At 73.7% G+C, this 56,206-nt stretch carries 53 protein-coding genes (2 of these 53 cut by a window edge); 23 read left to right on the forward strand and 30 right to left on the reverse strand.

Annotated features, from left to right (window positions below; translation table 11 throughout):
* A protein-coding gene (locus ACZLKG_RS01960; RefSeq protein WP_463647747.1) for a response regulator transcription factor crosses the window boundary here: on the forward strand, positions 1-486 show its 3' portion. 441 nt of this gene lie to the left of the window's left edge; the window shows 486 of its 927 coding nt (coding positions 442-927); its start codon lies off the left edge, out of view; the stop codon is at positions 484-486.
* Positions 487-524: 38 nt separating this feature from the next.
* Here ACZLKG_RS01960 and ACZLKG_RS01965 read toward each other — a convergent pair whose 3' ends face one another.
* From ACZLKG_RS01965 to ACZLKG_RS02010, 10 genes are all read right to left on the reverse strand, one after another.
* Positions 525-890: a hypothetical protein gene (locus ACZLKG_RS01965; RefSeq protein ID WP_463647748.1), complete on the reverse strand. Its 366-nt coding sequence runs from the start codon at positions 888-890 to the stop codon at positions 525-527.
* Positions 887-1,564 carry a signal peptidase I gene (locus ACZLKG_RS01970; RefSeq protein WP_463647749.1) on the reverse strand — a complete coding sequence of 226 codons (678 nt, stop codon included), beginning with the start codon at positions 1,562-1,564 and terminating at the stop codon, positions 887-889. The genes ACZLKG_RS01965 and ACZLKG_RS01970 overlap by 4 nt, the downstream gene beginning before the upstream one ends.
* 73 nt (positions 1,565-1,637) lie before the next feature.
* Positions 1,638-2,600, reverse strand: coding sequence for a SipW-dependent-type signal peptide-containing protein (locus ACZLKG_RS01975; protein ID WP_463647750.1), 963 nt, complete (start codon positions 2,598-2,600; stop codon positions 1,638-1,640).
* A gap of 38 nt (positions 2,601-2,638) precedes the next feature.
* On the reverse strand, positions 2,639-3,217 hold the full coding sequence (locus ACZLKG_RS01980) for an alternate-type signal peptide domain-containing protein (RefSeq protein WP_463647751.1): 579 nt from the start codon (positions 3,215-3,217) through the stop codon (positions 2,639-2,641).
* Positions 3,218-3,233: 16 nt separating this feature from the next.
* A complete protein-coding gene (locus tag ACZLKG_RS01985) occupies positions 3,234-3,869 on the reverse strand; it encodes an alternate-type signal peptide domain-containing protein (protein WP_463647752.1) in 636 nt (211 codons plus the stop codon).
* A 115-nt stretch (positions 3,870-3,984) separates the two neighbouring features.
* A complete protein-coding gene (locus tag ACZLKG_RS01990; protein WP_463647753.1) occupies positions 3,985-5,217 on the reverse strand; it encodes a GGDEF domain-containing protein in 1,233 nt (410 codons plus the stop codon).
* The gene (locus ACZLKG_RS01995; protein WP_463647754.1) at positions 5,214-5,450 is read right to left on the reverse strand and encodes a sensor histidine kinase; all 237 of its coding nucleotides are present in this window, start codon (positions 5,448-5,450) and stop codon (positions 5,214-5,216) included. The genes ACZLKG_RS01990 and ACZLKG_RS01995 overlap by 4 nt, the downstream gene beginning before the upstream one ends.
* Positions 5,451-5,465: 15 nt before the next feature.
* Positions 5,466-6,986: a sensor histidine kinase gene (locus tag ACZLKG_RS02000; protein WP_463647755.1), complete on the reverse strand. Its 1,521-nt coding sequence runs from the start codon at positions 6,984-6,986 to the stop codon at positions 5,466-5,468.
* Positions 6,987-7,151: 165 nt separating this feature from the next.
* Positions 7,152-8,537: a mechanosensitive ion channel gene (locus ACZLKG_RS02005; protein ID WP_463647756.1), complete on the reverse strand. Its 1,386-nt coding sequence runs from the start codon at positions 8,535-8,537 to the stop codon at positions 7,152-7,154.
* A 142-nt stretch (positions 8,538-8,679) separates the two neighbouring features.
* Positions 8,680-9,579 (reverse strand): type I 3-dehydroquinate dehydratase, encoded by a 900-nt coding sequence (locus tag ACZLKG_RS02010; RefSeq protein ID WP_463647757.1) that lies wholly within the window; start codon positions 9,577-9,579, stop codon positions 8,680-8,682.
* 236 nt (positions 9,580-9,815) lie between these two features.
* Between ACZLKG_RS02010 and ACZLKG_RS02015 the strand changes: the two genes are divergently transcribed.
* Both ACZLKG_RS02015 and ACZLKG_RS02020 read left to right on the forward strand, forming a co-directional pair.
* Positions 9,816-10,385 carry a type 1 glutamine amidotransferase domain-containing protein gene (locus tag ACZLKG_RS02015; RefSeq protein WP_425707628.1) on the forward strand — a complete coding sequence of 190 codons (570 nt, stop codon included), beginning with the start codon at positions 9,816-9,818 and terminating at the stop codon, positions 10,383-10,385.
* A gap of 327 nt (positions 10,386-10,712) precedes the next feature.
* Positions 10,713-11,207 carry a hypothetical protein gene (locus ACZLKG_RS02020; protein WP_463647758.1) on the forward strand — a complete coding sequence of 165 codons (495 nt, stop codon included), beginning with the start codon at positions 10,713-10,715 and terminating at the stop codon, positions 11,205-11,207.
* A gap of 7 nt (positions 11,208-11,214) precedes the next feature.
* Here ACZLKG_RS02020 and ACZLKG_RS02025 read toward each other — a convergent pair whose 3' ends face one another.
* The 3 genes from ACZLKG_RS02025 to ACZLKG_RS02035 all read right to left on the reverse strand — a co-directional run bounded on the left by ACZLKG_RS02025 (position 11,215) and on the right by ACZLKG_RS02035 (position 14,546).
* A complete protein-coding gene (locus ACZLKG_RS02025; RefSeq protein WP_463647759.1) occupies positions 11,215-12,534 on the reverse strand; it encodes a CoA transferase in 1,320 nt (439 codons plus the stop codon).
* A 106-nt stretch (positions 12,535-12,640) separates the two neighbouring features.
* On the reverse strand, positions 12,641-13,291 hold the full coding sequence (locus ACZLKG_RS02030; RefSeq protein ID WP_463647760.1) for a 4a-hydroxytetrahydrobiopterin dehydratase: 651 nt from the start codon (positions 13,289-13,291) through the stop codon (positions 12,641-12,643).
* A gap of 136 nt (positions 13,292-13,427) precedes the next feature.
* Complete coding sequence (locus tag ACZLKG_RS02035; RefSeq protein WP_425707542.1) at positions 13,428-14,546, reverse strand: NDMA-dependent alcohol dehydrogenase; 1,119 nt, start codon at positions 14,544-14,546, stop codon at positions 13,428-13,430.
* Between the two features lie 191 nt (positions 14,547-14,737).
* Between ACZLKG_RS02035 and ACZLKG_RS02040 the strand changes: the two genes are divergently transcribed.
* Positions 14,738-15,151 carry an MmcQ/YjbR family DNA-binding protein gene (locus ACZLKG_RS02040; protein ID WP_463647761.1) on the forward strand — a complete coding sequence of 138 codons (414 nt, stop codon included), beginning with the start codon at positions 14,738-14,740 and terminating at the stop codon, positions 15,149-15,151.
* Between the two features lie 92 nt (positions 15,152-15,243).
* On the opposite strand, the gene ACZLKG_RS02045 is transcribed toward ACZLKG_RS02040, so the two are convergent.
* From ACZLKG_RS02045 to ACZLKG_RS02060, 4 genes are all read right to left on the reverse strand, one after another.
* Positions 15,244-15,885 carry an SDR family oxidoreductase gene (locus ACZLKG_RS02045; RefSeq protein ID WP_463647762.1) on the reverse strand — a complete coding sequence of 214 codons (642 nt, stop codon included), beginning with the start codon at positions 15,883-15,885 and terminating at the stop codon, positions 15,244-15,246.
* A gap of 179 nt (positions 15,886-16,064) precedes the next feature.
* Complete coding sequence (locus ACZLKG_RS02050; protein WP_463647763.1) at positions 16,065-17,453, reverse strand: FAD-dependent oxidoreductase; 1,389 nt, start codon at positions 17,451-17,453, stop codon at positions 16,065-16,067.
* Positions 17,454-17,637: 184 nt separating this feature from the next.
* Complete coding sequence (locus ACZLKG_RS02055; protein ID WP_463647764.1) at positions 17,638-18,591, reverse strand: aldo/keto reductase; 954 nt, start codon at positions 18,589-18,591, stop codon at positions 17,638-17,640.
* 155 nt (positions 18,592-18,746) lie between these two features.
* A complete protein-coding gene (locus ACZLKG_RS02060; RefSeq protein WP_463647765.1) occupies positions 18,747-20,270 on the reverse strand; it encodes a catalase in 1,524 nt (507 codons plus the stop codon).
* A gap of 533 nt (positions 20,271-20,803) precedes the next feature.
* Here ACZLKG_RS02060 and ACZLKG_RS02065 point away from each other — a divergent pair.
* Both ACZLKG_RS02065 and ACZLKG_RS02070 read left to right on the forward strand, forming a co-directional pair.
* Entirely contained in the window at positions 20,804-21,232 is a 429-nt protein-coding gene (locus ACZLKG_RS02065; protein WP_425707548.1) for a PH domain-containing protein, read from the forward strand.
* A 13-nt stretch (positions 21,233-21,245) separates the two neighbouring features.
* Complete coding sequence (locus tag ACZLKG_RS02070) at positions 21,246-21,584, forward strand: DUF488 domain-containing protein (RefSeq protein WP_425707549.1); 339 nt, start codon at positions 21,246-21,248, stop codon at positions 21,582-21,584.
* Between the two features lie 43 nt (positions 21,585-21,627).
* Here ACZLKG_RS02070 and ACZLKG_RS02075 read toward each other — a convergent pair whose 3' ends face one another.
* On the reverse strand, positions 21,628-22,707 hold the full coding sequence (locus tag ACZLKG_RS02075) for a DUF418 domain-containing protein (protein WP_463647766.1): 1,080 nt from the start codon (positions 22,705-22,707) through the stop codon (positions 21,628-21,630).
* Positions 22,708-22,944: 237 nt separating this feature from the next.
* Between ACZLKG_RS02075 and ACZLKG_RS02080 the strand changes: the two genes are divergently transcribed.
* The gene (locus ACZLKG_RS02080; protein WP_463647767.1) at positions 22,945-24,720 is read left to right on the forward strand and encodes a gamma-glutamyltransferase family protein; all 1,776 of its coding nucleotides are present in this window, start codon (positions 22,945-22,947) and stop codon (positions 24,718-24,720) included.
* A gap of 61 nt (positions 24,721-24,781) precedes the next feature.
* Here the strand turns inward: ACZLKG_RS02080 and ACZLKG_RS02085 are convergent, their stop codons facing one another.
* Complete coding sequence (locus ACZLKG_RS02085; protein WP_425707552.1) at positions 24,782-25,330, reverse strand: YqeB family protein; 549 nt, start codon at positions 25,328-25,330, stop codon at positions 24,782-24,784.
* Positions 25,331-25,525: 195 nt separating this feature from the next.
* Between ACZLKG_RS02085 and ACZLKG_RS02090 the strand changes: the two genes are divergently transcribed.
* The 6 genes from ACZLKG_RS02090 to ACZLKG_RS02115 all read left to right on the forward strand — a co-directional run bounded on the left by ACZLKG_RS02090 (position 25,526) and on the right by ACZLKG_RS02115 (position 31,977).
* Positions 25,526-25,801 carry a hypothetical protein gene (locus ACZLKG_RS02090; protein WP_425707553.1) on the forward strand — a complete coding sequence of 92 codons (276 nt, stop codon included), beginning with the start codon at positions 25,526-25,528 and terminating at the stop codon, positions 25,799-25,801.
* A 2-nt stretch (positions 25,802-25,803) separates the two neighbouring features.
* Positions 25,804-27,687 carry an ATP-binding cassette domain-containing protein gene (locus ACZLKG_RS02095; protein ID WP_463647768.1) on the forward strand — a complete coding sequence of 628 codons (1,884 nt, stop codon included), beginning with the start codon at positions 25,804-25,806 and terminating at the stop codon, positions 27,685-27,687.
* Complete coding sequence (locus tag ACZLKG_RS02100) at positions 27,684-29,207, forward strand: phytoene desaturase family protein (RefSeq protein WP_463647769.1); 1,524 nt, start codon at positions 27,684-27,686, stop codon at positions 29,205-29,207. The genes ACZLKG_RS02095 and ACZLKG_RS02100 overlap by 4 nt, the downstream gene beginning before the upstream one ends.
* A complete protein-coding gene (locus ACZLKG_RS02105; RefSeq protein ID WP_425707556.1) occupies positions 29,204-29,722 on the forward strand; it encodes a hypothetical protein in 519 nt (172 codons plus the stop codon). Before ACZLKG_RS02100 ends, ACZLKG_RS02105 begins: the two co-directional genes overlap by 4 nt.
* Before the next feature lie 126 nt (positions 29,723-29,848).
* On the forward strand, positions 29,849-30,802 hold the full coding sequence (locus ACZLKG_RS02110) for a hypothetical protein (RefSeq protein ID WP_463647770.1): 954 nt from the start codon (positions 29,849-29,851) through the stop codon (positions 30,800-30,802).
* Between the two features lie 53 nt (positions 30,803-30,855).
* Positions 30,856-31,977: a trans-sulfuration enzyme family protein gene (locus tag ACZLKG_RS02115; protein ID WP_463647771.1), complete on the forward strand. Its 1,122-nt coding sequence runs from the start codon at positions 30,856-30,858 to the stop codon at positions 31,975-31,977.
* Here ACZLKG_RS02115 and ACZLKG_RS02120 read toward each other — a convergent pair.
* The 5 genes from ACZLKG_RS02120 to ACZLKG_RS02140 form a co-directional block, all read right to left on the reverse strand.
* Positions 31,964-33,634 (reverse strand): ABC transporter permease, encoded by a 1,671-nt coding sequence (locus tag ACZLKG_RS02120; RefSeq protein ID WP_463647772.1) that lies wholly within the window; start codon positions 33,632-33,634, stop codon positions 31,964-31,966. The two genes, ACZLKG_RS02115 and ACZLKG_RS02120, sit on opposite strands and share 14 nt — an antisense overlap.
* Positions 33,634-34,539: an ABC transporter ATP-binding protein gene (locus tag ACZLKG_RS02125; RefSeq protein ID WP_463647773.1), complete on the reverse strand. Its 906-nt coding sequence runs from the start codon at positions 34,537-34,539 to the stop codon at positions 33,634-33,636. The genes ACZLKG_RS02120 and ACZLKG_RS02125 overlap by 1 nt, the downstream gene beginning before the upstream one ends.
* Complete coding sequence (locus ACZLKG_RS02130) at positions 34,536-35,336, reverse strand: TetR family transcriptional regulator (protein WP_463647775.1); 801 nt, start codon at positions 35,334-35,336, stop codon at positions 34,536-34,538. Before ACZLKG_RS02130 ends, ACZLKG_RS02125 begins: the two co-directional genes overlap by 4 nt.
* Positions 35,337-35,524: 188 nt before the next feature.
* Positions 35,525-36,088, reverse strand: coding sequence for an NAD(P)-dependent oxidoreductase (locus tag ACZLKG_RS02135; RefSeq protein ID WP_463647776.1), 564 nt, complete (start codon positions 36,086-36,088; stop codon positions 35,525-35,527).
* The gene (locus tag ACZLKG_RS02140) at positions 36,085-37,146 is read right to left on the reverse strand and encodes an EamA family transporter (protein ID WP_463647777.1); all 1,062 of its coding nucleotides are present in this window, start codon (positions 37,144-37,146) and stop codon (positions 36,085-36,087) included. Before ACZLKG_RS02140 ends, ACZLKG_RS02135 begins: the two co-directional genes overlap by 4 nt.
* 79 nt (positions 37,147-37,225) lie before the next feature.
* Here ACZLKG_RS02140 and ACZLKG_RS02145 point away from each other — a divergent pair, with 79 nt between their 5' ends.
* A complete protein-coding gene (locus ACZLKG_RS02145; RefSeq protein ID WP_463647778.1) occupies positions 37,226-38,092 on the forward strand; it encodes a LysR family transcriptional regulator in 867 nt (288 codons plus the stop codon).
* A gap of 53 nt (positions 38,093-38,145) precedes the next feature.
* Here ACZLKG_RS02145 and ACZLKG_RS02150 read toward each other — a convergent pair whose 3' ends face one another.
* Both ACZLKG_RS02150 and ACZLKG_RS02155 read right to left on the reverse strand, forming a co-directional pair.
* Positions 38,146-39,099, reverse strand: a complete 954-nt coding sequence (locus ACZLKG_RS02150) for an AEC family transporter (RefSeq protein ID WP_425707565.1) — start codon at positions 39,097-39,099, stop codon at positions 38,146-38,148.
* A 178-nt stretch (positions 39,100-39,277) separates the two neighbouring features.
* Positions 39,278-39,940: a nucleotidyltransferase domain-containing protein gene (locus tag ACZLKG_RS02155; protein WP_425707566.1), complete on the reverse strand. Its 663-nt coding sequence runs from the start codon at positions 39,938-39,940 to the stop codon at positions 39,278-39,280.
* Positions 39,941-40,150: 210 nt separating this feature from the next.
* Here ACZLKG_RS02155 and dnaK point away from each other — a divergent pair, with 210 nt between their 5' ends.
* The 6 genes from dnaK to ACZLKG_RS02185 all read left to right on the forward strand — a co-directional run bounded on the left by dnaK (position 40,151) and on the right by ACZLKG_RS02185 (position 45,818).
* Positions 40,151-42,034, forward strand: coding sequence for a molecular chaperone DnaK (gene dnaK, locus ACZLKG_RS02160; RefSeq protein WP_463647779.1), 1,884 nt, complete (start codon positions 40,151-40,153; stop codon positions 42,032-42,034).
* The gene (locus ACZLKG_RS02165) at positions 42,031-42,792 is read left to right on the forward strand and encodes a nucleotide exchange factor GrpE (protein WP_425707568.1); all 762 of its coding nucleotides are present in this window, start codon (positions 42,031-42,033) and stop codon (positions 42,790-42,792) included. Before dnaK ends, ACZLKG_RS02165 begins: the two co-directional genes overlap by 4 nt.
* Before the next feature lie 130 nt (positions 42,793-42,922).
* On the forward strand, positions 42,923-43,909 hold the full coding sequence (locus ACZLKG_RS02170) for a DnaJ C-terminal domain-containing protein (protein ID WP_425707569.1): 987 nt from the start codon (positions 42,923-42,925) through the stop codon (positions 43,907-43,909).
* A complete protein-coding gene (locus ACZLKG_RS02175) occupies positions 43,906-44,382 on the forward strand; it encodes a heat shock protein transcriptional repressor HspR (protein ID WP_463647780.1) in 477 nt (158 codons plus the stop codon). Before ACZLKG_RS02170 ends, ACZLKG_RS02175 begins: the two co-directional genes overlap by 4 nt.
* Before the next feature lie 158 nt (positions 44,383-44,540).
* The gene (locus ACZLKG_RS02180) at positions 44,541-45,056 is read left to right on the forward strand and encodes a DinB family protein (protein WP_425707571.1); all 516 of its coding nucleotides are present in this window, start codon (positions 44,541-44,543) and stop codon (positions 45,054-45,056) included.
* A gap of 141 nt (positions 45,057-45,197) precedes the next feature.
* Positions 45,198-45,818: a hypothetical protein gene (locus ACZLKG_RS02185; protein WP_425707572.1), complete on the forward strand. Its 621-nt coding sequence runs from the start codon at positions 45,198-45,200 to the stop codon at positions 45,816-45,818.
* A gap of 57 nt (positions 45,819-45,875) precedes the next feature.
* Here ACZLKG_RS02185 and ACZLKG_RS02190 read toward each other — a convergent pair whose 3' ends face one another.
* The gene (locus ACZLKG_RS02190; protein WP_425707573.1) at positions 45,876-48,002 is read right to left on the reverse strand and encodes a prolyl oligopeptidase family serine peptidase; all 2,127 of its coding nucleotides are present in this window, start codon (positions 48,000-48,002) and stop codon (positions 45,876-45,878) included.
* Between the two features lie 163 nt (positions 48,003-48,165).
* Positions 48,166-48,363, reverse strand: coding sequence for an antitoxin (locus ACZLKG_RS02195; protein ID WP_425707574.1), 198 nt, complete (start codon positions 48,361-48,363; stop codon positions 48,166-48,168).
* Between the two features lie 203 nt (positions 48,364-48,566).
* On the opposite strand from ACZLKG_RS02195, the gene ACZLKG_RS02200 reads away from it, so the two are divergent.
* Positions 48,567-50,039 (forward strand): amidase, encoded by a 1,473-nt coding sequence (locus ACZLKG_RS02200; protein WP_463647781.1) that lies wholly within the window; start codon positions 48,567-48,569, stop codon positions 50,037-50,039.
* Between the two features lie 166 nt (positions 50,040-50,205).
* Positions 50,206-53,046 carry an ATP-binding cassette domain-containing protein gene (locus ACZLKG_RS02205; RefSeq protein ID WP_463647782.1) on the forward strand — a complete coding sequence of 947 codons (2,841 nt, stop codon included), beginning with the start codon at positions 50,206-50,208 and terminating at the stop codon, positions 53,044-53,046.
* A gap of 178 nt (positions 53,047-53,224) precedes the next feature.
* On the opposite strand, the gene ACZLKG_RS02210 is transcribed toward ACZLKG_RS02205, so the two are convergent.
* Together ACZLKG_RS02210 and ACZLKG_RS02215 are read right to left on the reverse strand one after the other, a co-directional pair.
* Positions 53,225-54,304, reverse strand: a complete 1,080-nt coding sequence (locus tag ACZLKG_RS02210; RefSeq protein WP_425707577.1) for a hypothetical protein — start codon at positions 54,302-54,304, stop codon at positions 53,225-53,227.
* 178 nt (positions 54,305-54,482) lie between these two features.
* A complete protein-coding gene (locus ACZLKG_RS02215) occupies positions 54,483-55,523 on the reverse strand; it encodes a hypothetical protein (protein WP_463647783.1) in 1,041 nt (346 codons plus the stop codon).
* A 332-nt stretch (positions 55,524-55,855) separates the two neighbouring features.
* Between ACZLKG_RS02215 and clpB the strand changes: the two genes are divergently transcribed.
* Positions 55,856-56,206, forward strand: partial view of an ATP-dependent chaperone ClpB gene (gene clpB / locus ACZLKG_RS02220; protein WP_463647784.1) — the start only. 2,256 nt of this gene lie beyond the right edge of the window; only the first 351 of its 2,607 coding nucleotides appear in the window; its start codon is at positions 55,856-55,858; the stop codon falls past the right edge of the window.

Below are 56,206 nucleotides of genomic sequence, written 5' to 3' on the forward strand. Positions count from 1 at the left end.
CCACTCCCGCCCCCGACGACGACGAACGGCTCGGCGGAGGGTGCTCCGCGCGAGTCGTCGGCCCCCGCGGCGGGGTCCTCGGCGGAAGGTCCTGCCTCACCGGCGCCCACGTCGCCCACGTCGCCCCCGGGGGACGGGCTCCCGGACGCCGAGGACGACTCGGTGCTGCGGCACGGCGGGCTGCTCGTGGACGTCGGTGCCCGGCTGACGTCCGTCGACGACGTCGCCGTGCACCTCACGCGCAGCGAGTTCGACATCCTCGTCGCGCTCGTGGGGGCCGGCCGACGGGTCGTCGAGAAGGACAGCCTGGTGCGCGCCGCGTGGGGCGACGCCGACGATCACGCGCGGTACGTCACCGACCCCGACCGCCGCGCCGTCGAGGTGCACATCGCGAACCTGCGCCGCAAGCTCGGTGACGGAGCATCGGCGCCCCGGTTCATCGAGACGGTCCGGGGTGTCGGCTACCGGATGGCGGCCGTTCGGTGACGGAGCGGACGTAGCGGCTGCCGCGGATCGGTCGGCGGTCAGCAGACGCAGCGGACGGACCGGGTGTCGAGCTCGTCCGCCGACCGGCGCGCGAGGTCGTCGAGCCGTGCGAGCGCCGGCCCCCTTGAGGTGCGGCCCGCCCGCGACGGTACGCCGTCCGGCGGCGGTAGGTCCCTGGCGGCCTCGGCGAGGGCGTCGGCGCCGAGCATCGCCGCCGAGCAGGCGAGGCTGAGGACGGCGACCTGGAGCTCGTCGGTGTCGGATGCCCGTCGGATGCGGGCCAGCCGCTCGTCGAGCATGGCGAGGAATCGGGCGACCATCTCGTCCGTGGCCTCCTGACCGATGTCCTCGGCGAGCGCGAGCAGCGTGGATCGGTCGAGGACCGGGCGGTCGCCCTGCGTCATCGAGCGGCACCGGCGGACGATCGCGCGTGCGCCCCGCTCTCGCTCTCGACGCCGCTGGCGTCGGTGGTGGCCGCCTCGGCGCCGGCGGCCGTGCTCGCCGCGGAGCCGCCGTCCTCGACATCGAGGGTCGGATCCTCGCCCGCCGCGCCCCCGTGCCGGCGTGCCCCGCGGACGGCGCCGACGACCTGGACGGCCGCGTAGGTGAGCAGGGCGGCCGCGGCGACGATCGCGCCCGCGGCCTTCTGCCCGCCGTCGAGGGCCGTGGCGACATAGCCGGCGTAGGGGACGTGGTAGCGGACCTCGCCGCGGATCTGGGTGGCGGTGACGTCCCACGCGTCGACGGCGCCGTTCGCGTCACCCTGCGTGACGAAGCCGACCCCGTTCGAGGAGTCATGCCGCTCGACGATCCGGTGGGTGACCAGCGTCGGGTCGTTCGGGTAGGGCATGACGGTGATGACGTCGCCGACCTCGAGCTCGCGGGCGTCCGCCTCGCCGTCGACCTCCTCCACGACGACCTGGCTACCGGTGGGGATCGTCGGCTCCATCGAGCCGGTGAGGATCGTCAGCGGTACCCAGCCCATGATCCGGGGGACCACGACGAGTGCGCCGAGCAGGGCGAGGATCGCGACGAGCGCGAGGCCGGCGAGGGCGCGGCCGAGGTGGCGGACGGACATGGTGGGCTCCTTGGGCGTGGCGTGGCGTGGCGTGGCGTGGCGTGTGCGGGGTGGCGGGGAGGGCCCGAGGTGCTCACCTGCGGGTGATGGTGCCGCCGTGCTGGGGCGATATCGTGACGGCGATCTGGGTGCTCGCGATGGCGCTGCCGTCCGGCAGGACCGCGACGACGCGGAGCCAGCCGGTGCTGCCGCTCCGCGTGAACTCGCTGCGAATGTCCTGCCACCTGATCTCGACGGTGCGGGCGGTGCCACTGATCGAGGTCCGGAGCATCGGCTGCCAGTTCGACGTGGCGACGCGGTACTCGACCCGCCACTCGGCGACGGGGGCCGTGCTCGGCGCGCCGCTGGCGGAGTCGGCCCAGGTCCAGTCGAGGTGAATCCACTTCCCGTTGGTGTGCGGACGGCTGTCGAGGGAGCCGACCTCAGGCAGGGCCGGCAGCGCGGCGGGTACGTCCTGAGTGGTCGACCAGCTCTGTGCGGCCGTCCAGGTGCCGTCGCCGGCCTGGGTGGCGGTGATCGCGGTCGTCACGGCCAGGGACACGCCCGCGTGGCTCGCCCGCAGGGTGTCGCCGGGGACGAGCGTGACGCACAGGGTCTGCGTGCCGCTGAGGGCGGCGCCACCGGTGACGGGGAAGCTCGTCCCCGCGGCGGTCGGTGTCGAGCTGAAGAGCGGTGCGCCGGAGACCGTGCAGGACGTGCCGCCCGCCGTGCGGTACTCGATGCGGGAGCCGGCCAGCTGGGTGCCGGTGAGCGGGACCCCGCCGGCGGTCACGGTGACGGACGTCGGCGCCCAGGTGCTCGCGGCCGTCCCGCCGGGCGTGACGACGGCGGATCCGGTGACCCCGCCCGTGACGGCGAGGGAGAGCGAGCCCGTGGTCCCGGTGGGGGCGGAGACCTCGACCGAATCGCTCCACGCGGCCGTCGTGCCGCCCGCGGGCTGCAGGACCACCACGGCGACGACGGCGACGAGCGCCGCGACCAGCGCACGCACCAGGTGGGGGCGGGGGCGTGGGTGCGTGGTGGTCGCGGCGCTCATCGGTTCTCCTTCGGGCAGGTTCGGGTAGCTCGGTGAGCTCACGGCTGCTGGACGAGGGTCCAGCGCAGGCCCCCGGGGGTGACGGTCTGGTTCTGGAGCTGGGAACCCCACCAGTTCGACCGGTCCGCGGCGCGCGCCCGGCCGTCCGTGGTGGCGGGGACGGTCCACGAGACGGTGGCGGTCGCCGTGGCGCCGTCGCCGGTCTCGGTGACGCGGAACGCGTGGGACCCGGCGCCGGGCAGCGAGCTGGTGGTGGAGATCCGGGGGGTCCACTGCCGGGCGACGCCGCCGACGGTCATCACCAGGCCGGCGCTGTCGAGCTCGAGGCGGGCGCCGAGGGTGTCGCCCGCGGCGTGGACGCGCACGGTCGAGGTCATCGTGATCGTGTCGCCGGGGTTGACCCGGGTGGAGGCGAGCGGAGTGGCGGTGGGGCTGCCCGGCCGCGTGACGACGACGCTCTGGGACACCGCCTCGACCTCGAGGCGGCCGGACTCGATCGTGGTGCCGGCGCTCGTGACCGAGTCGGTCCACGAGGCGGCGGTGCCGCCCGAGCCCGAGAGGAGGACGACGCCGAGCGCCGCTGCGATCGCCGCACGGCCGAGCCGGGGGGTGCTCATCGTCGTCGTCCTCCTCTCAGGGGTTCAGGGGGTGTCCGGTCCGGGGTGCGTCAGCCGGCGACGGGGGCTGCTCGACGCGGGGCTGCGCGACGGTGACCGTGAGGTCCTGGACGTCGACCGAGCCTCCCTGCGCGTAGGTGCCGTCGGCGGCGAACGGAAGCTCGACCCTGATGTCGAGCGTCTGCTCGCCGACGTTCGTCGGGATCTCGGCGGTCGGGCCCTCGGGACCGGGTGCGACCTGGAGCTCCTGGCCGTCGATCGTGAGCGTCATGGTGGCGGAGCGGGTGAGTGCCTCGATGAGCTCGTTGTCGCCGGAGAGTGCCGGGATGTTGGTCGAGACCTCGGCGGCGAGCCCGTCGCCCTCGGCGTCGATGGTCATCGAGTGGGTGTAGATGAGGGTGGTGCCCGGGACGATGAGGTAGTCGTCGAGCTGGACCGAGTTGCCCGCGCCGTCCGTCCACGCGCCGTCGTCGTTCGACTCGATGTCGAGGACGCCGGAGCTGATGGGGGCGCCGGCGCTGGCGGAGGCGGAGTCGCGCCACTCGGCGAACGAGGCACCGCCACCGGCGAGGAGGGCGATGGCGGCGACGCCGGCGGCGACACCCTTCCAGGTCTTCGAGCGGGAGGAGGCGGGGGCGGTGGAGCGCGACATGGCGGGGGCCTTTCGAGAAGGGGGTCAGCCCGGCCTGTCCGGGCTGCTGGGAAGAGACTCCCTCGCGCCCCTCAGCGCCCGCCCACGGCCACCGTTCGGTTCCCTCAGGTTCTCCTCAGGATTCCCGGGAGCCTCGGTCCCGTGCGGCGCCGATGCTGCGGCCGACGGCCCCGAGGCTCGCCTCGCCCTCCTCGCGCGTGGCGACGCGGACCCGGTTGCCGCCGTCGCCGGCCGCCGCGGCCGCGCTGTCCCGGCTGACCTGAGCGAGGTCGTCCAGGTCGTACCCGGCCGTGTCGTCGCAGGCCACGCCGATGCTCAGGCGGAGCCTGAGGTGCCCGTCGTCGACCTCGAGCGCGACGTCGGTCAGCTCCCGGCGCACCTGCTCGGCCCAGGTGCGCGCCTCGGCCTGCGCGCGACCCGGCAGCAGGACGTCGAACCCCGCCCGGTGGCGCTCGCGTCCGATGAGCGAGAGCGGCGGGACCAGCCGGCGCACGACCTCACCGAGCACGGCGACGGCGCGTTCGGCGAGCACGGTGTCGAACGCCGTCCGGAGGCGCTCGTGGTCGTCGAGGTCGAGCGTGACCATGGACACGGGTCGGTGCGCCTCGCGGTGCTCGGCGACCGCCGTGACCCCTCGCGGCCGGAAGCTCGCCACCGTCCGGGCGCCCGTCATCGGGTCGTAGGCGGCATCCTCCTCGCGTGCGCGGCGGCCGTCCTCGGCCCGCATGCTCACCATGCAGAACGCCGCGCAGGTGATGAGGACGATGATGACCAGGGACGACGTCGTGGTACCTGCCCACTGCTCGAAGATCTCGGAGTCCGGCCCGTGGGTGAGGAGCAGCACGAGGCGGCCCGCGTAGAAGGCGGACACGACGGCGAGCACGCCCGCGAGGACGCGCACGACGAGGGAGCGGAGTCGGGGGGTGCGGAGGAGCGCGATGCAGGCCGCGAGTGCTCCGAGGGAGGTCCCGGCGAGCATCGCCCATGCGCCGCCCCACGCCCCGGCGCCCTGCCCCGCGACGAGGGCCGCGAGGGCGACGAGCCCCGACGCGGCAAGCGAGACCCCGACGAGCGGTCGCCGGCCCGTCCAGGCGCGCACGCCGTTCCACATGAGCAGGGTCGTGAGGGCGACGCCGGCGTTGCCGATCGCGTTCGCCCACCACGTGCCGGGAGTGGCGGCGGCTGCGACGTAGGCGACCGCCCCGGTGATGGCGGCGGCGAAGGCGCCGCCCCAGATCCGGTCGACCGCGTCCTCGCCCCGGCCGCGCGCGTCGACGACGAACAGGATCGTCACGGTCATGATGACGAGCCCGGTCGTGGCCTGGAGCGTGAAGGGGTCCAGGGTCATCGGGCGCCCGCCGCGGGGAGGCTGACGTGGACGGTGGTGCCCTCGCCCAGCCGGCTGTCCAGCTCGATCGTCCCGCCGATCGCCTCGACGAGCCCCTTGGTGATGTGGAGGCCGAGCCCGGTGCCCTGGACGGGTCCCTGCCGCACGGCCGGTGCCCGGTAGAACCTGGAGAAGAGGCGGATGCGGTCGCCGGCCGAGATGCCGATGCCGGTGTCCGCGACCTCGAGATGCACGTGCTCGGGGTCGCGTCAGGTCTCGACCCGCACGTGGTCGTCCGGGCGGGAGTACTTGATCGCGTTGGAGACGAGGTTGTCGACGATCTGGGTGAGTCGGGTGTCGTTGGCCTCGACGTCGCAGGGTGCCTCGGCGTGCACCGTGACCGTCACCTGCCCGTCCCTGGCGCGCGGCGTCTGGCTCTCGACGACGTCGCGGACCACCGCCGAGAGGTCGACCAGGCCGGCCGGCGCGGGAGTCGCCTCGGCGCTCTCCCTGGCGGCGACCAGGAGGTTGGAGATGAGGAGCTCGAGCCGTTCGGCGTTGCGCACGGCGACCTCGAGCCGGGCGCGGGCCTCGTCCGGCAGGTCCGGGTCGTCGATCGCGAGGTCGAGGTAGCCGAGGATCGAGGTCAGCGGCGTGCGCAGCTCGTGGGTGACGGAGGAGACGAAGTCGTCCCGCTGGGCGAGCGCCGCCATCTCCTTGGTGAGGTCCTGGTAGACGACGACGGATCCGGCGTGCTCGCCGTGCTCGTCGGTGAGCCGGGCGGCGGAGACCCGCTGTGCGGACCGAGGCTCGTCGGCGCCCCACCAGACGATCTCCCGCACGAGACGCTCGCCGCGGTGCACGCGCACGCTGGGGAGCTGCTCGGCCCGGAGCTCGGTGGTGCCGTCCGCCGCGCGGACACGGCCGACGCTGCGGGCCTGCGCGGCCGGGTCGTCGACGAGCTCACCGACGGCGGGGACCGGCGCGTCCTGCTCGACCAGGGTGCGGTTGCGGAGCGTGACCCTGCCGGCCGCGTCGAGGGCGAGCACGCCGACGTCGACGGTGTTGAGGACGGCCTCGAGCAGGCGGCGCTGGGAGCGTGAGTCCGCCAGGGCGTCCTCGACGACCTGGCTCTGCGCGGACACGAGCTCGAGCCGTGCGGCGGCGCGCCGTTCGGACCCTGCGACGACGATCGCCGCCGAGGCCAGCACGGCGGGCACGAGGACGAGCCGCTGCAGCGTGACGCCGTCGACCGTGAGCTTGCCGGTAGAGGTGAGGAGGTCCCGGATCTCGGGCGACCAGGCGGCGAGGACGCCGAGCGCGATCGCCGGGACCACGCCGACGCGGGGGAACGTGCGTGCCAGCACCATGACGGGCAGCACGAGCGTCGAGGAGACGATGAGCGAGTCGGTGAGCAGGAGCGCGACCGCGAGGATGTCGAGCACGGGGACGGTGGCGACCGCCCACCGCGGCAGGCGGTGCCACGGCATCGCGACGGCCGCGGTCGTCGCCGCGATGACGACGAGGAACGCGGCGAAGGTGCGGTCCCGGGTGAGGAGCTCGGCATCCGTGGCCACGTGGACCAGGGCGACGACGATGACGACGACCACGAACGGCAGCTGCCGGACCAGCGGCGAGGACCTGCGGTGACCGGACCGCTTCGACGCGCTGCGCCCAGGGTCGTCCGCGGGGGCGCCGGAGACGGCCCACGGGCGGTTCCGCTGGGGCTCCGCAGCGGGTCCGCCGGCCGGTCGTCGTCCCTCGTCGTCGGGGGCGAGGACGGGAGCCATGGGGCGACCCTATGCGCCGCGGCGCCCCCCGGGCGGTCGTTCCGACGTCGACCGGGACGCCCGTCGTCCGGACGCGCTCGTGGGATGCCTGGTGCGTGGACGCGCACGTGGGGCGCCCGACCCCGGTCGCGGTCGGGCGCCCCACGTGGTGGGCCGGTCGGTCGCTCAGCCCTGGGTCGGGCCCCCCGGCGTGCTGGGGGCGCCGCCGGGGACCGTCGGGTCGGCGTCGAGCCTGCGCTCCGCCTTGCCGAGGGTGCGGGCGGCGGCGTCGCGGCCGCCGAGGCCGAAGGCCAGGGCCGCGGCGAGCGCGCCGCCGACGACGACGGCGCCGAACGCCAGGTTGACGATCGACTCGGCGATCCCCATGTAGCTCAGGCCCATCGCGGCGAACAGGGCGACGGTGGCCCAGTAGACGATCTGGCCGGGCGTCCCACGACCGATGGCCCGGCGCAGGAGCGTGGCGACGAGCACGCCGACGGCGACGAACGCGGCGCCGAAGAGGATGCGTCCGCCGACGGCGATGATCTCCTCGAGGAACGCGGTGATCTCCGGGAAGCCGAGCATGCGGGTCGCCATGATCGCGAAGAACACGACGATGGCCACCTTGACCGCCGTGGCGATGATGCTCGAGGCCCGACGGCCCTCGGGGACGATGCCCTGCTCGACCGCGACGCGGTCGATGCTGAGGCCGGCGAGCGTCGACTCGAGGAGCTGGCCGACGAACTTCGCGATGACCCAGCCGAGGACGAGGAGGACCGCGGCGGCGAGGACGTTCGGGATCGCGTCGAGGAAGGTCTGCAGCATCGAGGTGGCCGGGTCGGAGATCGCGGAGATCCCGAGGATCTGCAGCGCCGAGATCGCGACGACGACGAGCACGACGGCGAACGCCAGGTTCGCGAGGACGTTCGTCAGGCTGGCCGGCTGCTGACCCGGCTGCTGACCCGGGTGCGGACCGTCCTGCGGCTGGTGCGGTGCGTAGGGCTGGCCGGGAGCGCCCTGCGCGTGCGGGGCGCCGGGAGCGCCCTGCGTGTGCGGGGCGCCGGGCGCGACCTGTGCGCCCGCGGGGGCGCCGGCCTGCGCGGCGGCGGGTGCCCCCGTCCGGCGGGCGGAGCCGACCGCGCCGCCGCTCAGGCGGGCGACACGCTCGTCGAGGCCCGCGGAGTGCAGCGCGGTGCCGACGAGCTGGCGGACGATCCGGGCGAGCACGAGGCCGATGAAGAACACCACTCCCGCACCGATGACGTTGGGCAGGTAGGAGAGGATCGTGTCGAGCATCCCCTGGATCGGCGAGAGGACCTGCTCCAGGCGGAAGACCTGCAGGATGGCGATGAGGCCGAACATCCAGATGAGGAGCGAGGCGATCTGTCCGATCGCGCTCCCGATGCTCTGGCCGTCACGTCCCGTGCGCTGGAGCGCGGGGATGCGCACCACGAGCTTCTCGATGAGGGTCTTGACGGCCTTCGCCACGATCCAGGTGACCAGCAGGATGACGAGGGCGACGACCACCTTCTCCAGCAGCCCCACCCAGTCGTAGTTCCGTAGTTCGTCCATGTCGCTGCGCTCGCTTCCACATCATTGAGTCATAACGGACGCTGAACAACGTAGCGACACGATGCACACATGGGAAGGCCAGGAGTTGACCAGTTCCTGACGCGGTCATGGATCTCAGGCGTGGTGCGACCGCGTCACACGGTCAGCGAGCGGGACTCAGCAGCTCGAGGACCGCCCGGACGTCGCCGACCGGAAGCTGTCCGGGGGCCGAGGTCGCGCCGGCGCTCGCGAACGTGGCCGCGGAGCCGTAGCGGCCCCCGACGAGCCTGCTCGGCGCCCCGAGGTCGCCCATCGCCATCGTGATCAGGGGGACGCGCGCGTCCTGTGCCCGCTCGGCGGTGGCCCCCAGGAGGGTGAGGACGTCGTCGGGGGAGTGCGGCATGACGGCGATCTTCGCGACGTCGGCGCCGGCCTCCTCCATCGCCGCGAGCCGGTCGACGATCTCCTCGCGGGTCGGCGTGCGGTCGAAGTCGTGGTGGGACAGGACGACCGCGGGGCGGGTGGGCGCTCCCGGCGCAGCGTCCGTGCCTGCGGTGGGCGCGGCGGCAGGGCCCCCGAGACGATCGACGTCGGTGCGCGAGCCGGCGCCGACGGCAGCCAGCGCCTCGGCCGCCGCCGGGTGGTCGGCCTCGACGTCGACGAGGTCGACGCCCCCCGCCGCGGCGAGGTTCGCAAGGAGCCGGACGTACTCCTCGGGCGGGGCGCTGCCGGACCCGCCCTCCGCCGTCGTGCGGTAGGTGACCATCAGGGGTGTGCCCGCGCACGCGGCGACGACGGTCGGAAGTGCGTCGAGCACCGCGCGGTGGGTGCGTGGGTCGAGGACGGTGTGCCGGGAACTGGACGGCGTGCCCGTGCCCGCGTCTGCGCTCGTGTCGGCGAGCGCGAGGTCGATGCGCCACTCGACGACGTCCGCACCGGCCGCCACGGCCTCGGCCGCCCGCTGCGCCGCGTCCGCCCCCGTGACGACAGGCACGACGACGGCCGGACGCTGCGCGGAGAGCGTGACGCCGCGCAGGGTGAGAGCGGCGGTGTTCTCGGGCATGTGGCGAGCCTACGTCGAGGGGGGCGTGGGTCGGCCGGGACGTGCGGGGCATCGTGCTCGCCGCGCGCAAGCCCGTTCGCGCTGGGTCCTCACCGCGTCGTCTCCGCGCGCGAGCCCGTTCGCGCGGGGCGGACAGAGCCCCTGACTCGCCGTGCTCAGGATGCGTCGCCCACCCGGACCCTGTTGCATGGAGGTGACCGCGGCCCCTCGTGGGTCGGACCGACATCAGGAGGTTCATCATGGCCCCGAACATCTCCGGCAAGAAGGTTGCCTTCATCGCCACCACCGGCGTCGAGCAGTCCGAGCTCGCGCAGCCGTGGAAGGCGGTCACGGACGCCGGCGGCGAGCCGACGCTCATCTCGCTCGAGCCCGGCACCGTGACCTCGCTGAAGTTCGACTGGGACCGGGGTGAGGACTTCGAGGTCGACCTCGAGATCACCGCCGCGAACCCGGACGACTACCAGGCGCTCGTCCTTCCCGGTGGCACGCTCAACGCCGACGCCCTGCGCACGAGCACCGAGGTGCGGACGTTCGTGCGGGCGTTCTTCGACCAGCACAAGCCGGTCGCCGCCATCTGCCACGCACCGTGGATCCTCATCGACGCGGGCGTCGTCGACGGACGCCGGATGACGTCCGTGAAGTCCGTCGAGATCGATCTCAAGAACGCCGGCGCGGACTGGGTCGACGAGGAGGTCGTCGTCGACGCCGGTCTGACGACCTCGCGCACCCCGGCCGACCTCGCCGCCTTCTGCGCGAAGGTGGTCGAGGAGATCGCCGAGGGCAAGCACTCCGGCCAGACCGCCTGACGGTGGACGCGCGGCGCTGACGCGCAGGCCCTCCGGCTACCCGTCTCGTCTCGTCGCCTCGGCGATCGAGACGAGACGGGCGTGCTGGGCGGCCCACGCGACGTCGTCGAGGTCGGGCAGGTTCGACACCCGGGAGCGTGACGAGGGCGGTCCACGCGGCGTCGGGCAGGTGCGCTTCTGCGGGACGCGTGCCTCGGGGCACGGACCTGCCAGGATCGGACCGTGGACGAGCCAGTGGGTCGGGGTGCCCAGAGTCAGGGTGGCGACGGCCCGGGACCAGTTCGTGCTCGGCGCCGTCGGACCGGTCGGCGGCGCGGGTACGGACTTGTGGCGCTCGCGATCGCGTGGCTCGTCGTCGGGCTGCTCGGTGTCTTCGTCGTAGCCCTGATCGGCGGATCGACCGGGGCTCCGCCCGACCTCGTGGCGAGCGAGCCGCAGCCGCTCGAGGACGACCGCTACGACCTCCGCGGTGACGCCCCCTACGTGCTGGTGGCATCGGCCGCCGTCGAGGTGGAGCCCGTGTGCTCGATCGTCGGGCCGGGCGGTGAGGAGGTCGAGAGCGAGGTCGCACCGAACTGGGCCCGCTCCGACCGACCCGCGATCGCGAGGTTCTACGCGCAGGACACCGGCAACCACGAGATCACGTGCAGCTCCGACGGCGTGGATCTCGAGGTCGCCGTCGCCGAGGACGGCGCCCGGGAGTGGGACGAGGAGCGCGACGCGCACGAACACCGGATGATCGCCGCGGTGGTGCTCGTCGCGGTCGTCGGCGTCGCACTGCTGCTGGTCGGGACCCGTCGGGTGGTGCGGAGCAGGACCTGAGCAGGTCTCAGCCGCCCGCCCACGCGAGCTCGTCGTCGCCGTACGGGCGCGGCGCCCAGCGGTGCGCCAGGCGCTCGCCGCCGACCGCGAACGGCGGCGGGATGTGCAGCAGCCGCCCGGACGGCGAGTCCGTCTCCGCGAGCTCCGGCCCGGCGTCGTCCGGCGTGCCGCCCGGGCCGGGCAGCGCGAGGAGCTCGGTCGCAGAGTCGAGCAGGGCGAGGTGCGCCGATCCGGCGCCGTCCCGTGCACGTGCGGCGAGCAGCCGCATCGCCGAGGTCGCCACGCGGAACCCCGTGACGTAGTCCAGCGCCTGCACCGGCAGCGCCCCCGGTCTGCCGTCCGCACCCCGGTAGACGTCGGCGATGCCCGACGCCGCCTGCACGAGGCTGTCGAACCCCCGGCGCCCGGCCCACGGGCCGATCGTTCCCCAGGCGCTGAGCGCGACGACCGTCAGCCCCGGGTGGCGGGCCCGGACGCCGGGACCCTCGAGGTCGAACCGCGCGAGCGCGCCCGGCCGGTACCCGGTGAGCAGGACGTCGGCCCGGTCGAGCAGGGTGTGGACCCGGTCGAGCACCTCGCGCGTCGCGAGGTCCGCCTCCGCGGTGCGGAGCCCGAACCCGGTGTCGAGGTGCTGGTCCGGCAGCTCCGGGAGCGCGGGCGGGTCGATGCGCAGCACGTCGGCACCCAGGCTCGCGAGGAGTCGGGCCGCGCTCGGGCCCGCGAGCACCCGGGTGAGGGCCATGACCCGCAGTCCGCGCAGCGGGAGGTCGCCGTCCGCGAGCGGCGGCAGGCGGTGCGCGGCACCGGGGGCGAGCGCGTGGTCCGGCCGGTGGCCGGGCGTGCCGCGCACCGCGACCGGCTCCGCGGCGGCGAGCTCCGCGGCGGTGCGCACGGCGACCGCCAGCCCGCCCGCGGCGGCCACGCGCTCCTCGGCCTCGAGGCTCGGCAGCGCACCGAGCGCCCGGGCCACGTCGTCGGGTCCTGCGTCGTCGGGCAGGGAGAGGGCGGAGCGCAGCGCCGCGGCGTGGTGCGGGTAGTTGGCGTGCGTGCGGACCCAGCCGTCGGCCGTGGCGAAGAACGCCGACAAGGGGCCGAAGCCGATCCGGCGACGCCCGTCGACGCGCAGGTGGTTCGCGGTCGCGACGGCGTCCCAGGCCCACTCCGGACGCGTCGTGACGACGCCGGCGGAGTCCCGCTGCTGGGCGAGGGCCGTCGCGGCGTCGGCGCAGTCGGCCGCGGCGGTCTCCGCGAAGGTCTCGACGTCGAGCGGGCCGCGCCAGGGGCGGCCCCGGCGCTGCGGGCGAGGTGGTGCGGCGGCGGTGCTCACGCCATCATGGTGCCGACCGCTCGGCGGGGACGCCAGAGCAAATCGACGCCGACGCCACACCCCGCCCTGACCGGTCGCGTCAGGACGGCCCGCCGGACTTCGGCCGTCAGCGGTCGAGCACGGTGCAGAAGCAGGCGCGGTTCCCCTGGGCGTCCTCGACCACGACGAACGCCCGGCCCCGGCCCAGGTCCTCCACACGCCGACCGCCGGCGGCGACCGCCGCCTCGACACGTGCGTCGAGCTCGTCGGCCGGGATCTGGACGTCCAGGTGGAACCGCTGTCGCGGCGTCTCGTGGGCGTCGGTGCGCTGGAACCACATCAGCGGCGCCTGCCCGGCGGGGTCGGCGATCTCGTCCCCGTCGACGTTGTCCGGCGAGCCCGTGAGCACCGACGACCAGAAGGTGTCGATCTCGCCCTGGTCGGCGGTGTCCAGCGCGAGGTCGACCTGGGCGGTGCCCACCGGCGAGGCAGGCACGCCGTCCGCCGCGGCGATCGTGCTGATCCGGCGCGCGAGGTCGACGTCCTTGGCCGTGACGCCACCGGAGTCGTGGCTCGTCAGGCGGATGGCCACCGACGGGTAGGTCAGCGTGATGTCCGGGTGGTGGCCGGCCGCCTCCGCGGCCTCGCCGATCGCAGCGACGAGCGAGAGCCCGCGCGCGAAGCTCCCGGTGTCGAAGCGCGTGTGCAACGCGCGCCAGAGGTGTCGCCAGTCCTGCAGGTCGGCGTCCTGGATCTGGGCCGGGGTCAGCTGCTCCATGACCCCAGCGTGGCACCGGTCACCGACATCGGCATCCCGGGTACCTGCTGGTCGTGACGAGCGTCTGCCCCGTGGGCGCCGTCGGGCGTCCCGGCCGACCCGCGTGTGCGGCCGGGACACCGGACGGACCGGGGACTCAGTGCTCGTGGACGACGACGCCGCGGATGTTCTCGCCCGCGTGCATGGCCTCGTAGGCCTGGTTGATGTCCTCGAGCTTGTACTGCCGGGTGGCGAGCTCGCCCAGGTGGAGCTTGTTGTCCTTGTAGAGCTCGATGAGCTTCGGGATCGCGACCCTGGGCGACCAGCCGCCGTAGAGGCAGCCCTGGATGCGCTTCTGGAGCATGGAGATGGAGAACAGGTTGATGCCGTCGATCGTCGAGCTCGTGCTGCCCTGACCGGTGACGACGAGCGTGCCGGCCTTGCGCACGGTGTCGTAGGCCTCGAGCACGTGCTCGCCGGTGGTGACGCCCACGGTGACGATCGTCGAGTCGGTGCCCTGGCCGTTGGTGAGCGACTTGGCGAGCGCGTCGGCGTCGGCGATGGTGGCGAACACGTCGGTCGCGCCCAGCTTGAGCGCCATCTCCCGCTTGAACGGCTGGGGGTCGACGACGATCACGCGCCGCGCCCCCGCGTACGCCGCGCCCTGGACGGCGTTCATCCCGATTCCGCCGGCGCCGAGGATCATCGTCACGTCGCCCGGCTTGACCTCGGCCGCGTTGACGGCGGAGCCGAACCCGGTGGGCACGCCGCAGCCGATGAGGCAGGCGATCTCGAGCGGCACGTCCTTGTCGATCTTCACGCAGGAGGTCTGGTCGAAGACCTGCCAGTTGGCGAACGTGCCGAGCATGGCTGCCTTGGCGACGTTCTGGCCGTCGGCGTCCTTGAGGCGGAACCCGCCGTCGAGCTGGGTGCCCTCGAGGATGAGCGCTCCGTAGTCGCACAGGTTCTGCATGCCCATCGAGCACCACTTGCACTTCCCGCACGCGGGGACGAAGGAGGTGACGATGTGGTCACCGACCTCGAGCCCCTGGACGCCCGGGCCGACCTCGCGCACGATCCCGGCGCCCTCGTGGCCCGCGACGACGGGCAGGTTGGGCAGGGGGGTGTCGCCCTTGGCCATGTGGTCGTCCGAGTGGCACAGGCCGGTGGCCACGACCTCGACGAGAACCTCGCCGTGACCGGGAGCGCTGAGCTCGAGGTCCTCGATGTGCCACCTTCCGGGCTGCTCCCGCAGCACTGCCGCACGAATCTGCATCGCTGAGAATCTCCTCGTCGAGACGGGTCGGCCGCTCGTCGGTGAGCGGCGCGGGGGCAGGCTCTGCCCCGGACCGAATACTGGCACGGCATGCCGTTATATGCCAGGGGTGAGGCGGAGAACTGGCGGGTGCCTCGTCCGCCTCGCCGGGGCCGTCGAACCCATGCGTACCGGAGGTCTACGGTTCCTCCATGGGGCACCCGCGGATGTTCGACGACGCCGACCCCGTGCTCGCCCGGGTGCGGGAGATCGCGCTCGCCCTGCCCGACGTCGCGGAGAAGGTCTCGCACGGCCGGCCGACGTTCTTCACGACGAAGACCTTCGCGACGTACGGCGGCAGCGTCCGGCTCGGGCCGGGTGACCACGAGCGGCACGACACCAGCCTCCTGCTGCGGGCCGCGGACGAGGACGAGCTGCGGAGCATGCTCGCGGACCCGCGCTGCTTCTACCCGGCGTACGTCGGGGCGTCGGGCTGGTACGGCATCGACCTCGACGACGCGACCGGCTGGTCGGAGATCGCCGAGCTGGTCGAGGAGTCGTACCGCGTGACGGCAGGCCCCCGACGGGTCGCACGACTCGATCGCGACCGCGCCTCCCGCGCCTGACTCGAGCTGACCGAGGTCGGACGGATCGACGACGGCCGGTCACCCCGCGGGGTGACCGGCCGTCGTGCCGAGCTGCGTGTGACTCGCGGCGGTCAGGCGAGCACGTCCGCGATCGGTGTGGCGCCGTCGTGGAAGTTGACGGTCCGCCCGATGGACGAGGGCTGCTCGAGCGCCGCGGCGATGACCGCGGCGACGTTGGCGCGGGAGGTGTCGCCCGACTGGTCGGTCTCGGTGATCCTCGCGGTCGCGGGCTCGAGCGTGAGGCCGCCCGGGCCGAGGATCGTCCAGTCCAGGCCGCTCTCGCGCAGGTGGGCGTCGGCGGTGGACTTGGCGTCGGCGTAGGGGAAGAACGAGCTGTCCTCGGGCACGCCGTGGTCGGGTCCGGCGCCCACGTAGGACACCATGACGTATCGGTTGACGCCGGCCGCCTTCGCGGCGTCCATCGATCGGATCGCGGCGTCACGGTCGACGGCGTAGGTCCGGTCCGGGTTTCCGCCCCCGGCGCCGGCGGTCCACACGACGGCGTCGTGCGCGGAGATCAGGTCGGTCAGCTCCTCGGTGGTGAGCTTCTCGACGTCGGCGACGACCGGGATCGCGCCGGTCGCGGTGATGTCGTGCGACTGATCGGCGTCGCGGATGACCGCGTCGACGGAGATGCCCTTGTCGACGAGCAGGGGGTGGAGGAGGAGTGCGACCTTGCCGTGGCCGCCGAGGACGATCACCTTCTGAGTCATGCTCTTCACGCTAGGGGCGCGTGGGCGTGTCACGCACGGGGGCGGGATGGGGTCTCGCCGTGGGCGGAACGGGGAATCCGCGTGGACCCTGCGACCGGGTCGGGCTCGGCGAGCGGGTGAGGCCCGGCGACCGGGGCGGACCCGGCGACCGTGTCGGGCCCGGTGCACGGCTCCGGGCGCTACGCGAGGACCTCGTTGAGGGCCTCGGTCGACGAGGGGTGCGTCCAGATGCCGTCGCGCAGATCGCTCGCGGTGATGCCGTGCCGCATGGCGAGCGCGAGGAGGTTGACGACCTCCTGGGCGTCGACCGTGTGCAGGGCCGCCCCGACGACGCGGTCGGTGCCCGCCTCGACGAGCACCTTGATGAGCCCGTGGGTCTCCTCGACCGCCTTCGGGCGTGGCATCGCGGCGATCGCCGCGACCGGCTTGGACCGCACGACGACGTCGATCCCACGCTCGGTGGCCTCCGCCTCGGTGAGGCCCACGCGGGCCAGCGGTGGCGTGAGGAAGGTGGTCGTCGGGACGGCCACCCGGTCCTCGGTCGACCGCGACGACCTGCCGCGCAGCTGGTCCGCCACGATCCGGTGGTCGTCGTAGGAGATGTACGTGAACTGCGGGCCGCCGTTGACGTCGCCCACCGCGAACACGCCCTCGGCGCTGGTGCGCAGGTGCTCGTCGACGGTGATCGCGCCGCGCTCCCCGACGGCGATACCGCCCGCCTCCAGGTCCAGCTCGGCGGTGCGGGGATTCCGGCCGGTCACCACGAGGATCGCCTCCGCGGTCAGCGTGCGCTCGGTGGCTGCGCCCCCGTCCGGGCCCGCGACGTCGAGGATGAGGTCGGCGGCCTTGTCGCCGTCGACGACGCGGCGGGCCGACGCCCCGAGGAGGAACGTCGTCCCCGCGTCCTCCATGGCGGCGCGCACGCTGGCGGCGACGTCCTCGTCCTCGCGCGGCAGCAGCCGCTCGGCGACGTCGACGACCGTCACCTGCGAACCGAACCGCGTGAACGCGTCCGCCAGCTCGAGCCCGATCGGTCCCGCCCCGAGCACGACGAGCCGCTCGGGCAGGGACCCCAGGAGCTGGACACCGGTGGAGTCGACGACGTACGCGCTGGCCCGCAGGCCCTCGATCGGTGGGAACGACGGCTCGGACCCGGTGTTGACGACGACGTGCGTCCCCCGGACCGTCACCGTGCCGTCCGCGGTGGCGACCTCGACGGTCCGGTCGCCGACGAACCGCGCCGTGCCGATGAGAACGGTCGAGGAGTCGAGGTCGTCGACCATCGCGAGGTTGGCCGCGCGCAGCTTGGCGGTCAGGGCGGTGCGGAAGCCCTGGGCGGACCGGAACCAACCCGCCGCATCCTCGTCCCTGCGTCCGGCGGCGCGGTGGACGAGCGCCTTCGTCGGCACGCAGCCGATGTTGATGCACGTCCCGCCGACCATCTGCGGGTCGGCCTCGACGATGACCACCCGCTCCCCGGCCGTGGCGTGCGCGCGGGCCAGCGTCTTGCCGGCCTTGCCCCAGCCGATGACGAGCAGGTCCGCGTCGATCGAGCTGTCGGAGGTCATGCGACCACTCTTGCAGCCCGTGGTTCTGTTCGGGAGCCTGGAGGGATGGGAGAGCAGCCGTGGACCCTGCGCTTCGTCCTCGGGATCGCCGTGGGCGTCGGCGTCGGGATCGTGCTCGACGACGTGCTCGTCGCGATCGTGGTCGCCGTGGTGCTGGCGATCGTCCTGTCGGGTGTCTCCCGGGTCATCGGGCGGCGGGGCCGACGATCCGGGCGCGGTCGAGACGGTCGATCTGGTCGGGATCCAGCTCGGTCGTGACCGCACGCCACGCGTCCTCGATCTGGCCCACGCTCGAGACGCCGGCCACCGGCCGGACGGGGCGCCCGCGCTGCGTCATCCACGCCAGCACCGTCTGTCCGGCGTCGAGATCGACCTCCGAACCGACCTCGCCGAGCGCGAGGAGCGCCGGGCCGAGTGCGGGTGTGCGGTACTGCTCGGGGATCGGCCGATCCGCCCGGGTGTACGCCCCGGACAGCAGCGGGGAGTACCCGACGAGCGTGAGGCCGGAGCGGTGCGCGAGGTGCGCGACGGCGTCGTCGAGCTGGACGTGGGGTGAGAGGTCCGCGCCCGGAGCGGGCCGCAGGTAGGTGAAGCGCTGCTGCAGCGCGGTGAAGCGGTGCGCGGTGGGTACGGACAGCGCGGCGTGCAGACGCTCGGCCGAGTAGTTGCTCGCGGCGATCTCGCGCACCAGTCCCTCGTCGACGAGGTCGGACAGGGCGCCGAGGGTCTCGTCGAGGGGCGTGTGGAGGTCGTCGATGTGGGCGTAGAGCACCTCGACTCGGTCGGTGCGCAGCCGCTGCAGCGAGTCGGTGACCTGCCGTCGGACGGCCGAGGCGCCGAGGCCCGTGGTCCCGCCCGGCCCGGGGCCGCCGGGGACGGGCAGGTTGCCGATCTTGGTGGCGAGGGTGACCTCGTCGCGGGCGATCGGTCCGCGCGAGTCGAACCAGGCGCCGAGCGTGCGCTCGGACTCCCCGCCGTCGCGACCGACCCAGTGCGCGTAGATGTTCGCCGTGTCCCAGGACAGCGCGCCGAGGTCACGGGCGCGGTCGAGCACGTCGTGGGCGACGCGGGCGGGCACCGTCGTGCCGAAGTACATCGTGCCGAGCGTGAGCGGATGGGCGGCGAGCAGCGAGGTCATCGGGGAGAGTCTGCCCCGTCGTCGGGCCGGGGGTGCCGGCGACCCGCTCGGCTCGCGGTGCCCGGAGCGGACGGGAACGACGACGGCGCACCCCGGACCCGGGGTGCGCCGTCGTCGGTGGGCCGCCGTTCACCGGCGGGCCCGAAGGTTCGGGATCAGGCGCCCGCCGCGCGGACCTTGTCCTCGATCGCCTGGCCGGTGGCCTGGTCGACGGCCTTGACGTAGAGGTAGACGCGCTCGCGCACGGCCTCGCTCACGCCGCCGAGCAGGGAGCCCGCCACCTGGTCGACGTAGGCGGCGCGCTGGTCGTCGTTCCAGACCTCGCGGACCAGGGTGCCCGGCTGGCCGAAGTCGTCGTCCTCGGCGTGGAGCGCGTACGCCTGGCGCACCATCTCGCCGTCGGCCTCCCAGCCCTCGTCCTCGACGCCCTGGAAGTCGGCGTAGTCGCGACCGTGGGAGTTGGGCACGTAGTTCGGCCGGGCACCGCTGTGCTCGTACTCCATGGGACCGGCCTGGCCGTAGTTGTTCGTCTCGACGATCGGCTTGTTGACGGGCAGCTGGTTGTAGTTCGGACCGATGCGGTACCGCTGCGCGTCGGCGTAGGCGAAGACGCGGCCGAGCAGCATCTTGTCGGGGCTGAAGCCGATGCCGGGGACCACGTTCGAGGGCGCGAACGCGGCCTGCTCGATCTGGGCGTGGTGGTTGACCGGGTTCGTGTCGAGCGTCATGGTGCCGACCTCGATGAGCGGGTAGTCCGCGTGCGGCCACACCTTGGTGAGGTCGAACGGGTTGAACCGGTAGGTCTTCGCGTCCTCGTACGGCATGACCTGGACCGAGAGCTTCCAGGACGGGTGGTCGCCGCGGGCGATCGCGTCGAACAGGTCGCGGCGGTGGTGCTCCGCGTCGGTGCCGGCCAGCTCGTCGGCCTCGGTGTTGCTGAGGAACTCCATGCCCTGGTTCGTGTGGAAGTGGTACTTCACCCAGCAGCGCTCACCGGACTCGTTGACCCACTGGTAGGTGTGCGAGCCGTAGCCGTTCATGTGGCGCCACGTGCCGGGCAGGCCGCGCTCGCCCATGAGGTAGGTGACCTGGTGGGCCGACTCGGGGTTGAGCGTCCAGAAGTCCCACTGCATGTCGTTCGAGCGCAGGCCCGAGTCGGGCAGGCGCTTCTGCGAGTGGATGAAGTGGGGGAACTTCATGGGGTCGCGCACGAAGAACACCGGCGTGTTGTTGCCGACGAGGTCGTAGTTGCCCTCGGTCGTGTAGAAGCGCAGCGAGAAGCCGCGGACGTCCCGCCACGTGTCGGGCGAGCCCAGCTCGCCGGCGACGGTGGAGAAGCGGGCGAGCATCTCGGTGCGGGCGCCCGGCTGGAACACGGCGGCCTTGGTGTAGGCGGAGACGTCGTTCGTCACCTCGAAGCGGCCGAAGGCGCCCGAGCCCTTGGCGTGCGGACGACGCTCCGGGACCGACTCGCGGTTGAAGCGGGCGAGGGACTCGACGAGCTTGACGTCGTGGAGCAGCAGCGGGCCGTTCGTGCCGACGCTCAGCGAGTTGCGGTCGCTGACGGCGGGCGCGCCGTTCTCGCGCGTGCTGGCGCCGGTGGGCGCCGTGCCCTCGGGGAGCGGGCCGAGCGTGTCGACGCTCGGGTCGTGCGGGACGGGTGCGTTACCTGCGGTCACGGTGTTCCTCTCGTGGATGTCGTCCTGCCCCGGGCACACGGGAGTGTCGGGGCGGTCACGTGGTCCGGGCGCGTGATCGGGGGCGCCCGGTGCGTCACGTTCCTGTCCGGTCCAATGTCGTCGGGGGACGAGTCATTCCCAGATCCATGAATTCGTATGAAGTTGTCGGCCGCGCTGACCCCGAGCTCTCGGGTGGGGGACCTGGGGGTATGCGCTCCCGGGGATCGCCCCGGACCGGCCTGCGTCCAGGATATGACGCGGTGACAGCAACTGTGGGGTTCGTTCGGCAGACGAGACCCGACGGACGGTTGCGGTCCTGAAGCGGGTGCGCGGTGCGGGGAGGCTCTCCCTCCGCCGGACGCTCTCGCTCGCCGCCGAACCCACCCGCTGGCCGCCGAACCCACATGCGCCGTCGTCTGTCTCGGCGTTCGATCTGGGGGTTCGGCGCGAACCCGCTGTCGCGGTGTCCGTCGCGTGTCGGCGGTCGGGCCTAGCCTGGGTCGACACGTCACGCCGACCTCGGAGGTTCGACCATGGGGTTCCTGCAGGGGCTCGCCGGCAACATGCAGCAGATGGACGAGAAGGGCGCCCGTGCGACCTACGGCCAGTGGCTGACCGAGGGCGAGCAGCTCCAGTCCGCCTACCGCATGATCCGGGACGGTTTCGCGCTCACGGACCGCCGCATCATCACGACCGACCGGCAGGGCGTGACCGGGAAGAAGGTGCGGGTCTTCTCGATCGCGCTCGACTCGGTCGTGGACGTGACCGCCGAGACTGCCGGCTCGGGGATCGACGACTCCGAGCTGACGATCACCTACATCACGACCCCGCGGCTACGAGCGCACAACTCCGCGACGGCGACCTACACGTTCGAGTTCCCCAAGAGCTTCGACCTTCCCGCCCTGTACCGATACTTCATGACGGTCGCGGAGCGGAACCGGACCGCACTCAACGCGAGCTGATCGGAGGGGAGTCATGGGCGTCGAGATCAAGCGCGTGTACGACGACGCGGCGCGATCGGACGGGTACCGCGTGCTCGTCGACCGGGTCTGGCCCCGCGGCGTGAAGAAGGAGGACGCCGAGCTCGACGAGTGGCTGAAGGACGTGGCGCCGTCCACCGACCTGCGCAAGTGGTTCGGCCACGACCCGGACCGGTACGAGGAGTTCGGCAGGCGCTACGAGGCCGAGCTCGAGGGCTCGGACGCCCTCGACCACCTCGCAGAGCTGGTCGAGGAGCACGAGCGGGTGACCCTGCTGTACGCCGCCAAGGACACGGAGCACAACCACGCCCGAGTGCTCGCCGGGCTGCTCTGAGCGCCGGGGCGCCCGACCCCTGACGAGCGGGCCAGAGGGGCGATCACCGCCGCCGACGGGGCGGTCGCAGGAGCGACTCGAGCGGCCCTCGACCGATCCCGATGCGCCAGGCCGTCGCCCCGGCCACGGCACCGACGACGATGAGCGCGGACAGTGCGTACCCCTGGGTGAGCGTGTGCGGCAGGGGCCGGAGGGCGGCGAGCACGAGCAGGTGCCCGACGTAGATGGTCAGAGCGAGCTGACCCGTTGCCACGAGCGGCCGCGCCCAGGGGCGCGCGAGCTCGTCGCCGAGCAGGAGCGCGACGCCCACGACCGCCACCGCGCTCGCCGCGGAACCGACGAGCCACAACGGCATCTGACCGTGCGCCGCGCTCGTGACGAGGAGGCCCGGGAACGGTTCGCCGTCCGGGTCGTAGAACGCAGCCGCGCCGAGGGCGGAGACGACGGCGGCGCCGACGGTGATGCCGAGCCCCCACGCGGCGAGTCGCCACTGCGTCGGGCGGTCACCGAGGTCGCGCCGGCCGAGCCACATCCCGAACAGGAACGGCGCCAGCCAGGTGACGACCGGGTATGGGCCGGTCAGCACCGCCGATCGCGCCGCCTCGACCGGCGTCATCAGCAGGTCGGGCGCCGGGGAGACGTCGCCCGTCCCGAGCCACATCCACAGCAGCGGGCCGGCGACGACGGCCAGCCCGGCAGCGACCAGCAGCACGCGGTCGGACGCCGCCATGACGAGGCCGCCGACGGCGAACAGCACCGCGTACGTGACGAGGATGACGTCGGACCCGTGGTCCAGGAGCTGCAGGACCAGCCCGATGACGAGCACCAGGGCGGCCCGCCAGGCGACGACCAGCCAGGTGCGCGGCCGGTACTCCCGGCCGCGCGGTCCGCGCACGCGCCGGGTCAGCATCGAGAGCCCGACGCCGGCGAGCAGCACGAAGAGCACGGACGCGCGCCCGTGGGGCAGGTTGTACACGGAGCCCGCCCAGCCCGGCACCCCGGTCGGGCCGACGTTGACGGCGACCATCCCGACGATCGCGACCGTGCGCGCGACGTCCAGGGCGACGATCCGCTCGTCCCCCCGCCGGTCGGACGTCACGGCCCCGCGGTGGTCATCGGTCACACGCCCCCACCTCCCCGACTGTGGACCGACCGCGCCGTGGGCTCTCGGGTGGCCTTGCTGCGAGGTTACCGAGAGCGCGTGCCTGCTGGCGAAAGGGCGCGGCCACCGGGGTTGCGACGACCACCCCGGCCCCGTCGTGCGCGTGCCCGCGGCCCGGGAGCGCCGGCCGACCGGCGCGTGGGGGCGCGGCATGCCAACCTGGACGGTGCCACGACGTCGGTGTGAGGTGGAGGAACGATGACACGACGACGGCACGCGTCCGCGCGCTCCCGCCTCGCGGTGGTGGTGGTCGCGGCGGCGACGCTCGCCGGGGGGTGCACCGCGTCGGAGCCCTCGTCGGGACCGGAGCCCACCACGGAGCCCGGTTCCCCGCCCGCGCCGACCGACGGGCCCAGCCCGACGCACGGGACCTCGCCGTCGGAGGCACCCTCGGCAGAGGCGACGGAGACCCCGCCGGACCCACCGGACGAGACGGCCCTGGACTCGATGGGCGTGAGCGCCGGCGACCCCGCCGCCGTCGAGGCGGGAACGGAGGTCCTCGCCGACGGCGGGTCCGCCGTCGACGCGGCGATCGCCACCGCGTTCGCCGTCTCGGTCGTCGAGCCGTTCGCGTCCGGCGTCGGGGGCGGCGGCGCGACACTCGTCGTCCCCACGGTCGGGGACGAGGACCCGCAGGCGTACGACTACCGGGAGGTCGTCCCCGACGACGGCGTCGTCCCCCCGGGCGGAACCGGCGTCCCCGGGTTCGTCGCCGGCATGGCGGAGCTGCACGCGGACCACGGGCGCCTCGAGTGGAGCCGGCTCCTCGAGCCCGCGATCGAGCTCGCGTCCGACGGGCACCCGGTCTCCGAGGTTCTCGCCGGTCTGCTCGACACGCCCACCGGGCGCCAGGTGGCGGCAGAGAACCCCCAGTTCACCACCGGCGGCACGCCCCTCGACGAGGGGGAGACCCTCGTCCAGGACGAGCTCGCCGCGACGCTGGGCGTGCTCGCGGACGAGGGCGCGGACGCCTTCTACACCGGCACCCTGAGCAGCGACCTCGCCGCCGCTCCGGGGCTCGACCCTGGCTCGCTCGCGGGCTACCAGGTGGTCCGCTCGCAGCCCGCGCGCGGGGCGCTCGGTGACCACGAGGTGCTCGCCGCCGCACCGCCCCTGCCGGGGGCCGCCCTCGTCCAGCAGCTTCAGGTCGCCGAGGCTCTGGGCGTCGCCGACCTCGAGCCGGGCACCGCGGACCACACCCACCGACTCGCCGGCGCCTGGCAGGTGGCGGACGGGACCGCGCAGACCCTGCTGGGCGACCCCGCCTTCGTCGACGTGCCGCTCGACGAGATCACCGACCCCGGGGCCAACGCGGAGCTCGCCGGGGCGCTGCCGATCGACCCGAGCGTCGACGGGCCCGCGCCCGCCGGGCCTGCCCCGGCGGTGCCGGAACGGGCCGACCTCGCGGAGGCGGGCAACACGACCCACGTCAGCGTGGTGGACGCGGACGGGCTGGCCGTGTCGATGACGAACACCATCACGCACTTCTGGGGGTCGGGGCAGAGCGTCGGCGGATTCTTCCTCAACGATCAGCTCACCCGGTTCGAGGCCATCGGGACCACCGACGCCAACGAGCCGGCACCCGGCCGACGGTCGGTCAGCTGGTCGATCCCCGCGGTCGTCGTCGACGGCGAGGACCGGCCCGTCCTCGCGATCGGCACGCCCGGCGGTCGGCGGATCCCCAACATCCTCACCGGCGTCGTCGCCCGGTGGGTGCTCCACGACCAGAGCCTCGAGGAGGCGGTCGCCGCGCCCCGGGCGCACGCCGAGGGGCAGATCCTGCAGATGGAGGCGGCCCCGGACGCTGCCACCGCGGATGCGCTCGCCGGGCTCGGGTACTCGATCGAGGTACCGGACCCCGAGGACCACGTCTTCGGCTCGGTACAGGCGCTGGCGATCGACCACGGCGCCCGCGAGGTGCGCGGTGCCGAGGACACCCGACGCGACGGGACGTTCACGGTCGTCGACCGGTGACGGCCGGCCCCGCGCTCGCACCCCCACTCTCGGCGACCGGACGCCGGGCGACCTGGCGGGGTCAGTCGCGCGGTCCCTCCCACGGGTAGCCGGCCGCGAGCAGCACCTCGCGGTGCCGGCCGCGGTCTCCCTCGAGCTCGTCGTCGTACAGGCGACGGCCGGCGGCGGTCTCGACGACGAGGTGACCCTTCTCGGGGTACACGGCGTCGACCTGGTCGCGCGCGATCTCCCGGACCACCTCGTTGCCGCGCGTCACCGTGATCCGCTCGCGGCTCACCATGAGGACCGTGGCGCGATGCACGACGACGGCGCCGAGCGCCAGGCCCAGCAGCAGCCCGAGCAGCGGCCTGCCCCACGAGAGCCAGGACTGGTCGAACGACCCGATCAGCTCGAGCGGCCCCTGGAACGGCATCCACGGCACCCGCGCGGCCCAGCCCGCCAGCAGCGGGACCAGGGCGCCGACCGCCGCGCCGCCACCGCCGAAGATCGCGTACGTCCACGTCCGGTCGGACCCGTGGATGCCCCCGATCGCGACCGCGGGGTCGTCCGCGCGGGCCGGGTCGTCGTCCCGACCGGCGTCGTCGGGTCCGGGCCGGTGTGCGTCGTCCATAGGTCGACAGCGTAGGGGCGGCACGCGCAGGGTCCGAGCCGTCCGACGCGGCGTCCGCACGTCGTCCGACCCCCGTGTGAGCGCGGTCTTATCTCGGCGGTGACTCCTCTCTCACCAGGGGTTTCTAGCGTTCCAGTCAGCCGGAGACGGCACGCGCGGCGACACAGCGACAGACCGACGGCACGGACCGACGGCGTGGTGTTCGCCGCGCGGGACGCGCTCGGCGCCGTCGCGGGTGTGCGCTGGCTCGCCGACGCCGATCTCCCGCTCCTCGCCGTCAGCGGCCTGCTCACGTCCGCGCCGCTGGCGGTCCGCGAGCTCGAGGCCGTGCACCCGAACATGACTATCGTCGACACGATGGCCCTCGACGAGCCCGAGCAGGCCGTGATGCTGCGCGACGCCGCCCTGGCCACCCGTACCCGGGGTGTGCCGGGCCTCGCCGCGCTCAGCGAGGACGCGAAGGCGGTCTGACCATGACCCGTCCGGTTCCCCGGCCGACGGGCGCGCCGACGCCGTACTCGGCGCCCACCCCGTCCGAGGCCCACGACGTCGCCTCCGTGCGCGCGCCGACGTCCGAGGCCCACGACGTCGGCTCCGCGCACGCGCCGCCGGCCGAGAACGAGCCACCGGTCCCCAAGGCCCCGAGCGTCCCGCGCCCGATCGGCGCCGGGCGACGCCTGCGCTTCGTCCTGCTCATCGGCATCGGCGTGGGCCAGGCGCTCGCCGCCGTCGGCGTCGCGATGCTCACCCAGCGTGGCTTCGACACCCTCCTCGGGTCGGCGGCCGGCGGCCAGGGCTCTCAGCCGTCCCCCGGTGCGATGGGACTGACGACCCTCGTCGTCGGCCTGCTCGCCTGCGTGCTGATCAGCGCCTGGATGCGCGGGGCCGAGCGCACGGAGTCGGAGAAGCTCGGCCAGCACTACGTCACTGAGGTCCGCGCCGTCCTCTTCACGCACCTCACCGCCGTCCCGGCGCGCGAGCTCGGCCGCCGCGGCCGCGGCGACATGCTGATGAAGTTCGTCGGCGACCTGTCCGCCCTGCGGCTGTGGGTCAGCCGCGGCCTCGCCCGCCTCACCGTGGCCGGCGTCGCCATCGCCCTGGCGATCACCGCCGTCGCGTGGATGAACCTCACCCTCGGCCTGGCCGTCGGCGGGGTGCTCGTCCTCGGCGGTGCGCTCACGCTCGCCATCACCCCGTGGATGATGCGCACCGCCAAGGTCTCCCGGCGACGCCGGTCCCGCCTGACCGGCGAGGTCACCGAGCGGCTCACCCAGGTCGCCGTGCTCCAGGCCGCCGGCCAGGAACGCCGCGAGGGCAAGCGGGTCGGCCGGCACAGCGAGAAGGTCGCCGCCGCCATGGTCGACCAGGCACGTGCCTCGGGCGCCGCCCGCGCCATCGCCGAGGGCACCGCCGTCGCCGCGAGCGCAGCCGCCCTGGTGGTCGGCGGCACCGAGGTCACGGCCGGCCGGGCCTCCCCGGGCACGATCGTCGCCGGCGTGAGCGTGGCCGGCATGCTCGCCGGCTACCTGCGGGACCTCGGGCGGGTCGCCGAGTACGCCTCCCGCGCGAAGGTCGCCATGGCGGCCGTGCGCCGGTTCCTCGACATCGCCCCGCTGCCGGTCACGCCCGGCGCGCCGGACATCGAGGTCGACCGCGGCCTCGTCGAGGTCGACGACGTCAGCCTCGGCACCGCGCTGACCGACGTCACCGTCCGCGCCGAGCCCGGCACCCGGGTCGCCGTCGTCGGACCCAACGGCGCGGGCAAGTCCACGCTCACCTCCGTCGTGGCCCGCCTCGTCGACCCCGACGCCGGGACCGTGCGCATCGACGGGCAGGACGTCCGGCACCGCTCGCTGCGCTCCGTCCGGCGCTCGATCGGGATCTCCTCGCCGAGCATGCCCCTGCTCTCGGGCAGCGTCCGGCGCAACGTCACCTACCGGATCCCCAGGGTCGAGGACGCCGAGCTCGAGCGCGTGACCCGCCTGTGCGGCCTCGACGAGCTCGTCGCCTCCCTGCCCGACGGCTGGGACACCGACGTCGGCCCCGGCGGCGGCCGGCTCTCCGCCGGCCAGCAGGCGCGCATCTCCATCGCCCGCGCCGCCCTGGGCCGGCCCGCGCTGCTTGTGCTCGACGAGGCCGAGGCCCACCTCGACCCCGAGAACTCACGTGTCGTCGACCGCGTGCTGGCCGACCACCACGGCACCGCCCTGGTGGTCACGCACCGGCACGAGCTCATGGCGTCCTCCGACGTCGTCTGGTGCCTGGAGGACGGCCGGCTCACCAGGGTCGCCACCCCCGCGGAGCTCCTCTCGTCCGACGACGACGCCGCACGGCTCGCCGAGGCGGTGCCGGCATGAGCCGCTCGCCGTTCGACGTCGGGCACGACCCGGCCGTGGCCGGCCGGACCGCAGCCGTCGTCGGGTCGGGCCCCAACGGGCTGGCCGCCGCGGTCGCGCTGGCTCGCGCGGGGATCGCCGTCACCGTCTACGAGGCCGGGCCGGAACCGGGCGGGGCCACCCGCTCCGGGCCGGTCCTCGGCGAGGGGACGACGGTCGACCTCGGCTCCGCGGTCCATCCGTTCGGCATCGCGAGCCCGTTCCTCGCCACCCTCGACCTCGCACGGCACGGGCTGGAGTGGATCCAGCCGGACATCCCCGTGGCTCACCCGCTCGACGACCGTCCGGCCGCCGTCCAGTACCGCTCGCTGAGGTACACGGCCGCCGACCTCGGACGCGACGGCAGGGCGTGGCAGCGCCTCTACGGCCCCGTCGTCGACGCCTGGCAGGAGACGACCGCGGGCTTCCTCGGACCGATGCTCCGCGTTCCGCGTCACCCCGCGGCGCTCGCCCGCCTCGGGCTGCGCGGCGCGCTGCCGGCGACCACCGTCGCGAGGACCCTCTTCCGTGCGGAGCGGGCGCGCGCCCTGTTCGCCGGGACCTCCGCGCACTCCGTCCTGCCGCTGACCCACCCGCTGACCGCCGCCTTCGGCGTCCTCTTCGGCGCCGCCGCCCACGCGACCGGCTGGCCCGTCGCCCGCGGCGGGTCTCGCGCGATCGCGGCCGCGCTGGTCGCCGAGCTCGAGGCGCACGGCGGGCGGGTGGTCACCGGCGCCGAGATCACCGACCTCGCGCAGGTGCGGCCCGCGGACGTCGTGCTGCTCGATCTCGGGCCCCACGCCGTCGCCGACCTCGTCGGCGACGAGCTGCCCGACGGCGTGGCCCGCGGGCTGCGCCGCTGGCGCTACGGCACCGCCACCCACAAGGTCGACTACCTCCTCGACGGCCCCGTGCCGTGGCGCGACGAGCGCGTCGGCCGCGCCGGCACCGTCCACCTCGGCGGCACGCTCGACGAGATCGCGGCCGCCGAGCGCGACGTCCACCGCGGCCGCCACCCCGACCGGCCCTACGTCCTCGTCGCCCAGCAGAACGCCCTCGACCCCGGACGCGCCCCCGCCGGCCGCCAGGTGCTCTACGCCTACGCCCACACCCCGCACGGCTCGGCGGCACCGGTGGGGGACCGGATCGACGCACAGATCGAACGGTTCGCCCCCGGGTTCCGCGACCGCGTGCTGGGCCGGGTGGAATCCGCGCCCGCCGACCTCGCGGCGTGGAACGCCAACCTCGTCGGCGGTGACGTCATCGGGGGCTCGATGGGTGGGGCGCAGCTCCTGCTGCGGCCGCGCGCCACCCTGCGGCCCTACGGGCTGGGGGTGCCCGGGCTGTTCGTGTGCTCGGCGTCGACACCCCCCGGCGGCGGCGTCCACGGCATGAACGGCTACCACGCGGCCCGCGCGGCGCTCGCCCACCTCCGACGCTCGACGAGCCCGGGACGAAGACACGAAGGAGTGGACATGACCAGTATCGAGGTGACCCGATGAACCGGCTCGCCGCGACCTCGCACCGGGGCCGGGCAGCGAGCTCGCCCGGCCGCGCCAAGACCCTCACCTACCTCGCGGGGATCGCGCTGTGCGCGGTCGTGGCCGCGCCGATCCGGCAGAACCGCCGCCCGGCAAAGGAACGGGTCGACGGCTTCCCCCTGTCCTACTACCCGATGTTCTCCGTGCGCCGGACGAGGAACGGCACCGTGCACCACCTGCTCGGCATCGACGCCGACGGCACCGAGCGGATCCTGCACTGCGGCCACGCCGGGACCGGCGGCCTCAACCAGGTGCGCCGCCAGATCAACCGCCGCGTGCGCGAGGGGCGGGCCGAGGAGGTCGCGCGCCTCGTCGCGGCGTCGGTCGCGGCGTCGTCGGCGCGCGACGACGCCGCGGTCCGCCACGTCCGCGTCGTCACCAGCGTGCACCGCTTCGACGACTTCTTCGCGGGGGACCGCACGCCCCGACGCCGCACCGTGCTCGCCGAGGTGCCGGTCCCGCGCACCATGACCTGACCGACCGCGCGATCCCGCCGCCCGGCGTGCCTCCCGCTCGGCGCACCCGGTCCCCGACGTACCAGTGCCGACGCACCCGCCCCGACGTACCGACCCGCCCGTCCCCGGCCCACCTGGAGACCTTCGATGTCCACCCGGATCCGCGCCGGCGCCCGGCGCCTCGCGTCCGCCCTCGACCGGCGCCTCCTGCCCGCCACCGCGGCCGCGCGACCCGCGCTCAACCGGGTCGCGACCGGCGCCTACACCGCCTACTACCTGGGCAGGCGCGTGCGGATGTTCCGCCGCGTCCACCGCACCGACCCCGGCCTGTTCCAGCCCGTCGGCCCGGTGAAGATCCTCCGGCGTCCGCTGCCGGCGCCCGTCGCCGACGCCCTGATGTACGCCACCCTCGCCAGCGACGTCGCGTTCACTCTCGGCGTCCGCCACCGGGTGACGGGACCCCTGCACGCCGCCCTGCTCACGTGGACGCTGTCCTACCGCAACTCGTGGTCGATGATCTTCCACAGCGACAACAACCTCGTCCTGCACACCGCGGTGCTGGGCGTGACCCCGTCCGCCGACGCCGTCTCGGTCGACCGGCTCCTCAGGCGACGGGTGGGCCCGACGGCGACGACCCCGGGCCCGGCTCACCCAGGGGCGCCGGCGCCGTCCTGGCGGTACGCCGCGCCCGTGCGCGGGATGCAGGCCGTCACCGCCGTCAACTACTTCCTCGCCGGTTACGCCAAGGTGCTGGGCCCGATGGGCTGGCGGTGGGCCGACGGCGAGGTGCTGCGTCGGCAGATCGCGGCCGACGGCCTGCGCAAGGAGCTCCTCGGCAGCGAGGCCGCCGGCCTCGGGATCCGGCTCTACGACCAGACGTTCCTGTTCACGGTCTCGGCCGCCGGGTCGCTCGTCCTCGAGCTCGCGGCACCGCTCGCGCTGCTCGACCGCCGTCTCGCCCGCCTCTGGGCGGTCAGTGCCTTCTCCATGCACTCGGGCATCAAGGCGATCATGGGCATCACGTTCAGGCACAACCTCTCGGGCGTGCTGTACCTGCCCTACTTCCCGCTCGAGAGGCTTCTGCCGCCCCGTATGCGCTGACACCGCGCCGGGCGCCCGGGCTCGCCGATCGGGCCGCGACCTACCCTGGCCGGGTGAACGAGACCTGGTCCGCCCGTACCCGCGCCGTCGCCCTCGGCCGCCCCGCCGGGCCCGGCGCACCCCTCAACGTGCCGCCGTCGCTGGCGTCGACGCTGCGCGAGGGCGGCACCGACTACACCCGGTTCGGGACCGACGGCACCACCGCCCTGGAGGCCGCTCTCGGCTCCCTGGACGGCGGGCACGCCGTCGCCTTCTCCTCCGGCATGGGGGCGGCCGCGGCGATCGTCGAGACGATGCCGGTCGGCACGCACGTGGTCAGCTCCTCGACGATCTACCACGGCGTGCGCTCGCTGCTCGCCGACCTCACCGCGCTGGGGCGCCTGCGCGACGTCCCCGTCGACGCCACCGACCACGACGCCGTCGCCGCCGCCCTCGACGCCGCGGCCGCAGAGGGTGTGCCGGCGCTGCTGTGGCTCGAGACGCCGAGCAACCCGTTGCTCGAGATCCTCGACGTCGAGGCCCTCGCCGCGATCGCCGCCGAGCGTGGCGTGCCGGTGGCGGTCGACTCGACGTTCGCCACCCCGCTGCGGCTCCGGCCGCTCGAGCTCGGCGCCACGTACGTCGTGCACTCGGCCACCAAGTACATCGGCGGGCACTCCGACCTGCTCATGGGCGTGGTCGTCGCCCGAGACCCCGACGCCCTCGCGCCGATCGTGCGGCAGCGCTCCCTGCACGGCGGCTTCCCCGGCGGCATGGAGACCTTCCTCGCCCTGCGCGGTCTGCGCACGCTCGCCGTCCGCCTCGACCGCGCCGAGGCGAGCGCCCAGGTCCTCGCCGAGCGCCTCGCGGACCACCCGGCGGTCACCTCGGTGGCCTACCCGGGCCTGCCGGACGACCCCGGGCACGAGCTCGCCGCCCGCACGATGAGTGGGTTCGGCGCCGTCGTGTCCTTCTGCCTGAGGAGCGAGGACGCGGCGGACCGCGTGCTCGCCCGCACCGAGCTCGTCATCATGGCGACCTCGCTTGGCGGCGTCGAGACCACCGCCGAGCGGCGCAACCGCTGGGGCGAGGGCACCCGGACGGGCCTGGTGCGCATGAGCGTCGGGATCGAGGACGTGGAGGACGTCTGGGCCGACCTCGCCCGGGCGCTCGAGCCGGAGGTCAGCGCGAGGTGACGTCCCGGCGTCGGAACCCGAGCGCCCCGACGACGACGAGCACCGCGGCGATGCCCGTCAGCACGAGCAGCCGGGCCACCTCGAGATCCTCCGCGGGCAGGGCCGGCGTGCTGTCGAACGGGGACACCGCGAGCGCCCAGTCCGGGAGGTCGAGCAGGCCGCCGAGGAACAGCACGAGCGCCGTCCACACCACCAGCAGCCACGCCAGGACCGTCAGGCGAGGCGCCAGGCCGAACGTCGCGACCGCGAGCCCGGCGAGCACCGCGATCGCCGGCAGGTACACCAGCGCGGCGAGGGTGAGCTCGCCGATCCGGGAGGCCTCGCCGACCCCGAGGGCCACGCCGATCCCGGTGCCCAGACCGGAGACCACGGTGAGGAGGACCATGTGCACGGCGACCGTCAGCAGCCACCCCCCGAGGTAGCCGGTCCGCGAGCTGCCGGTGACGATCGTCTGCTCGGTGCGGCCCGAGGACTCCTCGGCCTTGAGCCGTAGCACGCCCGAGACGGCGAGGATCATCGGTGCCACGAGGACGATCGTGAGGATGATGCCCGCGAACTGCGCGGTCATGTCCGTGCCCTCCAGGGCGACCCAGTCCTGCAGAGTGGGGTTGTCCTCGAGCATGTCGTCGATCGATCCGGCGAGGGAACCCATCGCCACGGCGAACAGGAAGGTCCCCACTCCCCAGGCGATGACCGAGCCGCGCAGGAGCCGCTCGGCGAGCCCGGCCGGGGAGAGCAGCGAGCGCGCCGCGTTGGCGGGCCCGGGGGAGGGGCGGCGCAGGCCGGCGCCGAGGTCACGCCTGCGGGCGAGGCTGACGGCCACGACGTACAGGACGACGACGGCGGCCGCCGAGACCGCGAGCGGCCACCACCTGAGGTCGACGAACAGGCGGGTCTGCTGGGCCCAGGCCAGCGGCGAGAACCAGGACAGCCACGAGCCCGTGGGCTCGATGACGTCGCCGATGCCGCGGACGAGGAAGGCGCCCGCGAGGACGGCGGCCGACAGCCCGCTCGCCCCGCCAGCGTGCTCGGTGGTCTGGGCGACCACCGTGGCGAGCGCGGCGAACACCATGCCGGTCAGCGCCGTGGCGAGCCCCAGGGCGAGCGAGTCGGTGACAGCCATCCCGGGGACGACCAGGCTGATCGTCACTGCCGCGCCGACGAGGACGTTGGCGACGGCGACGGTGACGACGGACGCCGTCGGCGCGGCGAACCGGCCGACGGGGAGCGAGCGGATGAGCTCGAGGCGCCCAGACTCCTCCTCGGCGCGGGTGTGCCGCACGGCCAGGAGGATCGACATGATGCTCGCCGCGAGGAGCACGTAGAGCACGAGCTCGTTGGCGACCATCGCGCCGAACGTGTAGTCGTCGAGAGCGAACGCCGGGCCGCTCATGATGACCGCGGCCGGGCTCGACATGAGGTCGGCGCGGCCCTGGAGCGACTCCTGGGTGGGGAACGCGCCTTCGAGGGAGTAGACCGAGCCGAGGACGACGAGCCCGACGGCGAGCGCCCACACCGCGATGCGGACCCGGTCGAGCCGCAGGTTGAGCCGGACCAGGGTCGCTGTCCCCGTGAGGCTTGTGCCGGCGTCGGGCGGTGGTCGGTCCGTGCGGCGTGCCGGCGGGACGTCGGTGCGACCGGTGGCTGTGGCGGTCATCAGGCGGCCTCGCTCACGTCGTCGCCGTAGTGGCGCATGAAGAGGTCCTCCAGCGACGGCGGGGTGATGGACAGGTTCTCGACGCCGAAGTCGGCGAGCACCTGGAGGACCTCGTTGATCCGGGCGTTGTCGATGTCGAAGGTGAGGCGGTCACCCTCGCGGGCGAGGTCGTGGACGCCGTCGAGGCGGGTGAACGCCTCGGCGGGGTGGCTGGTCGTCGCGGTGACGGTCGAGCGCGTGAGGTGGCGCATCTCGGCGAGGGTGCCGGACTCGACGGCTCGGCCCGCCCGGATGATCGTCACGGTGTCGCACAGCTTCTCGACCTCGCCGAGGATGTGGCTCGACAGCAGGACCGTGCGGCCGTCCGCGCGCAGCTTCCGGACCTCGTCGGTGAACACGGCCTCCATCAGGGGGTCGAGGCCGGAGGTCGGCTCGTCGAGGAGGAACAGCTCGGCGTCGGAGGCGAGTGCCGAGACCAGGGCGACCTTCTGCCGGTTGCCCTTGGAGTACGTGCGCGCCTTCTTCGTCGGGTCGAGCTCGAAGCGCTCGATCAGCTCCTCGCGGCGTCGCCGGTCGGCGGTGCCGCCGTGCAGGCGGGTGAACACGTCGATCGCCTCGCCGCCGGTGAGGTTCGGCCACAGGCTCGTGTCGCCGGGGACGTAGGCGAGGCGGCGGTGCACGGCGACGGCGTCGGACCAGGGGTCCTGGCCGAGCACGGTGGCGCGGCCGGAGTCGGCGCGGAGCATGCCGAGCAGCACGCGGATGGTCGTGGACTTCCCTGCGCCGTTGGGGCCGAGGAATCCGGTGACGCGCCCGGTGGGCACGGTGAGCTCGAAGCCGTCGAGCGCGCGGGTGGAGCCGAAGGTCTTGACGAGGTCGGCGACCTCGATCGCGGGGCTGGTCATGCGGTGCTCCTGTGGGACGTGGTGGAAGGTGCGGGGTCGGTGGCGGCGGGCGCCCCTGCCGCGGGGTCGTCGTCGGAGGGTGTGGCGGTGGTGCGGTCGGAAGGGTCGGAGTCCTCGTCGTCGAGCCCGTCGGTCGCCCGGCCCTCCTGCGCGGCCCTGGCACCGTCGGGCGTGGCGAGGTAGGCGGCGAGCAGGTCGGGGCTGGTGAGCAGCGGCTCGGTGTACAGCTCGAGCAGCGGGAGCGTCATCGTGTCGGCGTAGGCGCGCAGCATGGCGGGCAGCTCCTCGAGGTCCCAGTGCTCCTGCCGGCCCGGGAGCTGGAGGAGCAGCGCGCCGAGGGACAGGACGGTGAGCGCCCGGGCGCGCGCGGCGGGGGCGCGGCTCGGGCGGACGACGCCGTCGTCGACCGCCTCCTGGACGTAGACGGACGTGTTGTCGACGGAGGCGTTCACGAACCGGTCGGTCAGCTCGCCCCCGTGCTGCAGTGCACGCAGCACGTAGCCGACGAGCGTCGTGTAGCCCTCGATACCCGCGAGCGGGATGAGCATCGCGGCCGCCCGGGCGTTCGACCGGAGGACCGAGGACTTGAAGTCGCGGATCTGCGCCAGGACGTGCTCGTCGCAGGCCTCGCGGAGGCCGGCGCGCGAGCCGAAGTGGTGGAGGATCAGGCCCGCGCTGACCCCGGCGTCTGCGGCGATGCTGCGCAGCGACGCGTCGAGGCCGTGGGCCGCGAACCGGTGGATCGCGGCGTCCCGGATGCGGGCCCTGGTGGTGAGATCCTCGGACGTTGAACTCATGTTCAGTAGGCTATACGCGTGTTCAGTCGATGCGCAAGGAGATTCTCGGCGCGGATCGTCCTGGTCCGCCTCGGCCTGCTGCGGGCATCTCCGACGAGGTCGTGCTTGGGGCGGCGAGGTCGTGCGCGCGAGGCACGATCTCGACGGTCCGGGCACGACCTCGCCGAGGCCCGGGCGAGGCGCCGGCGTCAGCGGTCGATGCGGGGGTGTTCCGTGTGGCTTCGCGCGACGGTGATGTGCCGGTCGGTGCCCGGAACCTCGACCTCGTCGATCGCGGCCACCGCGAGATCCTCCACCGAGATGCTCGAACGGCCGTCCGGGTCCGTGAGCAGGGTGGTGGTCCCGCGTCGGTAGCGGCCCGAGCGCTCGCCGGGCGCGAGGACGGCGGGCGGGCTGAGGTAGGTCCACCCCTCGTACGGATGGACGACGCACGCCGCCAGCTGGTCCAGGCTCGCTGCCGCGACGGCACGCCACGATGGCGGGACGAACCTCGGATCGTCGACGACGAGCAGGCCGCCGTCCCCGGGCGCCGGGCAGCCTTCCGTCGGGACCGCTTCCGCATCACCCGGTGCCGGGTCCGCCCGCCCGGGAGAGCTGAGCGGGCCGGCACCCCCGACGACGAGGAGCCGCGTGTCCGTGCGGGTGCCCCCTGGGTTCCGCGAGACGGCGACGACGTCGTGCCCGCGCCGCGTGGCCTCGCTGGTGAGCTGGGTTCCGACCATGCCGGTCGCGCCGATGACGACGATCCTCACGATGCGACCTCCTGCGTCGTCGGGGTGTGCGGAGCGTGCGCGTCGATGCGGGAGCGTCGAGGGGACGGCTGGCTGCTGCGGCGTGCGCCAGGCCTTCGGCGCCGCGGCGCGAGCTGGCCCGCGGCGAGGGCGGCCAGGGCGAGGGCGAACCCGACCAGCTGGACCGGGGTGAGGCGCTCTCCGACGACGGCGGCCCCGAGGACCGCCGCGACGAGGGGGGAGAGCAGGCCGAGGAGTGCCGTCGCGGTGACCGGGCGGGAGCGGACCCCGGCGAACCACAGCGAGTAGGCGATGAGCCCGCCCACGAGGCCGAGCCACGCGTACCCGGCGACGGCCGGGGCGTCGATGCCGGTGGGAACGCCGTCGACGACGAGGGTCGGGACGAGCAGGACGAGGCCGCCCGCGGTCAGCTGCCAGGAGGCGAACCCCACGGGCCCCACGTCGTCGGGCCGGCCCCACCGCTTGGTGAGCACGACGCCGGTGCCCATGGAGGCGGCGCCGAGGATGCCCGCGGCGATGCCGACCGGGTCGAGCGCCGCGTCGGGTCCGAGCACGACGAGACCGACCCCCAGCACGCCGACGACGCCCCACGCGAGCCGCCACCGTGAGAGACGCTCCGAGAGGATGAGGACCGCGAGGAAGGTGATGAGGATCGGCTGAGTGGCGCCGAGGGTCGAGGCGACGCCGCCCGGCAGCCGCTCCGCGGCCACGAAGAGCAGCGGGAAGAAGATGGCCATGTTGAGCGTGCCGAGCACGGCGGACCGCCACCACCACGCGCCGCGGGGCAGCCGGCGGGCGACGAGCAGGCCGAGCAGGCCTGCCGGGAGCGCGCGCATGAGCGCGGCGAACATCGGGTGGTTCGCCGGCAGCAGGTCGGTGGTGACGATGTAGGTGGTCCCCCACACGGCCGGCGCGAGGGCGGTCCCGAGGGTCAGTGCGGCGGCGCGGCCGGGCGAGGGGCGAGGCGTGTCGACGTCGGGCGTGGTGCCGCGTCCGGGCGGTCCGGTGGGCGTCGCGTCGGGCGCCGATGTCCCCGGGCGGGGTGCTGTCGTCGTCATGCGACCAGCGTCGGCCCGCCTTGGTTGATGAGTCCAACTCATCGTTGTCATCGGAACGATCGCGTAGCACGATGGATGGATGGAGCTGCAGCAGCTGCGCTACGTCCTCGCTGTGGCCGAGACCCGCAGCTTCACCCGCGCCGCGGAGCGCTGCTTCGTGGTCCAGTCGGCGCTCAGCCACCAGGTCAAGGCGTTGGAGCGGGAGCTCGGCGTCGATCTCTTCGCCCGGACGAGCCGGCGGGTGGAGGTCACCGCCGCCGGCGAGGCCTTCCTCCCGGCGGCCCGTGCCGCGCTCGATGCTGTCGAGCGCGCCGCTGCCGAGGCCGCGTCCGCCGCCGGCGAGGTGCGAGGGACGCTGCGCATCGGGCTGATCCCGACCGTCACCGCCCTCGACGTCCCCGCGCTCGTGGGCCGGCTGCGCGACGAGCACCCCGCGGTGCGGGTGACGATGCGCGGCGGTGGCAGCGACGAGCTCGTCGCCGCGATCCGCTCCGGCGAGCTCGACCTCGCCGTGCTCGGCCTGTCCGACACCCGCTCGCCGGTCGGTGTCGCCTCCCGTGAGCTCGCCCGTGAGCCGCTCGTCGCGGTGCTCCCGGCCGCGCATCGACTCGCTCGGCGCCGCCGTCTCCGGCTTGCCGACCTGGCCGACGAGACGTTCGCCGACTTCGGCACGGGGACGCCCGGGCGCGCGCAGAGCGACATCGCCTTTGCGGCCGCGGGCGTCGCGCGGGAGGTGGCGTTCGAGTCGATCGGGCCCGAGCTGCTCCTCGGTCTGGTCGCCGAGGGGCTCGCGGTCACGCTGCTGCCGGCAGCCGTCGTGCCGGAGGGCCCGCGGGTCGTCGCGCTCCCGGTGCTCGACGGCCCGGTCCGGGCGGTCCACCTGGCGTGGAGCGACCTCAATCCCGGACCCGCGACGCTGGCGTTCCTCGACCTGCTCGACGGCTGAGCGAGCGGTACCTCGCCCGCTCGGCGAGGACCTGTGCGGTCGGCGCTGCCCCGTTACAGCCAACCCATCGCGCGCAGGCCGAGCATCCACCCCGAGAGCGTGAGGAACGAGCACGCCGTCTGGAGCATCATCGACGCGGTCGGGACGTCGGACTCCCCGTACCCCTCGCCGAGCGCGGGCAGCACCGAGTACGTCGGCAGCGCGCACATCAGCACCGCTGCCGCCCGCAGCTCGGCCGGCAGCGGGGGCAGCCCGGCGGCGTCGAGCAGGAGGATCAGTCCGACGGCGATCGCCGGCATCACGGCCAGCTTCCCGACGACCGTGGTGGCGATGTCCCCCACCGCCCCGCGCACGCGCAGACCGACGAACATCCCGCCGACGGCGAACAGCGCCACCCCCGTCGACGCGCCCGCGAGGAGGTCGACGCCGCGGTCGAGCGTCGTCGGCAGGTCGATGCCGGCCGTGCTCAGTGCGAGCGCGGCGACGATCGCGATGACCATCGGGTGCAGGACGACACCGCGCAGGGTCGCGACGAGCCGGTCGCGGACGGTGCCCGTGCCCGTCGCCTGCTCGGCCAGCAGCAGCGTGAGCGGGATGATGAGTACGTTGTCGACGATCATGCCCATCCCGACGGCGGCCCCCGCCCGCTCCGCGAACAGGATGAGGAAGATCGGGAACCCGATGAACCCGTTGGCCGTCCCCGCCATGCCGGTGCCCATGAAGATCGCCCGCAGCCTCGACCTGCCCCGCGCGCGGGCGTAGGCGGCAGCGAGGCCGAACATCACCAGCGCGGCGATCGCGTAGGTGAGCAGGTACACGGCGTGGAAGACCTCGCCGGGGGAGCGGCCGGCGATGTTGGCGAAGATGAGGAGAGGCAGCGCCACCTTGACGACGAACCGCGACAGGACCGCAGCGTCCTCGCGCCGGAACATGCCGGACCGCGTGAGGACGTAGCCGAGCGCGACGACGAGGAAGACCGGCACCGTCGCCGAGAGCACGTGCTGCACACTGCCTCCCTGGTCGTCGTAGTGGCTGGGCCGGCCCGCCACCGTGGTCGTCGTGGTGCGGCCGGACCGGCCCGCCGCCGTTCGTGCACGTCGTCGACGACGGAGGGGCACCGCTCGGCGCCGTTCGTCGTCGTCGGGGAGATTGTCGCCCGTCCCGGCGCGGCGGAGGCGCGGATGCTCAGAGGGTGTCGAGCCAGGCGTGGTCGGCGTCCAGGCGCGCGACGACGTCGCGCAGCCACCGGCGCGCCCGGGCGTCGAGCAGCGGAAGCGCGGCCCGGGCGTCCTGCCGGTCCTTCTCCCGAGCCTGGGCGGCCTTGAACATGAGGGTCACCTCGGGCCGGGCGTAGCGCAGCCCGTCGGGCGCGACCCACGTGACGTCGTCGAGGTCCTCGGTGTGGGAGGCGAGGCGCTTGTTGGTCCAGCGGCCGCCGGTCTCCGGGGTGAACGGCACGTCGAGGATCCACGGCGAGCGCGCGTCACGTCGCACCCACAGCTGGCTGTCGGGCCGCAGCTCGCCGAAGCGCCCGTCGAAGGGGCGCAGCCACCCCTCGTCGACGTTCCACGGCGTCCACCGGTCGCCGAGGAAGCGGCGGAAGGCCCCGGCGTCGCTCGACAGGATCGAGACGTCCAAGTCCTCGTGCGGGCGCGCGACGCCGGTAACGACCTCGATGCTCCAACCGCCCACGATCCACCACGGCCGGTCGAAGCCCCGCATGAAGGCGCCGACGGTGGTGGGGTCGAGCGGGTCCCAGCCGCCGTACCAGCGCGAGAACTGCTCGGGCGGCAGCGGGCGGGCGAAGCGCGGTTGCGCCGCGGGAGGACGTGGACGGCGTGGTGGCACAGGGCGAGAGGCTACGGGCCGGGCCTTCTGCGCGCCCGGGAATACCCACCCCACCTCCAAGGTTGAGCCAGGCAGACTCAACTTCACGCCCGGTCGGCTGGACAACGGAACCGGCGCGGGTGCAGAGTTGAGTGCATACGACTCAAGACCAGTCGGAAGCCGCGGCCAACCAGGTCACGCAGCCGGCGCAACCACTAGGGAGCACCACACATGGCACGAGCAGTCGGGATCGACCTCGGCACTACGAACTCCGTCGTCTCCGTCCTCGAGGGCGGCGAGCCGACGGTCATCGCGAACGCGGAGGGCCAGCGCACCACGCCGTCCGTCGTCGCGTTCAGCAAGTCCGGCGAGGTCCTCGTCGGCGAGATCGCCAAGCGTCAGGCCGTCACCAACGTCGACCGCACGATCTCCTCCGTCAAGCGCCACATGGGCACCGACTGGTCGGTGGACATCGAGGACAAGTCCTACACCGCGCCCGAGATCTCCGCGCGCATCCTGGGCAAGCTGAAGAAGGACGCCGAGTCCTACCTCGGCGAGCCCGTCACCGACGCCGTCGTCACCGTGCCCGCGTACTTCAACGACGCCGAGCGGCAGGCCACGAAGGACGCCGGCCAGATCGCCGGCCTCAACGTCCTGCGCATCGTCAACGAGCCCACCGCGGCGGCGCTCGCCTACGGCCTGGAGAAGGGCAAGGAGGACGAGCTCATCCTCGTGTTCGACCTGGGTGGCGGCACGTTCGACGTCTCCCTGCTCGAGGTCGGCAAGGACGAGGACGAGTTCTCCACGATCCAGGTCCGCGCGACCTCCGGGGACAACCGCCTCGGTGGCGACGACTGGGACCAGCGGGTCGTCAGCTGGCTCGTCGACACGGTCAAGGGCCGCGGCGGTCCCGACCTGTCCAAGGACAAGATCGCGCTCCAGCGGCTCAAGGACGCGGCCGAGCAGGCCAAGAAGGAGCTCTCCTCGGCGACGTCGACGAACATCTCCCTGCAGTACCTGTCGATGACCCCCGAGGGCCCGATCCACCTCGACGAGCAGCTCACGCGCGCGAAGTTCGAGGACATGACCAAGGACCTCCTCGACCGCACCAAGGCGCCGTTCGAGAACGTCATCCGCGACGCCGGCATCCAGCTCTCCGAGATCGACCACGTCGTCCTCGTCGGCGGCTCGACCCGCATGCCGGCCGTCACCGAGGCCGTCAAGGGCCTGACCGGCGGCCGCGAGCCCAACAAGGGCGTCAACCCGGACGAGGTCGTCGCCGTCGGCGCCGCCCTGCAGGCCGGCGTCATCAAGGGCGACCGCAAGGACGTCCTGCTCATCGACGTCACCCCGCTCTCCCTGGGCATCGAGACCAAGGGCGGCGTGATGACGAAGCTCATCGAGCGCAACACGGCCATCCCGACCAAGCGCTCCGAGGTCTTCTCCACGGCCGAGGACAACCAGCCGTCGGTGCTCATCCAGGTCTTCCAGGGCGAGCGCGAGTTCGCGAGGGACAACAAGCCGCTCGGCACGTTCGAGCTCACCGGCATCGCACCGGCGCCGCGCGGCATGCCGCAGGTCGAGGTCGCCTTCGACATCGACGCCAACGGCATCGTCCACGTGTCCGCCACGGACAAGGGCACCGGCACCGAGCAGTCGATGACGATCACCGGCGGCTCGGCGCTGCCGAAGGACGAGATCGACCGCATGGTCAAGGAGGCCGAGGCGCACGCCGCCGAGGACGCCAAGCGTCGTGAGGAGGCGGACGCCCGCAACACGGCCGAGCAGCAGGTGTACTCGGTGGAGAAGCAGCTCACCGACAACGCCGACAAGCTGCCCGAGGACGTCCGGGGCGAGATCCAGGAGTCCGTCGACGCCCTGAAGAAGGCGCTCGAGGGCGAGGACGTCGAGGCCATCAAGACGGCGCAGGACGCCCTCAACACCAAGGCGATGAAGATCGGCGAGGCGCTCTACGCCGCGCAGGCCGACGAGAACGTCGGCGCGCAGGAGCAGCCGGACTTCGGTGACGCCGGGGGCGAGCAGGCCTCGGACGCCGGCGCCGACGAGGACGTCGTCGACGCCGAGATCGTCGACGACGAGGAGGACCGCAAGTGACCGAGCAGCCCGACCGACCGAGGGAGGAGCCGGTGGTCAACGACCGCCGTCGCCTCGACCCCGAGACCGGACGGGTGCGCCCGCCGGCGGGCGGCCCGGCCGCGGGCGGACCGCAGGGTCAGGCGGTTCCCGACGACGCCGCGGCGGCGCCCGGTGCCGGTGCGCCCGGCGCGGGCGGCCCCGCGGGTGAGGGTGCGGCCGCGGGCGGTGGCCCAGCCGGTGGGGCGTCCGACGTGCCGGCCGGTGCGCCTGCTGGTGCGCCGTCCGGCGGGCCGGAGGGTGACCAGGTCGCGGCGGAGGAGGACCCTCTCGCCGTCGCGCAGGCGGAGGTGCTGGACCTGCAGGACCAGCTGGCGCGGCGCAAGGCCGACGTCTACAACGTCGAGCAGGAGTACGCGGCGTTCGTGCGGCGCTCCCGCACGGAGGCCGCCGGTCACCGGCAGGCCGGCGTCGAGTCGGTCGTGGAGTCGCTGTTCGGCGTCCTCGACGACATCGCGCTGGCCCGCAGCCACGACGACCTGAGCGGCCCGTTCGCCTCGATCGCCGACAAGCTCGAGCAGACGCTCCAGCAGAGGTTCTCCCTCGAGCGCTTCGGCGCCGTGGGCGAGGAGTTCGACCCGAACGTGCACGAGGCGCTCATGAGCTCCGAGAGCGCGGAGGTCGAGGTCCCCACGATCGACCAGGTCCTCCAGCCGGGCTACCGGATCGGCGACAAGGTCGTCCGGGCCGCCCGCGTGGCGGTGCACTCTCCCGCGTGAGCCGGGTGACGATGCCCGTGGGCGCCGCCGGCCGGCGCCCACGGGCACGCAGCACATGCAGGACGCCGGGCGTGCGGCGCACGCCCGGCCCGCGAGATCGACGAGACGCAGCCGAGGGAGGTGGTGAGTGATGGCGGGACAGGACTGGCTGGAGAAGGACTTCTACCAGGTGCTCGGCGTGAGCAAGGACGCCGACGCGGACACGATCAAGAAGGCGTACCGCAAGCTCGCCCGGACGCACCACCCCGACCAGAACCCAGGTGACGCCAAGGCCGAGGAGACCTTCAAGAAGGTCGGCGAGGCCTACGCGGTGCTCTCGGACCCCAAGGAGCGCAGCGAGTACGACGCGCTGCGGGCCATGGCCGGGGGCCGGCCGCGCTTCTCGGGCGGACCGGCCGGCGGCGCCGGCGCGTCGGGCTTCGAGGACGTCTTCTCCTCCGGCTTCGGAGCCGGGGGCCGCGGGCAGGGCTACGCCTCGGCGCAGGACGCGCCCGGGTTCGACGACATCCTCAGCTCGATGTTCGGCTCGGCCGCGCCGTCGGGCTTCGGGTCGAGGCGCCGCGCCCAGCGCGGCCAGGACGTGCTCGCCACGACCACGCTGCCGTTCCGGCAGGCCGTCGACGGCTCGACCGTGGAGCTCACCGTCGACGGCCGCGCGGTGACCACCCGCATCCCGCCCGGCGTGCGCGACGGTCAGAAGATCAAGATCCCCGGCAAGGGACGCCCCGGCAGCGGCGGTGCACCGGCAGGCGACCTCATCATCACCGTCGAGGTCACACCCCATCCGGTCTTCACCCTCGACGGCGCGAACCTGCGCCTCACCGTGCCGGTGACGTTCGACGAGGCCGCGCTCGGGGCGACCGTGGAGATCCCCACGCTCGACGGCGAGAGCGTGCGCCTCAAGGTGCCGGCCGGTACGCCGTCGGGCAGGACCCTGCGCGTGCGCAAGCACGGCGTGAAGCGTGCCAAGGGCGTTCCCGGCGACCTCCTGGTGACCGTCAACGTCGTCGTGCCCTCGCGGCTCAGCGCGGCGGCACGAAAGGCCGTCGAGGACTTCGCCGCCGCCAACGGCGACGTGAGCCCGCGGGACCAGCTCTTCGAGCAGGCGAGACGATGAGCCCGGGCCGGGCGGGGCGCGGTCGCGCCCGGGGCCGGGTGCGCGCCGAGGACCAGATCGGTCCCGACGCCGCGGTGCTCACGATCTCGGTCGCCGCCGAGCTCGCCGGCATGCACCCGCAGACGCTCCGGCAGTACGACCGGCTGGGCCTGGTGGCCCCGCACCGCACCGCCGGACGCGGGCGCCGCTACTCGCTGCGCGACGTCTCCCGGCTGCGCGAGGTGCAGCGCCTGTCCCAGGAGAAGGGCGTGAACCTCGCCGGGATCGAGCAGGTGCTCAGGCTGCGCGACGAGCTCGACCGGGTGACGGCCGAGCTCGAGGCGTTGCGCGCGCGGGTCGAGCCGGGCAGCAGGGTGTTCACCGCGAGCTCGACCGGCGTCGTCGTGGCAGGGCCGCGCGGCCGCCGGGTGCGGGGCGAGCGCCGGGAGACCGGCGCGCTCGTCCTGTGGCAGGGCCACCGCCGCTCGCGCTGACGCCGCGAGGTGCCGCGCCTCGCCCCTCGTCGGCGCGAGATCAGGGGAAGTCGGCGAGAGCAGGGTCTATATCCCGTGTCCTCGTCAGCTTCCCCTGACCTCGTCGGGGTGGGCGGCGTAGCGTGGTCGGTGACCGCGCCACGAGAGGGAGGATCGCCGTGATCGAGCCGGAGACCAAGGACTGGACCTGGGTCCTGCGGGAGCGCTGCGCGGAGTGCGGTACCGAGGCGTCGACCCTCGCGCCCGACGACGTCGCCCGCGAGCTCTCCGCCGCCGCGAGCCGCTGGGCCGACGTGCTGCGGCGCGACGGCGTCGCCGACCGGCCGGACGACTCCACGTGGTCGCCCCTGGAGTACGGCGCGCACTCGGCCGACGTGCTCGAGGTCATGTCCACCCGCCTCGCGCTCATCCGGTCCGGCGACGGTCCGACGTTCCCCGACTGGGACCAGGACCGCGCGGCGGTCGAGGGCGACTACGGGTCGCGCGAGCCCGCGGAGGTGGCGCGGACCTTCGCCGAGCGGGCGGAGGAGACCGGCATCGTCTTCGGCGCCGTCCCCGAGGCCGCCTGGGAGCGCCCCGGCTACCGCTCGGACGGCGCCGCGTTCACCGTGCGCACGCTCGCCCAGTACCTCCTGCACGACATCCGGCACCACCTGCACGACGTCGCAGGCTGACCGCGCGGGGCGGCCCGCCCCTTCGCCCGTGCCCGCCTCGCGCAGTGCTCGGGTGAGGTCCGGGGTCCCGATGGGGGCGCTCGCCCCTGCGCCCGCGGACCCTCGGACTCGGCGGGCCGCAACGCTTGGCACACTGTGCGGGTGACAGCCACGCCCGACGAACCGTCGACGACCGACGAGCAGCCGGTGCCCGACGGCACCGACGACACCGCCGGTCCCCGACGCCGTCGCATCCGCCCACGCACCACCCGCGCGTCCGTGCTGTGGATGGTCGTCGGCGTGCTCGTCGGCTCCCTGGTCCCCGCGTTCGCCCTGGCCGCCGGGACGGGCGCGGCCACCGGCATCGTGCGCGAGGCGGTCGACTCGGCCGAGCCGCTGGGCGCCGGACGGCACGACCTCGCCGGCGAGAGCACCTACCTCATCGTCGGCGAGCGGGGGACCGAGGGGCAGTGCGTCGTCACGGGCCCCGACGGCTCCTCGCTCGACATCGAGCTCGAGGAGGTCTTCCAGGCCGGCGCCGGCAGTCACGAGGTCACGCTCGGCAGCTTCGCCGCCGGATCGGACGGTCAGTACGACGTGGACTGCGACGCCGGCGGGGCCGAGCTGGGGATCACCCGCTCGCCGTCGCTCGGCGGCTGGTCGGTGCTCGGCGGGCCGCTCCTGGTCGGGCTCCTGGGGCTCGGCGCCGGGTTCGCGATCGGGATCATCGGCCTGTTCGGCTGGATCCGCGCGCGCCGCGAGCGCTGGAACACCGGCCCCTGACGCACTCGCCGTCGAGAGTGCGGTGGGGTGGACGCACCGCACTCTCGACGGGCGGGGTCAGGCGTCGCCGAGCTGCTGCCAGAGGAACTCGTACGCGAGCGCGTTCAGGTGGGCGCGCTGCGCGTTCGTCGCGGCCCCGCCGTGGCCGCCCTCGATGTTCTCGTAGGAGCGCACGTCCTTGCCGGCCTCGAGCATCCGGGCGGCCATCTTCCGGGCGTGCCCGGGGTGGACCCGGTCGTCCCGCGTGGAGGTCGTCAGCAGGAGCGGCGGGTAGTCCTTCTCGTCGTCGAACAGGTGGTACGGCGAGAACGTCTTCATGAAGCTCCACTGCGCCGGGTCGTCCGGGTCGCCGTACTCCGCCACCCACGACGCCCCCGCGAGCAGGCGCGAGAACCGCCGCATGTCCAGCAGCGGGACCTGCGCGACGATCGCGCCGAACTTCTCCGGGTAGAGCGTGAGCATGACGCCCATGAGCAGCCCGCCGTTCGACCCGCCCTGGATGCCGAGGTGGGCGGGGTCGGTGACCTGACGGCCCACGAGGTCGTCCGCGACGGCGGCGAAGTCCTGGTAGGCCCGGTGCCGCCGGTGCGTGAGCGCGGTGCGGTGCCACCTCGGCCCGTACTCGCCGCCGCCGCGGATGTTGGCCACGACGTACACGCCGCCCCGCTCGAGCCACGCCCGACCCACGGTGCCGGAGTACAGGGGGAGCAGGGAGATCTCGAAGCCGCCGTAGCCGTACAGCAGCGTCGGCAGCGGCCTGCCGCCCTCGCGGCGCCACTCCGCGGTGCCGACCCCCTTCTTCCCGATCTGGAAGTACGGGACCTGCGTGCCGTCGTCGGACGTGGCGAAGAACTGCTCGACGACGAGGCCCTCGTCGTCGAAGAACTGCGGCATCATCTTCAGCGGCTCGACGGCCTTCGTCTGCCCGGCGCCCGTGAGGCGCACGAGGCCCAGCGAGCTCGGCTGGAGGAAGTCGTTCGTCGTCAGCCACACGTCGTCCGACTCGAGCTCGTCCACAGCGGACACCGCCAGCGCCGCCATCCGCGAGACCGCCAGCCGGGGAGACCCGGACGCCGACAGGGCGAGGGGACGTTCGCGCCACTCGCCGTCCGAGGTCGGCGGCGGGGTGCGCATCTCGAGGCGGTTCGTCACGTCCTCGAGGATGTTGAGCACGAGGTGGTGGCGCGTCCACGAGTAGCTCGCGAGCGCGGTGGTCGGGGTGGGGACGAACAGGGTCGTCACGGTGCCCTCGCCGGCGAGGAACTCCTCGAGGTCGACGCCGAGCAGCGTGCCGGCGCGGTACATCGTGCCGCGCAGCTTGCCGGTCTCGCGCAGCAGGATCGTCAGCCACTCGCGGTGCACGTCGACGGACGCGGTGGTGGGGACGTCGATGCGGACCTTCTCGCCGTCCTCCCGCTCGAGGTAGACCTCCTCGTCGAAGAAGCCCACCGCCCGGCTGAAGAACGTGCGCTCGAACCCGGGCGTGGCGTCGTAGGAGGCCCCGACGACGACGTCGGACTCCTCGCCCGCGTACACCTCCGGGGCGTCGGCGAGCGCCGTGCCACGCTCCCAGCGGCGCACCGTGCGCGGGTACCCGGACTCGGTCAGGGTCCCCTCGCCGAAGTCGCGGCCGACGAGCAGGACGTCGCCGCTCGCGTCGCCCCACCGGGCGAACCCCTTGGACTCCTCGAGCCGGAAGCCGTCCTCGACGAACTCGCGCGTGGTCAGGTCGAACTCGCGCACGACGTCGGCGTCGGACCCGCCGCGGGACAGCGCGACCAGCGCCACGTCCCACTCCGGGCGGCGCACGGTCGCCCCGTGCCAGACCCACTGCTCGCCCTCGGCCTCAGCGAGGGCGTCGACGTCGATGAGGACGTCCCACTCCGGCTCGCGCGTCCGGTAGGACTCCCACGTGGTCCGGCGCCACAGGCCGCGGGGGTGCTCCGCGTCGATCCAGAAGTTGTAGAGGTGCTCCCCGCGCTGCACGACGCCGGGGATCTTCTCCGTCGAGTCGAGCACCTCGAGGATCTGGGAGCGGATCTCCTCGAACCGCGGCGCCGAGGCGATCTCGTCGGTGACCTCGGCGTTGCGCTCCTCGACCCAGGCGAGGGCCTCCTCGCCCTCGACCTCCTCGAGCCACTCGTAGGGGTCGTCGTCGGACTGAGCAGGAGCCGTCGAAGTCATGCGCACATTCCACCACGTCGTCATGCAGGTCACACGGCCGCCGAGCGCGGTTCTTCGTCGTCGGCGTCGTCGAGGCGCGCCGGGCGCGCACAGCGACGGCCGGCCCCCAGACTGGGGGACCGGCCGTCGAGCGTCGGGGGCTAGCTCCCCGAGAGTGAGTGGATCAGGCCTGCGACGTGTCGCCGGCGCCCTCGTTGCCGATGCGGCCGTCGAGGTTGTCACGCACGCCGTCGATCTTGTCGCTGTGCTTCCCGCCGGAGACGTTGTCCGCGGCGTTGCCAGCAGCGTCGAGACCCTTGTCCGAGTACTCCTCACCCTTGTCGCTGGAGAGTGCGTCCTTGGCCTTGTCGAAGATTCCCAATGTGATCTCCTTCCGTCGGGTCAACCGCCCGGATGGCACGGCCGCGGTCCATCCTTGCGCATAACCCCGGTTGCGGGTCAAGGGAGAAGAACGACGCTGCACCGTCGGGCGCCCGCTCAGGCGCGCTCGGGCGCCTGCTCAGGCGCGCTCGGGCGTCCGCTCGGCCCCGCTCGGGCGTCCGCTCGGCCCCGTAGTCTCGGGCCATGGCCCAGATCCACGAGCTCCCCGCCCTCGACCTGGCTGCCGCGATCCGGTCCGGGCAGGTGTCGCCGACCGAGGTCGCCGACCACACGCTGCGTCGGATCGAGTCGCTCGACCAACATGTCGGCGCCTTCATCCACGTGGCCGCGGACCGGGCGCTGGACGACGCGCGGGCCGCCGAGGCCACGCTCGCCGAGGCGTCGTCCGGCCCCGGCGGTGCCCCCGACCACCGCGACCTGCCGCCGTTCCTCGGCGTGCCCGTGCCGATCAAGGACCTCAACCAGGTCGCCGGGCTGCCCATGCGCATGGGGTCCGCCGCGTTCGCGGACAACGTCGCGCAGCTCGACGACGGCATCGTGTCGCTGCTGGCCGACGCGGGGACGACGATGGTCGGCAAGACCACGACCCCCGAGTTCGGCATGCCCCCCTACACCGAGCCGGACGTCGGGCCGACCGCCCGCACGCCGTGGGACCTCGACCGGTCGGCCGGCGGGTCCTCCGGGGGTGCGGGTGCCGCCGTGGCGGCCGGCCTCGTCCCCGCCGCGCAGGGCTCCGACGGCGGTGGATCGATCCGCATCCCCGCCTCCGCCTGCGGTCTGGTCGGTCTCCTGCCCACCCGCGGCCGTGTCTCGCCGGGCCCGTACCAGACGGACGGTCCCGGACTGGGACGCAACGGTGTCCTCACCCGCACCGTGCGCGACACCGCCGCTCTCCTCGACGTCCTCGCCGTCCCCCGAGCGGGCGACATCTACCGGGCACCCGAGCAGCTCGGCACGTTCCTCGCCGCCTGCGACACCCCGCCCGCACGGCTCCGGGTCGGGGTCCTGCGCGAGCCCATCTCGATCGGGACCGACGTCCACCCCGAGGCGCTCGCCGCCGTCGACCGTGCGGTCACCCTGCTCGAGGGAATGGGCCATGAGACGGTGGAGGTCGGCGTGCCGTTCGCCGTCGAGGACTGGGAGGCGTTCCAGCCCGTCTGGGCGACGGGCGCCGCTGCCGCACCGCTCGATCCGGCGCAGGAGGAGCTGCTCGTGCCGCTCACCCGTCTCCTCCGCGAGCGCGGGAAGGAGGTGACCGGCGTCGAGTACGCGAGCGCGATCACCTCGATGCACCTGCTCACGCGACGCACCGCGCAGGTATGGGCGGGAGTCGACGTGATCCTCAGCCCCACCCTGTCGGGGCCGCCCGCCCCGGTGGGCTCGATGCGCGACGACGCCGACCCGTGGCAGGACTTCCTCGACCAGCGCGCGTTCACCCCCTGGACGTCCACGTGGAACATCACCGGCGCGGCCGCCATCTCGCTGCCGCTCCACCGGGCACGGGTCGACGACGACGGGCCCGAGCTCCCCTTCGGCGTCCACCTCGGGGGGAAGGTCGGTTCGGAGGCCCTCCTGCTCGGCCTCGCCGCCGCGCTCGAGGAGGCCGACCCGTGGCCGCACGTGGCGCCGGCGTGGGAGCACGTCGACCCGCGGTGATCGCCGTCCCGGATGCGTGCCGCCCGGCGTGGTGGCGAACGCGACCCGGCCCGGGCACCTCTCACCCGTCGTCGGGGTCCGGCGCGCACTAGCATGCCGGGGGGCGCGCCCGGCAGGACGGCGCCCGGCGGTCGTACGACCCACGCTTTTCGAGAGGAACCACTGCATGCGGACGGGCATCGAGATCGCCTCCCCGATGGGGACCGCCACGCGGCCCCCGGGCGGACGCGCGCTGGTCGGCAGCGCCCCGCCGGCCGACCTCATCATCGGCCACCCCGCGGTGGCTCCCCAGAACCTCGAGATCGCCGAGACCCCGAACGGCTGGATGATGCGCGTCGTCGGGGGTGCGGCGTTCGTCGACGGACGGCAGCTCACCGCGCCGATCGCGATCGGGCAGGGCGTCGTCGTGCACCTCGGACACCCCGCCCAGGGGCCCGCGCTACGGATCCGGCCCGTCGGCGCCCCGACCGGTGCAGCCGGTCCGGGCGGTCAGGGTGCCGGTCCGTCGGCGGCGTCGGCCCACTCTGCCGGTCCGTCCGCGGCGTCGGCCCACTCCGCCGGTCCGTCCGCGGCGTCGGCCCACTCCGCCGGTCCGTCCGCGGCGTCGGCCCACTCCGCCGGTCCGTCCGCGGCGTCGGCGCACTCCGCGGGGCCGTCGGCCGCGTCGGCGGCGAGCGCCGGCCCCGTCGGTGCATCGTCGGTCCCGACCCCCGCGAACCCTCGCTCCACCCCGGCCCCGGGAAGCCCGGGCGGTGCCCCCGCCGGTAGGCCGCCGGCCGGACCGGCGACCGGTGCGCCGACGTCGGGCCCGTCGCGTCCGGCCGCCCCCGCCCCGCAGAACGCGGAGCCGTTCAGCGGCGCGAGCGGCCCGGACGCCCCCGGCGCTCGCCGGCCCTCGACCCAGGAGCTCCACGTGGGTGCGCCCCTGGCTCCGGCCCCGTCCGGCAGCCCCGCCGGCGGTTCGCCCGCGTCGGCAGGGTCGGGCCGAACGCCGGGCACGCTGACGATCGGTCGCGCACGCAGCGCCGACATCACGCTCGACGACCCGCTCGTCTCGGGCCGGCACGTCGACCTCGTGCCCACCCAGGGCGGCTTCCGGGTGATCGACCGCGGCTCGCTCAACGGCACGTTCGTCAACGGCGCGCGCGTCACCCAGGGCATGCTGCAGATGGGCGGGATCCTCGGCGTCGGGGGCTCGTTCCTCCAGCTCGTGCCCGGCGGGCTCGTCCCGATCGACATCTCCGGCGGCGAGGGCAGCCTCGAGGCCGAGGACCTCACGGTGCGGGTGGACGCGTCGTCGGAGGAGAAGAAGCGGCTCAAGGAGCAGGGCGCGCCGGACCCGTCGAAGAAGACCATCCTCGACGACGTCACGTTCTCCCTGCCCGGCCGTTCGCTGCTCGCCGTCATCGGCCCGTCGGGCGCCGGCAAGTCCACGCTGCTGCGATCGCTCGTGGGGCGGCCGACCGCCGACGAGGGCATCGTCCGGTTCTCCGGCCTCGACGTCTACGAGCACGAGGCCACCATGCGCAACCGCATGGGCGTGGTCCCGCAGGACGACGTCGTGCACCGCACCCTCACCGTCCGACGCGCCCTCGACTACGGCGCCGAGCTGCGGTTCGACGAGTCCGTGCAGCGGCGCGACCGGGAGCAGGCCGTCGATCGCGTGATGAGCCAGCTCGGCCTCACCGAGCACTCCTCGACCCGCATCGACCGGCTCTCCGGCGGCCAGCGCAAGCGCGTGTCCGTCGCACTGGAGATGCTCACCCAGCCGGACCTGCTCTTCCTCGACGAGCCGACGTCGGGCCTGGACCCCTCGCTCGACGCCGAGGTCATGCACCTGCTCGCGGAGATCGCCCACGGCGACGACTCGCGCGGGGTGCGCGGCCGCACGGTCGTCGTCATCACGCACAACGAGGTCAACCTCGCCCAGTGCGACAAGATCCTCATCCTTGCCCCCGGGGGCAAGACGGCCTTCTACGGGGCGCCGCACGAGGTCAAGCCCTACTTCGCCAAGGCGATGCGCTACCTCGGCCGCGAGGTGAAGGACCCCGACGACCTGACCTACGCGCAGATCTACGCCTTCATCAAGGAGGACCCGACCCGGTCCAAGCAGATGTTCGAGGGGGCGTCGGCCCGGCCGCACGTGCGCCGCGTCAACGTGGCCCGCCCGCAGCAGCTCGAGCGCCGCAGCAAGCAGTCGATGGGCAAGCAGGTCTCCACGCTCGCACGGCGTCAGGTCAACCTCATGGCGGCGGACGGCAAGTACCTGTTCTTCCTGCTCGTCCTCCCGGTGCTGTTCGCGCTGCTCACCGTCGCCGTGGGAGGTGAGCTGGGCCTGCGGCAGCCCGACCCCGGCGAGGACATCACCGGCGAGTCGATGCAGATCCTCACCGTGCTCATGGTCGGGCTCGCCTTCGCCGGCCTCGCGGTCTCGGTCCGAGATCTCGTCGGCGAGCGGCACATCTACCGGCGGGAGTCCGCGGTCGGACTGCGACCGGACGCCTACCTCACCGCCAAGGTCGTCGTCCTCGGCGCGTTCGCCGTCTACCAGGGTGTCGTGGCCTCGGTGGTCACGCTCATGCTCCATGACCCGCCGACGAACTCGGCGCTCCTGCCGGCCGGGAGCGCGGAGATCGTCGTGGCCGCCGTGGTGCTGGCGTTCACCTGCATGGTCATGGGCCTCATGCTGTCCGCGATCGCGTCGAACTCCGAGCAGATCATGCCGCTGCTGGTCGTCGCCGTCATGCTCCAGCTCGTGCTCTCGGGCGGCGTCATCGACGTCGCCGGTCAGCCGGTGTTCGAGCAGCTCGCCTGGTTCATGCCGGCGCGCTGGGGGTTCAGCATGGCGATGTCGTCGGTCGGCATCACCGACTGGCACCCTTACCAGGACGACCCGCTGTGGTCCCAGGAGCCGGGCATCTGGTTCCTCGGGCTGGCCATGCTCATCGTCTGGGCCGTCGTCTACGCGCTGATCGCGCGGTGGCGGCTCGTCAAGCAGGCCGACTAGACGGAGCCGACGCTTCGCCGGTCGTGTCGTCGCGGCGGCGCTGAGCGAGGCCGACGCTTCGCCGGTCGTGTCGTCCCGGCGCCGCTGAGTGAGGCCCTCGCGTCCCCGGACGGCCGCCCGCCCGGCGAGACCCCGGCCCGTCGGGAACGGGCCGGGGCGCGCGGTCCGGTGGCGTCGGTCAGCGACCGGGCACGACGACGCCGAAGTGCTCCGACAGGACGCCGAAGAGCACGTCCGAGTTGGCGATCTCCACGGGTCGGACCGTCGCGGGCGTACCGCCCGACCGGTCCCGGACGTGAAGCTCGAGGCCGTCCTTGCCCTTCACCGGGGTGATCGCGGCCAGGGAACCGGCGTCCAGCTCCTTCTTTCCGACGACCACGGTGCGACCGGCGAGCGTCACCTTGCCGAAGTCCACCGGCGCAGCTGTTCCGGCACTCTCCTGCACGCGTGCGCGAGCGGCGCTGTTGATCCGGGCCCGCATCGTCGCGAAGAACTCCTTGTCGTCGATCATGAGCTGGCGCTTGAAGCCCACCCAGCCGAGCTGCATGAACGTCGTCGACTCGAGGTCGACGAAGTACTGCAGGTCCGCCCACGGGACCTCCTGCGCCCTGCTCTGCGTGACGACGCGGACGCCCGAGTCGTAGGCCCTCACGAGCGTGCTGCCTTTCGGCCGGGCCGCCCACACGATGAGCAGCGCCACGACGACACCGACGCCGACGATGGCGAGGCCGATCCAGCTCTCGCCGGACACGCCGCCCATGCGCACGCCCATCGCAAGGGCGATGCCGGCGACCGCGGCCGCGCCGAGGAAGCCGAGGCCGACACCCGTGCCGGTCGTCGCGGAGTAGGTGGCCAGCGGCTCCTGCCCGCCGTCCAGCGTGCGGGCGAGGGCGGTGTCGCGGCGCCACCGGATGACGACGAGCGCGATCAAGATCGCGGCGATGACGGCGACGGCGACGCCCACCCACACCCAGGACTCGTGGGCCCGGGCGGAGGCCGTCAGCCGCTCCTCGTAGGACTGGATCGACGTGCTCGAGGAGATCCGGCGGCGCCTGCGCGACGTCATCTGGCACTCGTCGCCGGGAGCCATCGGGTCGTCGCCGCACATGGCGACGGCGTCGGCGCCGAGGTGCCGGTACGCCAGGAACAGTCCGCCCACGACGAACAGGCCGAGGAAGACGGTGATGCCGGTGGGGAACCGGCGGAAGGCGGCCAACGGGTCTGCCGTCGGGCCTGGAACTGTCGATTGTGTGGTCACGAGCGGATAATAGACCCGGCACGGAGCGACCTTTCCGCACGGCCGTGCGGTTCATGGCTGAACGGGTGTCTCTGCGCGGCCGACTTCCCTGTGGCTCCGGGGAGTCATCGAATGGGCTCGACGTGGCAGGATCCGGCCGCTCCGGGCGCCACATTGAGCCCAGTCGACGAGGCGGGCACTAGTTCGCCAGCAGCTCACGCACGGGGTGCAGCCGCTGACCCGATGAGTGGCGCACCTTCGCTGCCACGACGCGGGCGACCTGCGCCGGACTGCGCGCTCCTCGCCGGTCGAACCGGGCCATGTCGTCGCCCAGGGCGAGGATCGCGCGCTCGCGGTTGCGCTCGGCGATGAGTCCGGCTGCGGTCTGCCCGGCGTCGGCGACGTGGTACTTCAGCTCGCCGTCGTACTCGATGTGCAGCCAGCGTTGCGTCCCGTCGGGACGACGACCGTCGGGCAGCGCGAGGTCCGTGAAGTAGGTGTTGCCCTCGGCCTCGACCCGGCACTGGGCCACTGCGTCGCGGCGCCCCCACACCAGCAGCGACCAGCGCAGGAACGTCTCCGGCGCGGACTGGGCCCAGGGACTCGCCCACTCGACCACCACGCGGGCACGTCGCGCTCCACGTGCGCCGCGCGGCAGGGCGTCGATGCGTGCGAGGAGGCGGCGTCGGACGTCGGCAGCCTCCCGCTCGGTCCGCACGCGCTGGTAGGTGTCAGCGTGGCTGAGCAGCGCGAGCACATGGTCGACGACGACGAGCGCGTCCAGCGGATCGAGGTCACGCGCACAGTCGACGGCGGTGCGCTCCAGCGAGGTGCACGGTACGCCGTCGATACGGACGACGTCCTCGAGCGGGAGGGCGCGCGTCTGCCTGGGGTAGTCGGTCGTGCGGGCGGAGCTGACCTTCTGCGGGGACGTCAGGACCGGCCGTCCGGGCAGCTTCCACACGCGCAGCCCGTGGGCGAGCGCTGCGGTGACGCCGCTGAGCGCGTGCCGGACCCGGGTGCGTCGGCTCACGGCGAGAGCGGTCCCGAGGTGGACCTGCTCGGCCTGCTCGAACCTGTCGAGGTCGTCGGCAACGATGGCGACGGCGCCGTCGCGCAGCCGGACGACCTCGCAGCCCGCCGGGACCGTTGCCCTGAACGCGTTGCCGCGGGCGGTCCGCCAGTGCCCGAGGACGACGGCGGGGAACGGTCGAGGTCGATAGCTCGCTGAGCGCAGCACGAGAGGACGATCTCCCGGCTCGCGAGAACGGGACCGGGTGCCGTCGTCGCGCTGTGGACAAAGCTGCGAGGAGCGGGTTGTGCACATGTCGCGGGACGTCGATGCGGTGCGACGGCGGAGCGGCGGAGGTGGGGTGCCGGACGAGCGTCAGATCGTCGAGTGGGCTCGACATGGCGCCCAGAGCGCGCGGAACCTGCCATGTTGAGCCCGTTCGACGCGGGGACCGGGCGCCTCGGTCCCCACCCGAAACGGTGGCGCCCCAACCTTGAGCGGAATAGACTCAACTTTGCGTGCGTTCCATCAGCACGACCGAACTCACCGATTGGGGACCGATGGACACCAAGCTCACCACCAGGTCGCAGGAGGCCGTCGCCTCCGCGCTCCAGCACGCCACCACGGCCGGGAACCCGCAGATCGAGCCCAGCCACCTGCTCAAGGCCCTCCTCGACCAGGGCGAGGGCATCGCGATCGCGCTGCTCGACGCCGTCGGGGCCGACCGCGCCGACCTGGCCCGCCGCACCGACGCCGCGATCGCCGCGCTGCCCGGCGTCTCCGGGGGATCCGTCGCTCAGCCGCAGACCTCGCGCGCGTTCCTCACCGTCATCGCCGGCGCCACCGAGGAGGCCGGCGCGCTCGGTGACGAGTACGTCTCCACCGAGCACCTCCTGCTCGGCCTCGCCGCT

This window comes from Georgenia sp. Z2081 (genome assembly GCF_055326445.1).

Excerpts from the sequence above, each read along its gene's own strand:
- ACZLKG_RS02140 (WP_463647777.1), bottom strand. The coding sequence starts at position 37,146 with ATGACGACGACAGCACCCCGCCCGGGGACATCGGCGCCCGACGCGACG.
- ACZLKG_RS02190 (WP_425707573.1), bottom strand. The coding sequence starts at position 48,002 with ATGACTTCGACGGCTCCTGCTCAGTCCGACGACGACCCCTACGAGTGG.
- ACZLKG_RS02080 (WP_463647767.1), top strand. The coding sequence starts at position 22,945 with ATGACACGACGACGGCACGCGTCCGCGCGCTCCCGCCTCGCGGTGGTG.
- ACZLKG_RS02085 (WP_425707552.1), bottom strand. The coding sequence starts at position 25,330 with ATGGACGACGCACACCGGCCCGGACCCGACGACGCCGGTCGGGACGAC.
- ACZLKG_RS02105 (WP_425707556.1), top strand. The coding sequence starts at position 29,204 with ATGAACCGGCTCGCCGCGACCTCGCACCGGGGCCGGGCAGCGAGCTCG.
- ACZLKG_RS02065 (WP_425707548.1), top strand. The coding sequence starts at position 20,804 with ATGGGGTTCCTGCAGGGGCTCGCCGGCAACATGCAGCAGATGGACGAG.
- ACZLKG_RS02120 (WP_463647772.1), bottom strand. The coding sequence starts at position 33,634 with ATGACCGCCACAGCCACCGGTCGCACCGACGTCCCGCCGGCACGCCGC.
- ACZLKG_RS02145 (WP_463647778.1), top strand. The coding sequence starts at position 37,226 with ATGGAGCTGCAGCAGCTGCGCTACGTCCTCGCTGTGGCCGAGACCCGC.
- dnaK (WP_463647779.1), top strand. The coding sequence starts at position 40,151 with ATGGCACGAGCAGTCGGGATCGACCTCGGCACTACGAACTCCGTCGTC.
- ACZLKG_RS02130 (WP_463647775.1), bottom strand. The coding sequence starts at position 35,336 with ATGAGTTCAACGTCCGAGGATCTCACCACCAGGGCCCGCATCCGGGAC.
- ACZLKG_RS02095 (WP_463647768.1), top strand. The coding sequence starts at position 25,804 with ATGACCCGTCCGGTTCCCCGGCCGACGGGCGCGCCGACGCCGTACTCG.
- ACZLKG_RS02050 (WP_463647763.1), bottom strand. The coding sequence starts at position 17,453 with ATGACCTCCGACAGCTCGATCGACGCGGACCTGCTCGTCATCGGCTGG.
- ACZLKG_RS01980 (WP_463647751.1), bottom strand. The coding sequence starts at position 3,217 with ATGAGCACCCCCCGGCTCGGCCGTGCGGCGATCGCAGCGGCGCTCGGC.
- ACZLKG_RS02070 (WP_425707549.1), top strand. The coding sequence starts at position 21,246 with ATGGGCGTCGAGATCAAGCGCGTGTACGACGACGCGGCGCGATCGGAC.
- ACZLKG_RS02175 (WP_463647780.1), top strand. The coding sequence starts at position 43,906 with ATGAGCCCGGGCCGGGCGGGGCGCGGTCGCGCCCGGGGCCGGGTGCGC.
- ACZLKG_RS02205 (WP_463647782.1), top strand. The coding sequence starts at position 50,206 with ATGCGGACGGGCATCGAGATCGCCTCCCCGATGGGGACCGCCACGCGG.
- ACZLKG_RS02005 (WP_463647756.1), bottom strand. The coding sequence starts at position 8,537 with ATGGACGAACTACGGAACTACGACTGGGTGGGGCTGCTGGAGAAGGTG.
- ACZLKG_RS02055 (WP_463647764.1), bottom strand. The coding sequence starts at position 18,591 with ATGACCTCGCTGCTCGCCGCCCATCCGCTCACGCTCGGCACGATGTAC.
- ACZLKG_RS02035 (WP_425707542.1), bottom strand. The coding sequence starts at position 14,546 with ATGCAGATTCGTGCGGCAGTGCTGCGGGAGCAGCCCGGAAGGTGGCAC.
- ACZLKG_RS01970 (WP_463647749.1), bottom strand. The coding sequence starts at position 1,564 with ATGTCCGTCCGCCACCTCGGCCGCGCCCTCGCCGGCCTCGCGCTCGTC.
- ACZLKG_RS02040 (WP_463647761.1), top strand. The coding sequence starts at position 14,738 with ATGGGGCACCCGCGGATGTTCGACGACGCCGACCCCGTGCTCGCCCGG.
- ACZLKG_RS01990 (WP_463647753.1), bottom strand. The coding sequence starts at position 5,217 with ATGACCCTGGACCCCTTCACGCTCCAGGCCACGACCGGGCTCGTCATC.
- ACZLKG_RS01975 (WP_463647750.1), bottom strand. The coding sequence starts at position 2,600 with ATGAGCGCCGCGACCACCACGCACCCACGCCCCCGCCCCCACCTGGTG.
- ACZLKG_RS02045 (WP_463647762.1), bottom strand. The coding sequence starts at position 15,885 with ATGACTCAGAAGGTGATCGTCCTCGGCGGCCACGGCAAGGTCGCACTC.
- ACZLKG_RS02170 (WP_425707569.1), top strand. The coding sequence starts at position 42,923 with ATGGCGGGACAGGACTGGCTGGAGAAGGACTTCTACCAGGTGCTCGGC.
- ACZLKG_RS01965 (WP_463647748.1), bottom strand. The coding sequence starts at position 890 with ATGACGCAGGGCGACCGCCCGGTCCTCGACCGATCCACGCTGCTCGCG.
- ACZLKG_RS02000 (WP_463647755.1), bottom strand. The coding sequence starts at position 6,986 with ATGGCTCCCGTCCTCGCCCCCGACGACGAGGGACGACGACCGGCCGGC.
- ACZLKG_RS02110 (WP_463647770.1), top strand. The coding sequence starts at position 29,849 with ATGTCCACCCGGATCCGCGCCGGCGCCCGGCGCCTCGCGTCCGCCCTC.
- ACZLKG_RS02030 (WP_463647760.1), bottom strand. The coding sequence starts at position 13,291 with ATGGAGCAGCTGACCCCGGCCCAGATCCAGGACGCCGACCTGCAGGAC.
- ACZLKG_RS02010 (WP_463647757.1), bottom strand. The coding sequence starts at position 9,579 with ATGCCCGAGAACACCGCCGCTCTCACCCTGCGCGGCGTCACGCTCTCC.
- ACZLKG_RS01985 (WP_463647752.1), bottom strand. The coding sequence starts at position 3,869 with ATGTCGCGCTCCACCGCCCCCGCCTCCTCCCGCTCGAAGACCTGGAAG.
- ACZLKG_RS02200 (WP_463647781.1), top strand. The coding sequence starts at position 48,567 with ATGGCCCAGATCCACGAGCTCCCCGCCCTCGACCTGGCTGCCGCGATC.
- ACZLKG_RS02100 (WP_463647769.1), top strand. The coding sequence starts at position 27,684 with ATGAGCCGCTCGCCGTTCGACGTCGGGCACGACCCGGCCGTGGCCGGC.
- ACZLKG_RS02125 (WP_463647773.1), bottom strand. The coding sequence starts at position 34,539 with ATGACCAGCCCCGCGATCGAGGTCGCCGACCTCGTCAAGACCTTCGGC.